The sequence below is a fragment of the Raineya sp. genome, from assembly GCF_053497555.1.
Map to the genome: position 1 here is coordinate 1 of NZ_JBRCWE010000023.1, position 57,671 is coordinate 57,671.

A 57,671-nucleotide genomic window follows, 5' to 3' on the forward strand; every position below is an offset into this window, starting at 1 on the left:
CTTTTCAAGGAGGGGAACAAGGGGTGGTTTAAGTTATTAAAAATAAAAACTTGATAATCAAATTTTTAATCTTGCAACTCACGTTTGTAGCGAAAAGCCACTGACAGGCTACTTTCGCGATGGCTGTTGCAATACTGACGAAACCGATGTAGGTTCGCATACGGTATGTGCGGTGGTTACCGAAGATTTTTTGATATTTTCATTAGAACAAGGCAACGACCTCATTACGCCTGCACCTTGGTATCAGTTTGAAGGATTGAAGCCGGGTGATAAATGGTGTCTGTGTGCTTCTCGTTGGCTGGAAGCCTATCGGGCAGGGAAAGCCCCACTGATAGATTTAGAGGCAACCAATGAAAAATGCCTTGAAATAATTCCAATGGATATACTTTTGCAGTTTGCGGTGAGAGAAAAGGCTTGAAGTCTTACTTTTTCAAGAGCCATTCTACTGCTTTCCATAAGCTTTCGGCACAAAAATTTACAGGTAAGGCACTTTGAGTGCCTATTTTTATGGTTTTTATGCCTAATTTCTGGGCAGGTATCATATCGCGGTCGCTATCGCCTATCATATAAGAGGCAGAAGGTTCTATGCTGTAGCGGGCTATGGCTCGTTCAAAGAGTAAGCTCTCGGGTTTTCGGCTCAAAGAATTTGTAAAATCGGGGTGATAAGGGGAATAATAAAGGTCATCTATTAAGTTTCCGCATTTTTCTTGCAAAAAATGGTGGCACTGCCAAACTTCTTGGGCGGTGTAAAGCCCTTTGGCTATTCCCCCCTGATTGGTAATAACAATCAGCAAAAAGCCCGCCTCTTTGAGTTTCCGTAATGCCTCGCAAACTTTGTACTCTAAAATGAAATCTTCAATCTTGTAGGTATATTCGCCACGCTCAACATTCAGAACCCCATCTCTATCCAAGAAAACGGCTTTTTTCATACTGCAATTCAAATCTGTCTTGCAAATTAGCAGAAAATTGAATTTTTTCTAAAAAATATTTGTTTTAGTTGTAAATCTAAAAAAAGTATTGCTATGGAATATCATATTCAAGTTGAAAATATCAAGTGCGGTGGCTGTATGAGTAGCATCAAAAAAGCTATTGCGGCTATTGCGGGTGTTGAAAAAGTTGAAGTTAGCAAAGAAACTGAAACCGTGAGTGTTTGGGGAGCAGAAAATTTGCAAACACAACTTGTAGAAAAACTCGCAGAACTTGGCTATCCCGAAAAAGGTAACAATAATCTCTGGCTCAAAGCCAAATCTTTTGTGAGTTGTGCAGTAGGCAGAATGAACAAAGAGGATTAGCATAAAGATAGCTTTTCTTATTTTTCAGACCTTGCAAGGCTAAACTTGTAAGGTTTTTATTTTTTTTTCGTGTATTTGGAAAAATACTTTATTTTTGCAAGCGTTAATTGCAATAGTTGTACTCAAATCTGAAAGAAATGCGTTTTATACCTTCTTTTTTCCGAAAAAAAGACCCTAATAAGCCCAAAAAGTCCAAACTTCGCGAATGGATAGACGCTATTGTTTTTGCTGTGGTAGTGGCTACATTTTTGCGTTGGTTGTTGCTTGAAGCTTATACCATTCCCACCCCTTCTATGGAAGGTTCGCTACTCACAGGCGATTTCCTTTTTGTAAGCAAACTGCACTATGGTGCCCGAACCCCTAAAACTCCTTTGCAAGTACCGCTTACGCATCAGAAAATATTTTTCACCAATATCCCCTCTTATCTGGACTGGATACAACTGCCCCAGTATCGTTTGCCTCATTTTTCAGAAGTAAAAAATGGAGATGTTGTGGTTTTCAACTATCCCGGTTTTGAGGAGAAACAGCCTCGCCACCCCGTAGATTTACGCACCAATTATATCAAGCGTTGCATTGCGATTGCAGGCGATACCATTGAAATTCGTAATGCTGATGTATATGTGAATGGCAAACCTTTCCCCAACCACGAAAAAACGCAGTTTTCGTATAGCATTGAGGTAAAAGACGAAATTCCACAAGAGGATTTAGAGGATTTGGGGCTTTTTGTAGGCGAAGAGGTAGAAAATCCTGATATTGAATACCTGCCTGCACAAAATCGCTATGTTGGTTTTTTGAGCGAAGAAACTGCCAGAGCAATCCAAAAATTTCCACAAGTGAAAAAAGTAGAAAAAATAGTTATGCCAGCAGGCAAAAAAGAAGAAGCAGGGCAGACCATTCTGAATGATAAAGGCAAAGGCGAAACTATTTTTGGGGAAAATGTATATCCTGTATTTCCGCATAGTGCCAAATTTAACTGGAACAGAGATAATTTCGGACCACTTTGGGTGCCTAAAAAAGGGGCAACTATTCCTATCAATGAAAATACCCTTGCTCTTTATGGCTTTACTATACAAGAATTTGAAGGCTATGACAAAGGGGAAATTGAAATCACCAACAACAACGAGCTACTGATTGATAAAAAGCCTGTCAAAACCTATACTTTCAAGCAGGATTATTACTTTATGATGGGCGACAATCGTCATAATTCTCTAGACTCGCGTTATTGGGGATTTGTTCCCGCTGACCATATCGTAGGGAAAGCCCTTTTTATATGGATGTCTTGGGAAAGCCGTGCCAAATGGTACAAGAAAATTCGTTGGGGAAGGCTTCTCAATGGTATTCGCTAAAATTTGGGTACTGACTTTATGCACCAAATTGTAAAGCCTTGAACTTTCATTCACCTTATCGTCTGATTGCCCAAAGAATAGCCAATCCTAAAACACAAAAAAGTGTAGGTTTGGGCTTTTCGGCACTTGTCAGTAAAATGGCAGTGGTGAGTGTAGCTATTACGATAGTGGTGATTTTGCTTTCTTTTGCGGTGTTATTAGGTTTCAAAAATGCTATCAAAAGCAAAATATTCAGCTTTACAGGGCATATACGTATCGTAAAAACCAGCAACAACCAGTCTTTGGAAGAGCCTGCCGTACCTATTCAGACAGATATTTATCAGCAAAGGAAAAAAATTCCTTTTATAGAACATTTGCAAGTATATGCCCAAAAACCGGGTGTGATAAAGGTGAAAGAAAATGTGCAAGGGGTTGTTTTGAAGGGGGTAGGTGAAGACTACCGAAAAGAAGATTTTACAGAAAACTTGCAAGAAGGGCGTTGGCTCAATTTCAAAAAAGATGCCGAAAGCAAAGAAACCCTGATTAGCCGAACCATTGCCCGAAAGCTCAATCTGAAATTGGGCGATTCGCTCATTGTAATTTTTGTACAAGAGCCACCTCGCTTCCGAAAACTTGCCGTAGTAGGGATTTACGAAACAGGTGTAGGAATTTTTGATGAAAAATTTTTGATAACAGACCTGAAAACCATTCAAAAAGTGAATAACTGGGGCGATAGCCTAGTGAGTGGTTATGAAATTTTCTTAAAGGATTTTGATAAACTCGTTGAAAACTCGCGAGAGCTGGAAAATCTATTACCATACGATTTAAGTCAGCAACCCGTTACTGCCAAGCATTTTGATACTTTTGAGTGGCTGGAACTTTTGGATAACAACGTTGTCATTATTTTGGTCATTATTTTGGCGGTTACAGCTTTCAATATCATATCGGTACTGCTGATAATGATGATGGAGCGAACCAATATGATAGGTATTTTGAAGGCTTTGGGAGCTGAAAACAAACAAATAGAGCGAATTTTTTTGCTACACGCTTGGCATATTGTAGCAAGAGGTTTTCTGTGGGGAAACCTTGTAGCATATTTGCTGTATTTGCTTGAATATTACGGAAAGTTTATTCCGCTAGATACGCAGAACTATTTGGTAAGTTACGTGCCTGTACAATGGGATTGGCTTACTTGGCTTTTGGCAAATGCAGGCACTTTTTTACTCATCAGCTTTGTGATGTGGCTTCCGATACGTTTTGTGGTGAAAATTCCGCCTGTAAAGGCTATTCGTTTTGTGTAGTATTCTTGGGGAGAGGAATAATACCTTCACCTTCTATTTTTTCTATCGCAAAACGTGCAAATAGCTCTTCGCTGTACCAACCGATTTTTTTAGTAAGTTGAATCACTTTTTTATGCTCGGGGCTTTTGTAGGCATAATGGTTCATTGCCTCCAAATTTTCCCAAATGCTAAAAGTAGCTTGCTGAATAAGCGGCAATTCGCCGATTCCTACCGAAAAAATAAGTCCTTGGCGGGCTTGTATATTTTTGCTTGCAGGGCGAACCATACGCCAAAAATGCCAAATTTTATTCCATTTGATAGTTGCTCTGGTAATAACGGCTATTTTTCCTTGATGATAGTGTTTTGCTTTTTGGGGTAAAAAGGGTTCTGTGCCGTCCCATTTGCCGTGGGCGTTAAGCGTTTCCAAAAACAAAGTTTGGTGCTTTTGAGCCTTTTCTTTGAACTTGAAAAAAATATCTGAAAGCTCAAAAAACTGCTCACAGGCTTCATTATTTTTCCATACGCATAGCAATCCGTACAAACTGAAATTCGGAAAGATGCTAAAACCACCTCTACCACCACTGCCAAGCATTTTTACAAAAGATAAATTTTTCATTTCTTGAAGGACTTTGGGTAGCCTTCCCATTTGCACAAATGCCCACCAAAGATTTTTTAAGCCCTTGTATTGAAAAAATGTAAGCGTAACGACTGGTTTATCCATAAGTTGAAAAAGATTTATGAATAAACTACCTTGCAAGGGCTTTTGTTAGGTGTTTTGCTTTCGCAGGTTGAAAAAAGTTGAAATATCAGGTATCAGAACTCCCTGAAAAAGGCAAGAATGTTATCTACTTCATAATCCCAATATTTGTAGTCGTGGGCGTATTGGGCAGGTAGGTTGAGTTTTACTTTAAGGGTAGGGTGGTTTTTGCGTAAAGCCTCATAAAAAACTTGTGTTTGCGTGTAAGGACAAACTTTATCTTGTTTGCCGTGCCCGAGATAGATAGGAGTTTTCCATTTCTGAATTTGAAAGACGATATTTTCTTCTTCTTTCCAGCGTTTGGGAAACTGCTGAAACGCCCCCATATATCCGATATGCACTCTATCTTGGGGAATTTTGCTTTGGTCGTAATCACCAGAAAGGGCGGCGGCGGCTGTAAAAAGTTCGGGTTTTTCCAAAGCTACAACGGCTACGCCTCGCCCCCCTGTGGAAAGCCCTACAATAAAGTTTTTCTGCGTGGGCAACAAGAGGCAGTATTTTTCTTGTAAAAACTGAAACACGCTATCAGTAAGCCAATGTTTTTGAGGTTCTTTTCGCCAGTCGCTACGTGTTTCGGGGTATAATTTGCTCATATAGTTGCTTTTACCCATTTCGGGCATAATGAGAATGTATCCTTCGGCAAGGGCTTTTTGGCAAAGCGAACTTTTTTTGCACCAATCATCTTTGGGAAAGGCAAAACCTTGCAAAATCAGCAGATTGCCCTTGATAGGTATTTTGGGGTTAGGTAAAGCTACATCTACGAGCCTACCTGCAATTTTGAGCGTTTGAAAGCTCTGCAAACTATCGCAAATAGGCTTATGCTTCTTGGTGGTGGTATCGTGATGAGAAGTTTTTACCTCATTGATTTGTACTTTTGGGGCATTTTGAGGCTTTTGGGTAGATTTTTCGCCACAAGCCCAAACAAGCAAAGAAAACCAAATCCATTTTTGCATAAAGTTCAAAAAGTTTCGTAATTATTTACGTTCAAAAAGTTTAAATGTTCAAGCGTTTGAGGTAAAAGTTTTACTCCGTCTAAATATCCTTTGTTCTAAATCCTGTTTCCTGCTTCTACTACTAATTACTCTTGGTTTATCTTTCAAAAGCTCCTATATCAGGCGGATTTTTACGAGTTTTGCCCAAAATATCAGTGGTTATAGAAGTAGCAATCCCTTTGCCTATGGCAGGCGAAGTAGAGGGCAAGCGGTAGTCAAATCGGCGAGGACTGCGAAAAAGCGAATCGGCAGGAACGTTGAGCAAATTATTATTTACATTGAGTACCTCTCGGAAGGTTTGTGTTCTAAAAATATTGTTGGCGGCAGAAAGATTGATATTTTCGCCTGCAAAAAGCACTTCATCTCGTAAATTGCCCCAAAAAATATTATTGAACAAACGGATTTGCATTTCACCTGCCCCTGTTTCATTGAAAAACAAACTCCCTGCTTCGTCTTGTCGGTTGAAGAAAAATTCATAGTTGGCAAGTGTACAATGCACCAATTCATATTCGCCACCGTTACTTGCCTGAAAAAGACGTAAAATCGCATTATTGAGCAAACAATTTCGCATAAAAATTTTAGAACTCACACCTGCCAAAGTTGCTTCCGAAGCACTTTGTAAAGTAGAGCCTTCCAAAAGTACCTCCGAGCTATCTACAAAAACGGCTACTCTTGTGTTGGTAATTTTTGCAAAACGAATTTGATTGTTGGTACTACTTTTTCGCAAACGCAAGCCCTGCCAAGCTCCTAAAAGATTTTCAAAGCCTGCTTCTTTGCGAAAATAACGAAAAACTACATTGCTATCTGCTGTGCCTTGTACCTTCAAAGTGCCTTTGATTTCTATTTTGGCATTATTGAAGGCATAAATTTTGGTAGCAGGTTGTATGGTAAGCGTGCAACCCAAAGGTACTTCTACGTTGCCTTTCAAAAGGTAGGGGCGTTGCTTTGTCCAAGTGGTATGGCAAGGCAAAGTGCCTGAAATTACATTTACATTTTCAGCCCAAGTGAGTAGTTTCACATTTTGGGTTTGATTGTTCAGCTCAAACATCAAAGAGTCGTAAGCCTGATAAATTTCGTCTTGGTTACGATTTTGTATGCGTGCAGAAACAATTACGAGCAGGCTATCTTTGCCCAAAATATTGATATTTTCAAAAATTTCGCTTTTCTGAGCATTTACGATAATTTCATAGTCGTCATTATTGCCTCCGCCTAAAAAAATTCTCTTGATTTGCACCGCTTGGGCATTAGGATTATAGACTTTGAGCCTTTTGCTTGCCACAGGCACACCTGCTACAATGGTATCAAAAACGATAGCATCGTCTGAAAATAACAAAGGTTGGGGACTATTGGTGAAAATTTCATTACGGGTTTTGCAAGCAAAAAAAAGGCTCAACACTAAGACAAAAAACAAGTATTTACCAACTGCATTTTGCTTTTTGCAAAAAAAAATTTCTATCATCTGAATTTCAAGTTAAGCCGTCATTTCAAGGGGTTCGGTGTTTTGAGGTGTTTTTGTTCGGGTTTTGAACTTACTAGTCAGAGCAATTATCAAGCCAAGAACAATAATGAGCGAACCTCCCCAAAGCAAATTGATTTGTGGCTGTTCAATAGCTTTCATAATGATATAGTCTTTTTCACCTACATCAGCCGAGAAAATCATTTCTCCTTTTTGGGTATCAATGTTTCGGAAGGTAATTCTGGCTCCAATTTCAGGCAGAATGTCCGCTACATTTGCCATTTGGCTTGTAGCCTGATTGACAACCAAAATAGGCTCAGCAGTGTGAATTTGCCCATTTTTACCCAAAATTTTAATAGTAGCTTTCACAGCAAGTTCATCTTGGGTGAGTTTTTGAGCGTCAATTTCACGGATTGGCTCAACATTTTCCAAAACAGCCACAAAATCGTTGAGCAGGAAAGTATCTTTGACACGCACTCGCATCTCTTCGGTTTCGGTGTACTCTCTGCCTTTACTGGGGTCGGGGTAAATGCTACTTACGTGTGTGTAGAGGTCTTTGGAAAGCATTTTGTAAATATCGGGCGAGGCTACCATTTCTCCTTGCCTGATGCCATTCATCTGCACTCTTGGAAAAAGATTGAACACTTGCCCACTTTCTTTGTGGCGATATTCTACTCGGTAATAGATATTTTCGGGGCGTGTGCGAATGGTATCTCCTTTTTTGAAATACAATTTTCCGTTGTAAAAAATATCTCTGACTACCACGAGTTTTTCGGGTTTATCTATCAAACTTCTCACGTATTTCTGATTGATATAGCCCGGATAATTTTCAGCCTCCACATACATTCCTTTGTAGGTAAGCTGATAGTTTCTCATTTCTGTTGGTTCTTCTAGCCAAAGTAAAACATTTTTCTTATTGAACTCTTCGGGGGCATCTTTACTAAATACTAAACCCGAATTGTTGTCGGAAATAATTTTAGAATAGCCCGCCGAGTACATTATGCCTAAAATCATTACAGCAAACCCGATATGAGCCACTGCCCCGCCTGAAAGTGAAGGTCTTTTACGAAAAACATCAAGCATCAGGATTGAATTGGCTATCATAGAAAACCAAGAAGCAAAAATGATAAGAAAACTCAGAGCGTATTTGATATAAACAATTCCTGCTTTTTTCCAATCTTGACTAAAATTTTGAAGTTCTTTTTGCCAAACTTCGTTGGGTTCTGAAAGCAAAATAAAAATAGCAGAAACTATCAGCGATAGCAGAAGTGGAAAAGACAAGGTTTGATAAAATTTTTTTTCTTTTGTGCCTCTACGCCACCAATAATATTGCCCCCAAGCAGAAGCAATAGTAATGATAAGAGCTAAAAAACCTTGTGAAATACCATACAAATCCATTGGATTGGTAGGCGGGGCTTGCCCCCAAACAGGACGAGAAGTAAAAAATATTACAATAAATGCCGCAAGGCTCAAAAGCATTGCACTCGTGAATGTCCAAAATTCGGGTGTGTAAGTGGTAATTTCTTTGGTATCAGCAGGTATTTTTTTCCAATTTTTTACCATTATCCAAGCAGGAAGCACCACAAAAACAGCCATCAGAAATATAAGTTGCCCACTTAAACCTAAATCGGTAAATGAATGTACAGAGGCATCGCCAAGCACCCCGCTACGTGTGAGAAAGGTAGAATAAAGCACTAAAAAGAAGGTTACGGCAAGCAGAATAATAGAACTTTTCAGCGAACTGCTACTATTTTTGGCAGTAAGCATTGTGTGTAGGGCGGCTACAAGCGTGAGCCAAGGTACATAAACAGCGTTTTCTACGGGGTCCCAGTTCCAATAACCACCAAAATTGAGTGTTTCATAAGCCCAATAAGCACCCATCATTATACCCAAACCTAAAATGGCAACGCTGATGAGCGTCCAAGGCAAAGCAGGTTTTATCCATTCTTTGAGTTGATTTCTTTGTAAACCCGCCAAAGCGAGGGCAAAAGGCACAAAAGTAATGGCAAAGCCTAAAAAAATAGTTGGTGGGTGAATGACCATCCAGTAATTTTGCAAAAGTGGCGAAAGTCCGCCGCCATCGGCAGGGATAAAATTTGGATTGTAGGTTTCGCGAAAAGCGGGATTATAGACAGGCAAATCCAAAACCTCGCGTGTGAGTACAAAAGGCGAACTACCTATTTTGAATGTATCGGCGAATACAACACCCAAAATCATTGAGGTCAGAAGCACTTGCAAAAGGCTGAATTGCCACATCACACTGCTTTCCCAAGATTTTAGTCGGGGAAGCAAGATGAAAGCAATGAGTACATTCCAGAAAATCCAAATCAGAAAGCTACCTTCTTGTCCTTCCCAGAAGCAGGCAATCATATATTGAACAGGCAAGCTATTGGAAGAGTGGTCGTAGGCATAGAAATATTCATACATCTGGTTATAGACTATCGCAAAGAGCGTAACGACTACTCCTGTAATCGCTATACTATGTACCCAAAAGGCTCTTCGGGCAAAAGTAGCCCAAGACTTTTGTTTGCTTTCATCATAATTTTTATTTTGAGCCAAAATATAGCCAATAGTTGCAAGAATAGCACTGGCAAAAGAGATTAGCACCAAAAGATGTCCAAGGTTACCAATCCATAAGTTAGGTTCTCGCATAAGATTTAATTTTGATTGCAATGTTAAAGTCTAACGAATAAACGATTTCTTGAAGGAATGAGTTTTTATTTTTTGAAAATTTATGAAATTTCATCAAAAAATGGAAATCTGCCTATAAGACCATTTTCTTTCGGCAGGTTCTTTGGATATAGCGAAAGAAAGCCCTATTTCGTGCAAGCCGCCTATGCCTTTCAGCGAAAGTGGCAAACCATAGGTGTAAGCAACTCTAAACCCTTCCATTTTGAAAGCTGTCTGAAAGTTGAGTGTAATATTTTGAGTTTGCAGAGGAATGTTTCTGCCCAAAACGCCTGCCTGAAAATGAGTTGTTTCAAAAAAAAGTCCCATATCAAGCAAATGTAAGCTATTTTGAAAATTGTAAAACATAGCAGGTGAAAGATGATAATTTTCGCTTTCGTTGAGAGGAATTTTAATACCTAAATGCCCCGAAATACGCAAAGGAACACGAAACTCGCTCCCTAAAAAGTCTCTTTGTGGCTGATTGAGATGAAAAACTGAAAAACCTATCCAAGCATAATCGTTGTAAGCAAGTATTCCTGTTGAAACATCAAGAAAGTCAATGCTTTGAGAAGGTAGCAGAGGTTCTTGGGTAGCATTCCCACTCACACCTGTTTGTGTGAGCTGGTCGCCGTAAATTAAATTAAAGGTGTTCAGATTTTTATTTCCATATCCCAAACTTAGTGCCATTCGGACTCGCCAATATTCTCCTGCGGGCAAAAGGTATGCGTAAGCAAGATTAGCTTGTAAATTTCTAAAATTTCCCCCCGAAGCAATACCAATGCGGTCAGTTTTGATAAAAACACCCAAAGCATTGCGTTCATCATCAAAACTATGGTCGTAGCCAATGAAATTAGTTACCAACCCGCCTGTAAGGCTCGGATAATGTACCGCATACAAAAAATCTGCCCTTCCCGAAACACTTGTGCCTGTAAAAGCAGGATTTACAAATAAACGTCCCGAGCCATACTGATTTGGAAAAATATCTTGCGAAAGGCTTTCCAAAGAAAAACAACAGCAGAGGAGTATAAAAAGCTTTTGGGCAAACAATCGCATTGGAAAGATGTTTGTTTAGCATACAACAAGGCAAAATTAGCAACAATTTTCAAACCAAAATTGGATTTTTTGGCTTTTTTATTTACCTTTTCGCATTGAGAGGTATCTAACGAAAAATGTTTAGGTTATAGTGTGGAAGCAGGAAACAGGATTTGGAAAATTAGATATTTTGATGGAGTTAAACTTTAACCTCAAACTCTTTAACTTTTGAACGTAAATAATTACAAAAAATCAAAGTTTGACTCTGATTGATGTATCGGAGACAGGAAACAGGAAATAAGATACAGGTTTTTGATTGCTGAATTTTTGCTCTTTTATAGTTACAAAAACTGATTTCTATGAAAAAACACATCACTTTTCTATTTTTATGGCTCTTTTTAGGCACTTTTGCCTTTGCACAATTGCGTTATACGCCCTCGCAAGTGGTTTTCAAAGTGAAAGAAGGCTTTTATCTTGAACCTGACTTTTTGCTTTCACTTTCGGTGCGTCCTGCGGAACGAGTTTTTCCTAATCACCAAGCTCCCAAGCAAGGTGAATTGGGGCGTTGCGGCTTGCCCAAAGTAGATTTGAGCCGAATTTATTATTTGTATCTGAAAAATGGCGTAAGCGTAGAAAATGCTTTACAAGTTTTACGCTCTCACAAAGCTGTGGAATATGCAGAACCCTTGCGTTTGGCAGAACCCTTACTTATCCCCAACGACCCTGGTGCTAATACTCCCAGCTCTGTGCCTGCTGACTTTCATCAATATTATTTGAATATTATCAAAGCCTATGATGCTTGGGATATTCAAACAGGAAATCCTGCATCTATTATTGGCGTAATTGATTGGGGGTTTCGTACCACCCACGAGGATTTGGTAGGCAACTTACACCCCGACTACATTGATTTGGGCAATAACGATTTTAACCTAAACCTGCCTCACCCTTTTAGCTATCACGGTGGGGCAGTGGCGGGTATTGCTTCGGCTACTCCGAACAACGGCGTAGGCGTTGCGGGTGTTGGCTACAATTGCCGCTATTTGCCTGTGAAGGCAGTAAATGATGCTCTTTCGGTGCTTCGTTTTGCGGAGTCGGTAGTGTATTTGGCAGATAGAAACGTGAAGGTTATCAATATGTCTTTTGGCTATCAGGGCGAACCTGATGAATTTTGGGAAGATATTGTGAATTATGCCGTTATCAACCAAGATGTAGCAATGGTTGCCGCCGCAGGCAATAATGGCGATACAGGACGCTTCTGGCCTGCCTCTTACAAAAATGTAGTATCAGTAACAGGCTCTACGGCAAATGATTTGCGTTGGGGAGGAAGTAACTATAATTACGAAGTAGATATTACTGCTCCAAGCGAATTTACACATACCACTTACTACAATTGCTGTGCATATAGCGGTATTTTCAACAACGATAACTCTTATATTCCTGCGGTGAGCTACAATATGAGTGGTACTTCCTTTGCCGCTCCACAAGTTGCCGCCGCTATTGCCTTGCTACGTACTCAATATCCGAGTTTAGATGCTATCCAAGCTATGGCAAGGGTAGTGGCTACTTCCGATAATATTGATGCTCTCAACCCTTCGGTAGCAGGACTTATCGGTAAAGGTCGCCTGAATATGCTCCGAGCCCTGAGTGAAACGAATGTGAAAGCTTTGCGTATAGAAAATTATGAATTTGTAAATAATGCTTTCCCTTTTGCAGGTAGTAATGCTCAATTAGTGGTAAATTTCAAAAATCTCCTTTCGCCTACTTCTAACTTGCAAGTGAATGTAGTTTCGCTTTCGCCACTTGTGAGTGTGAGCAGTAGCAGTTTCAGTTTGGGAGCAATGAATACAAGCGAAATTAAAAACAATCAATCCGTTCCATTTATTTTGCAAATTTCGCCTACTACTCCTTACAATACTGAAATAGTGTTACGTTTTGATTTTCAGGACGGAAGTTTTACTACTTACGAATATCTGAAAGTTATTATCAATCCTGATTATTTGCATTTAGATATCAATAAACTCACACTTCACGTGGGCAGAAGAGGTAAAATCGCTGAATATGTTTATCCCTACCGAAAAAGTGTAGGATATACCGCTTCGCAATACAATACCATTGCTACCGCAGGGGGCTTTATAGTGGCTACGCATATGGATAGCCTTGCCAATTCTATTCCTCAATATATTTCAGGAGACCCACTGATAACTGAATTTGATACCGCAGGAACTTTCAATCATACCAAAACCGCTAACTATCAAGAAATTGTTGCTAATTTCAAAGATGAAATCATTAGCCGTCCCAAATTGCTCATTCAGAAGAAAGCCTATGCTTACCAGAATGCTCCCAAAGATAAATTCATCATTGTAGAGTACGATATTACCAACGACTCTACCCGAACTATTCAGAACTTGTATGCAAGTGTTTTTACAGATTTTGATTTGCAAGAATATACCCGAAACCGAGCCGATTGGGACAATACTCGCAAAATGGGATATGTTTATCATTACCTTAATGGAATGTATGCGGGAATTAGATTGCTGACACAAGAAACACCCAATTATTATGCCTTCAACAATAATGGTAGTGGTGGCTCTATGAATTTGTATAATGGTTTTACAAAAACTGAAAAATTTACAGCTATTTCCAATGGACTTTTACGCACCCAAGCAGGTACAACAGGCGTGGGTACTGATGTTTCTATTGCCGTAGGCGGAACAATTACGAATTTAGCTCCCCAAGCTATGCGTAAGATTGCTTTTGCTTATGTAACAGGCGATAATTTGACAGAACTGCAAGCCAATGCAGACGAGGCTCTCAATACGTTTTTAGAGGTAAATACTACACCTTTGCCTGATATAGCAAGCAGTTTTATTGTTTGCAATGGCGATAACTTGCTACTTGCTCCTAATAACGGTACTACTTTTGATTTTTACGATAGTTTTCCGCTAACCACTCCTATTTATACAGGAGCGGCTTTGACTCTTACCAATATTACTTCCAATCGCACTATTTATATTGTAGGACGGGATAGATACTATCCAAGCCCTGTGAAAGTTGTTAATATTACAGTAGCTCCTGCTCATAATGCCGTGATTGTTGCTACTCCTTATGCGGGTACTACTTGGCTTTTTGAGGATTATAGTGGTAATGTGAGCAGTTCGGAATGGAATTTTGGCGATGGAAATACAGCCACAGGGAATCCCGTAGTGCATACTTACGCCCAAGAAGGGAGTTATCAGGTTGGGTTGAAAAGCACCAATTTACAGGGCTGTCAGGATACTACTGCCAAAGTTATCAGTGTTGTACTTGCTTTGGATAGTAGGGTAACTGATTGGCAGATTTATCCCAATCCCGCAAGAGAAGAGGTGTTTGTAAAAGGAGTAGATACCTATTCTTGGGAGTTGATGAATGCCTTTGGCAATATATTGCAAAAAGGCGAAAATCAGATTCGTATCCGCGAGGAAGTTGCAAATGGATTGTATTACTTGAAAATCAATTTGCCTCTTGGTACAAGTAAAGTATTTAAGTTGCGAATAGAAAGATGAGGCAAATAAAAATTCTGCAAAAAAAGAAATGCTTGATAAGCTAAATTATCAAGCATTTTTGTTGTTTTGTGGTGTGGGGCGGAATCGAACCGCCGACACAAGGATTTTCAGTCCTTTGCTCTACCAACTGAGCTACCGCACCAAACATTTCCTTTCAAAAAAGTGTTGCAAAATTAGAGCAAAAAACTATATTTGCAAAAAAAATCCTAAAATTTTTTTCTTAAAACTTGTAAAAATACTCATTATGAGCTACTTGTTGCAAATTCTTTTTGTTGCCTGCGTGGCTGTAGCGGGCTATTTTATATTTCAAAGAGCCAACCTTATCCGAAAAACTATCTTGCTTGGTAAAAGCACTAATCGTTCTGATAACCCTTCGCAACGTTGGAAAACAATGCTTCTCATAGCCTTTGGACAAGGTAAAATGTTCCAAAAACCGCTTGTAGGGCTAATGCACTTTATTATTTATGTAGGTTTCGTTATTATCAATCTTGAACTACTTGAAATTATTTTAGATGGAATACTTGGAACGCACCGACTTTTTGCCCCCATTATTGGCAAAGAATTGTACGCTCTGCTTATCAATAGCTTTGAGTTTTTGGCAGTAGGCGTAATTGTAGTGTGTGTAGCATTTTTGGCTCGCCGTAATGTTTTGAAAATCAAACGCTTTTGGCAAAGAGAAATGACCAAGTGGCCTCGTACAGATGCCAATCTTATTCTGACCTTTGAAATTATCTTGATGTTGCTCTTTCTGACTATGAATGCTACGGATAGCGTTCTGCAAAACAAAGGTGCCGAGCATTACGAAAAAGTAGGTAGCTTCGCATTTAGTCAGTATCTTATGCCCCTTTTTGAAAATATGAATCTAAGTTCGCTCATTGTTCTTGAACGCACCGCTTGGTGGCTTCATATTCTTGGCATTTTAGGATTTGCTTTGTATGTAACGTATTCCAAGCATTTGCATATTCTTTTGGCTTTTCCTAACACCTATTTTTCAAACCTCAACCCCAAAGGTAAAATAGAAAATATGCCTGCCATTACCAATGAAGTAAAAATCGCTTTGGGGCTTATCAATCAGAATGATGTACCCGCTACGCAAATTGCACGCTTTGGAGCAAAAGATGTCAATGACCTAACTTGGAAACAACTACTTGATGCCTATTCGTGTACCGAGTGTGGGCGTTGTACTTCGCAATGCCCTGCCAATCAGACGGGGAAATTGCTTTCGCCACGTAAAATTATGATGGACACCCGCGACCGCTTGGAGGAAATTGGCAAAAGTTTGGCAAAAGGCAAAACCATTGAAGAGGCTCTTAATGACGGCAAATCGCTTTACGGCGACTACATCACCAAAGAAGAAATTATGGCTTGCAATACTTGTAATGCCTGTGTAGAAGCTTGCCCTGTTAATATAGACCCGCTTTCCATTATTGTAGATATTCGCCGTTTTATCACAATGGAAGAAGCCTCAACACCTGCTTCTTGGAATGCAATGTTTGCCAATTTGGAAAACAATATGGCTCCTTGGAAATTTTCCCCTGCTGATAGGTTTGAATGGGCAAATAAGGTGAATGTATAAAAAAACAAGTTGAGAGGTTTCGGATAAATCTCTCACTTTTTAACTTTTATGTTGGAATATCAAAAGCAATTTTTATGCTACCCTTGCAAGAAATACGAGAGTATCTGGCTACTCAGCCTGTTTTGAGGGCTTGGCTATTTGGTTCTTACTCCGATAAAACAGCAAATTCAAATAGTGATGTAGATATTCTTGTAGAATTAGACCATAGCGAGCCAATTGGCTTAAAATTTGTAAGTATGTGGCTCAAACTTAAAGAAATTACACAAAAAGAAGTTGATTTGCTATCGCTACAAGGTCTTTCTCCTAAACTTCGTCCTTATATTGAAAAGCAAAAAGTTTTAATCTATGAAAGAAAGTAGTTTAGGAGATAAAGTAAGGATAGAACACATTTTACAGGCTATTTCTGAAATAAAAAACTATGTTAGGGGAATTGATTTTGAAGAATTTAGTATTAATTCTATGATATTGAACGCTTGTTTGCGTCAGTTGGAAGTAGTCGGTGAAGCCTCAAATAGAATAACCAAAGAATTGCGTGATAAATACAATCATATAGCTTGGAGAGAAATTATTGCTTTGAGAAATATTATTGCTCATCAGTATTTCAGCATTGAAAAAGAAACCATTTGGGAAATTATTCAATTTGATTTACCAAAATTTGAAAGAGATATACAAGAAATTTTGAGCGAACTTCAATCAGAGTAAAAACTTTTATGAAACTTATATCCTTTGTTTTGCTTGCTTTTTTGTTTTTTGCTTGTGGGAAATCGTCCCAAGAACTTACCCAAGAGGCACGTCTCCTTTTGCAAAAACAAAAATACGAAGAAGCCATTTTATTGCTAAATAAAGCTATTGATAAAAATGCCAAAAATGCGGAAGCCTTCAATGCTCGGGGAGTAGCTCTTTTTGAACTTGGTAAATATAATGATGCTCGTTTAGATTATGAACAGGCTATTCGTTTGGATAGCTCTAACTACAAGCCTTATTACAATCTTGCCGAATTATACAGGGTGCAAAAAAAGTTCACAGAGGCATTACAGCATTATCATAAAGCCATTCAGAGAAATGTCGAAGTGGCAGATTTGTACTTAAATAGAGGAGTTTCGTACTATAACCTGCAAGATACTGCCCAAGCCCTCGCTGATTTTCGTAAGGCGGTTGGTCTGCAAAAAGATAACAAACTGGCTTGGTTCAACTTGGGTAATCTCTTATTTTTCTCTCAAAACCCCGAACATATTCAAGAAGCCGCCCTCTGCTTTGAAACCGCTATCAATTTGGATACTACCTTTCAAAAGGCTTATGTGAATTTGGCTCAAAGCTATTTGCGTCTGAACCAAAAAGAAAAGGCTTGCCAAAAACTTCAAAAAGCCAAAGCAATGAATAATGCCGAAGCTATTCAGTTGTATCAAATTTTTTGTACCCAACCCTAAACAATTGGCTTCAATTTTCATTCTTTTTGTTAGAATTTGCTAATTTTGCAAACAATTTGCTTACCAAGATGAAAAATATTCGTAATTTCTGTATTATTGCTCATATTGACCACGGCAAAAGTACCCTTGCCGATAGACTGCTGGAATGGACAGGCACCATAGATAAACGCCAAATGCAAGACCAAGTGCTTGATGATATGGATTTGGAGCGGGAAAGGGGGATTACTATCAAAAGCCACGCAATTCAGATGAAATATGCCTATGAAGGTGAAACTTACACGCTCAACCTTATAGATACGCCCGGACACGTGGATTTTTCTTATGAAGTTTCGCGTTCTATTGCCGCTTGCGAAGGGGCTTTGCTTGTAGTGGATGCCTCGCAAGGGGTAGAGGCTCAAACAATTTCTAACTTGTATCTTGCCATTGGTAATGATTTGACTATCATTCCCGTATTGAATAAAATTGATTTGCCCGGAGCGATGCCCGAAGAAGTTTCCGACCAAATTATAGAATTGATTGGCTGTAAGCGTGAGGACATTATTAGGGCTTCTGCCAAAGAAGGTATTGGTATTGATGAAATTTTGAAAGCCGTTGTTACACGCGTTCCGCCCCCACAAGGCGACCCCAATGGAAAACTGCAAGCTCTTATTTTTGACTCAGTTTTTAATTCTTTTCGTGGTATAGAGGTTATTTTCCGTGTAAAAAATGGCACTATTCGCAAAGGCGATAAAGTAAAATTTGTTGCCACAGGCAAAGAATATATTGCTGATGAAGTGGGGGTTTTGAAACTGCAAAAAGAGCCTCGTGAGCAAGTAGAATGTGGTGATGTAGGTTATCTGATTTCAGGCATTAAGCAGGCTCGTGAGGTAAAAGTAGGGGATACCATTACACACGTTCAGAACCCTGCGGAGGCTATCAAAGGCTTTGAAGATGTAAAGCCAATGGTTTTTGCAGGTATCTATCCTGTGGAAACTTCTGAGTTTGAAGATTTACGCGAGGCAATGGAAAAATTGCAACTCAATGATGCTTCGTTGGTGTGGGAGCCTGAAACCTCTGCGGCTTTGGGTTTTGGTTTTCGTTGTGGCTTTTTGGGAATGTTGCATTTAGAAATTGTGCAAGAACGCTTGGAGCGTGAGTTTGATATGACGGTTATCACAACCGTGCCTTCGGTGCAATTCAAGGTTTATACCAATAAAGGTGAAGAAAAACTCATTCAAGCCCCTTCCGATATGCCTGACCCTGTGCATATTGATTACATTGAGGAGCCTTTTGTAAAAGTGCAAATTATTACAAAAGCCGAGTATGTGGGTCCTATCATTACGCTTTGTATGGAAAAGCGTGGTGTAATCAAAAATCAGGTGTATCTGACTACCGATAGGGTAGAGCTTTCTTTTGAAATGCCTCTTGCCGAAATTGTATTTGATTTCTTTGATAAGCTCAAAACAATTTCCAGAGGGTATGCTTCTTTGGATTATGAACTGGCGGGCTGGCGTGAATCGGATATGGTGAAATTGGATATTATGCTCAATGGTGATACCGTTGATGCCCTTTCGGCGATTGTGCATCGCAAAAAAGCCTATGAGTGGGGCAAACGTTTGTGTGAAAAACTGAAAGACCTGCTTCCTCGCCAACAATTTGAAATAGCTATTCAAGCCGCTATTGGGCAAAAAGTGATAGCTCGTGAAACCGTGAAAGCTCTTCGTAAAAATGTACTTGCCAAGTGTTATGGTGGCGATATTACTCGCAAACGCAAACTTTTGGAAAAACAAAAGAAAGGGAAAAAACGTATGCGTCAGATTGGTACCGTAGAAGTTCCCCAAGAAGCCTTTATGGCAGTGTTGAAATTGGAGTAATCTATTTGTACCTCTATGCAAACCTTTTACGAGGCTCACGAGTTTCCTGTATTACCTTTTGCCATAGTGAGTAGTGGCACTTTTGATGGCGTACATTTGGGGCATCAAAGTATTTTGCAAAAAGTAGTAGAAACGGCTCGCTTGCATAATGGGCAAAGCGTTGTGGTTACTTTTTTCCCACACCCAAGAATGTTTTTTGGGCAAGAAGTAAAATTGCTCAATACGCTTCAAGAGCGAATTGAACTTATCGCCCAGACAGGTATTGATTATCTGCTGGTACTGAAATTTGATGAAAAATTGGCAAATCTTTCTGCCGAAGAGTTCGTTGAAAAAATTTATATCCAAACTACACAGGCTCAAAAACTTATTCTCGGCTACGACCACCACTTTGGCAAAGACCGCAAAGGCAACATAGATTTTCTCAAAGCCAATGCAGAACGTTATCCCTTTGATTTGCTGGAAATTGAAGCTAAACTCATTGATGAAATCACTATCAGCTCTACTAAAATCCGAAAGGCTCTTTGCAGTAAAGATATTAGCACAGCTACCAAATACTTGGGCAGGTACTATACGCTTTCGGGAAAGGTAATAGAAGGCGATAAAATCGGTAGAACCATAGGCTATCCTACGGCAAATATACAAGTATCTGAAAATTACAAACTTATACCTGCAGAAGGCATTTATGCCGTTTGGGTAGAAATAGATAGCCAACGTTATGGTGGTATGCTTTATATTGGCAAGCGTCCTGCCATTCAGAAAGCCCCTGAATTACGTATAGAAGTGAATATTTTTGACTTCAACGAGGATATTTATGGCAAAAATATTACTTTGGAATTTGTTGATTTTCTGCGAGAAGATAAGCATTTTGAAAGTTTAGAGGCTTTGCAAGCACAACTTGCACAAGATAAGTTAGCGGCTCTCGTGGCTTTGCAAAACAAAGCCTTATAGTCGTATTCCTACTACAAGTACATCATCGGTTTGGGAAAAATTACCTTTCCACTCTCTAAATTTTTTGAGTAATTCTTTTTTCTGTTCCTGTAACGGAAGTTCTGCCACTAGCATAAAGGTTTCTTTGAGATTTTTGTTCATAAACTTTTTGGGCTTTTCTGCATTGCCTCCAAATTGGTCTTGAAAGCCATCGGTACAAAGATATAAAGTGGTCTTTTGGGGTAATGAGGTTTCGTATTGGGTAAAATGTTTGCTTTCCTGAAAAATATTAAAGCCCAAAGAAAACATACCCGCAGGAATAACTTGCAGGCTACCATTCTGACAGATATAGAGGGGGTTTTTTGCTCCTGAAAATTGTAAAACTTGCTTTTCGGTATCTATACAAATGAGTGAAATATCCATTCCATCGCTTTGGGGGATATTTCCTTTTTCTTTGCCCGATTTATTGAGAAACCGAATAATAAATTTATCCAATTCGTTGAGAATTTGAGCAGGCTCAAAGATTTTTCTTTCCATAACAATCTGATTGAGAGCAGAAATCCCCAAGAAGGTCATCATAGAGCCGGGAACGCCGTGCCCTGTACAATCTGCTACGGCTATCCATTTATATTGCTGGTATTGGGCAGTCCATAGAAAATCTCCTGAAATAATATCACGAGGCAAGTTGATAACAAAACATTCACTTACAAGCTCTGCAAGGTCTTTTTCTTCAGAAATTACAGCATTTTGTAATCTTTCGGCATACAAAATACTATCGCGAATGTGTGCATAGGCTTGCGAAAGTTCTAAATTTTGCAATTTCATTTGCTCATTGTATTCTCTGAGTGTTTCGGCTTGTGCCAAAATCTCTTCTCTTTGCAGGCTTACTTCCTGATTTACTTCTTGCAAAAGTCTGTAAGCTATAATTTTTTTCCTGTGGGCATAAAACAAAGCCAAAAGAAGGGCAGAAAAAAGCACAATAAGCACAATAGAGCTAATAGAAATAATGACTTGCAGATGCAATCTTTGTTTGTCTCTTTCGTTCTGGATACGCAATTTTTCATTTTCTGCGGCTTTCAGTTTTTCTGATTCTTTAAGAAGCAAATTTTCTTTTTTGGTAAAATTTTGCAGTTCTGTGAGGCGTTTATTTTCTAATACCTTCATTTCCTGCTCTTGACGAAGCAATTCATTTTCCATAGCTTTTCTTTCACTTTCAGCACGCAGAAGGCGGTTTTCTGTCTGCTGTACGGTCTGCGTTTGCCTGAGCAGGCGATTTTCATTTTCCTTACGCTCCGACTCGTAAAGTGTTTGGTAGCGTGCTATCTGCTCCGATTTTTCTTTTTTATAGACTTCGGCTTCCAATTTGGCAACCTTGCGAGCATTGAAAAAAGCACTTTCATAGTTTTTTTGAGCCGAATCTAATTTGACCAATGCTTCGTAAGCCTCTATTTCGTTGAGTTTAAACTCAAATTTTTGGGCAATCCCTAACCCTTCCTGAATATGTTTGCGGGCATTTTCGTAATCTCCAAGACCTATTTGTGTGAATCCTATGGCTAAATTGTACTGGCTTATATCTGCGTTTCTTTTCTGTTCTTTTGCCATTTCCAAGGCTTTTTCATACAAATTCAGGGCGTCTGTAAAATTCTTTTTAGCATAATAAATATTAGCGATATTGAAAAGAGAACTTCTGATATTAGGGCTACTAATTTTTTCTCGGATTGCCAAAGATTTTTGAAAATATTGCAGAGCATCGTCATATTTGTTTTGGTCGTAAAGTACAACACCGATATTGTTGTAAATATTGGCGATAGCGTTGGGCTTACCTCCATTTTTCTCTAATATTTCCAGAGCTTTCTGATAGTATTCAATGGCTTTGTTACCTTCTTTGAGTTGTTCGTAAATAATGCCAATATCGTTGTAGGTATTAGAAAGCCCTAATAGGTTATTGATTTCCTCTTTGATTTTGGCGGCTTGAAACAAATATTGCAAGGCTTCATCAAATCGCCCAAGATAATCACACATTATGCCAGCCATATTGAGCGAAATGGCTTGAGCTTTTTTATTACCTGTTTTGGCATATAAAATCGCAGATTGGTTGTAAAACTCTAAGGCTTTTGCATATTTGCCTTGCGATTCTTGGCTAAGGGCTAAAAGCTCAAAACTACGGGCTTCGCCAGACAAAAACTTAATTTTACGAGCCAAATCAAGACTTTTCTGAAAATAAAAAGTGGCAGAGTCGCTTAGTTTCTTTTCGTCAAGGTAAATTTCACCGATATTATGATATACTTTCACTAAGTTGCTATCGGGGCGTATCTGAGCGGTTTTTTGTATAAGCAAGGCAATATCATTCTGGGCTACAAGCAGATAAGCATTTTTCAAAAATAATATCAGAAGCCAATAACGCATTTGGATAAAGTCTGGAATTTTGAATGATACGCAATGAGTTTGAACTTTTACACTAAAAAACAGAATTTTGCTGTAAATATTTAACTACCCCTGATACCCCTGCAATCTTGCTATAAATTTAGAAAGTTTTTGCCAATAAAAAAATCCCCCGAAAGGGGGATACTGAAAAAATGTAATTGTTTAGCTTTAATTTGTAATAAGGAAGCAGGAAGGTTTCAGACTCTTGAACTCCCTATCCTGAAATTTCTAAAAATAGCCGCTAAAAAAGGGTAGTACTTTTACTTGGCTTACGTTGCCTGAAATGTTATTGAAATTAGTAGAGAAATTGTAGCTTTCACCTATGGCAAGCGACTTTACAAAATTATATCTGTCGTTACCTACGGTGAAATTATATTTATCTACTTGTACTACTTTTCCTGCTTTATCGTATCCTACAATTATGACTGCGGGGTTTTTACAGGCTTCTTTTCCTGTGGCTTTGTAAGTACCTTTGATAGCAAAGTTTTTGCCTTGTGGGCTGATGCTTAGATTAGAAAGTGTTGCGGCAAAAGGTACGTTTTCTTTGAAAAGCAAACCAGAGGCTTTAATTTTACAAGAGCCAAATTGTCCTTTGATTTTACTTACATCTCTGATTCTTTGGAAAGGTGAAGTTTCGCCGGGCAAAATAACTTCAAGCTCGGCAGAAGTTTCATCTTTTGCCATAGTACCCGCATCGCGAGCCGTGAATCTATCTACACCAAGAGGTTTGCCTGCTTTGTCGTAATACTCAATTTCAATTTTGACAAAGCCCAAGGCGTTGGAATAAGTATTTTTGACCTCGCCAAATACCTTTACATAGCCATCTTCCTCTTTGGCAGACCATTGTGTAATGCTAACTTCTCGCTCTGTTTGAGCAAAGGCACAGATTGTTGCAAACAAGAAAAAAGCAACGGAAAAGATTGTTTTTTGCATATTTTTTAAGGTTTGGTTCTATTTATACTACGTAAAACTTTTGCAAAAGTTTCATAAAAGCGTGTTAAATTTTGTTTAATTTTTCAATCATCTTGCCGAATGTGTTTTACTAGTAAATTTTTCTATCTTTGCTCAAAAAGCCTACAATGTTTGAAAGCACACCCGCCGAAAGAATCACACTTTTTGCAGATGTCATTCTGCCTTTGCCTATACCCAAACTTTTTACCTATCGTATCCCTCTTGAACTCAACGAAATCGTACAGGTAGGGGCGAGAGTAATTGTTCAGTTTGGGAATAAAAAAGTGCTGACAGCCGTTATTGCCAAATTGCACCAAACGCCGCCCCAGCACTATCAAGCCAAATATATTCTGGAATTGTTGGATACCGAGCCTATCGTTACGTTCAAACAAATAGAGCTTTTTCAGTGGTTGGCAGACTACTACCTTTGCAGTATTGGCGAGGTACTAAATGTTGCTTTGCCTTCGGGAATGAAAATCACGAGCCAATCAATGATTGAGCTTAACCCTAATACTACTTGGGAAAATTTAGAACTTTCTGAAAAAGAAGAAAAATTACTCCAATTGCTTAAAGAAAAGAAAACACTTTCTTACAACGAAGCCGCTGTATTTTTAGAACTCAAAAATATTTATCATATCATCAAATCGCTTTCGCAGAAGGAACTCATCATTGTATACGAGGAAGTAAAAGAACGCTACCAACCTAAAAAGGTGAAAAAAGTACGTCTTACGAGAGATTATTTAGATAAAGCTGACCTTGAAAAACTTTTCAAACATTTGGAGCAAAAAGAAAGTAAGCAGTTAGATGTTTTACTTCTGTACTTGCGAAATGTGCCTGTGTTCAGAGATTGGACACTCAACGAAAATGGCTTGGAAAAGTCTATTTTTCGCTCTAATCCTCATATTTCCAATTCCTCTTTGGAAACACTCATCAAAAATGGAGTATTTGAAGAATTTGAAGTAATTGTTTCCCGATTTGCCGATATTCAGCCTGCCGATAGCTATGAGCTAAAACTCACCGCCGAGCAAAGTGAGGTTGTAGATAAAATTATGGACTTATTTGCCGAAAAAGATACTGTACTATTGCACGGCATTACAGGTAGCGGAAAAACAGAAATATACATTGATTTAATTCAAAAGGTGTTGGAGTCAGGCTCGCAGGTCTTGTACCTTCTGCCTGAAATAGCTCTTACTACCCAAATTGTAGCCCGTTTGCGAAAAATTTTTGGTGATAAAATGGGGGTATATCATTCCAAATTTTCCGATAACGAAAGGGTAGAAGTTTGGAAAGGAGTAGTTCAGCAGAAGTTTTCTTTTGTGGTAGGGGTGAGGTCTGCGGTGTTTTTGCCTTTTGATAATTTGGGCTTAATTATTGTTGATGAAGAACACGAACCTTCGTACAAACAGCAAGAACCCGCACCTCGCTATCACGCCCGCGATGTAGCGGTAATGATTGCCCATCTGCAACACGCCAAAGTGCTTTTGGGTTCGGCTACTCCTGCTATTGAAACCTATTACAACGCTCAAATAGGTAAATATGGCTTTGTTGCTTTACGCAAACGCTTTGGCAATGCTCAAATGCCCGAAATTGAGCTTGTGGATATGAAAGAGCAACGTAAGCAAAAAAAAATCAGACAAAACTACTCCGAGCCACTTCTGCAACATATCCAAGAAACTATTCAAAAACAAGAGCAAGTCATTTTGTTCCAAAATCGTAGGGGATATTCACCTTATCTGAATTGTATAGATTGCGGCTGGATACCCAAATGCTCCAACTGTAATGTAAGTTTGGTGTATCATCAGCACGCAGGCGAATTGCGTTGCCATTACTGCGGCTTCAAGATGGCTACTCCGCAAACTTGTTTTGCTTGTGGCTCTACCAAAGTAAAAAGTGTGGGCTATGGTACTGAAAAATTAGAAGATGATTTGAAGTTACTTTTGCCCCAAATACGTGTGCGTAGAATGGATTTGGACACTACTCGCCAAAAAAATGCTTATCAGAACCTTATACAAGAGTTTGAAGCAGGACAAATTGATGTGCTTGTAGGTACGCAAATGGTAAGCAAAGGATTAGACTTTGATAAGGTCAGCCTTGTGGGCATTTTTGATACCGATAGGCTTTTGTATTTTGCAGATTTCCGCTCCCAAGAGCGTGCTTTTCAGTTGCTTACACAGGTGAGCGGTAGGGCAGGAAGAAGAGAAACACAGGGCAAAGTAATTGTGCAAACCAACAACCCCGAAAACCCGACTTTGCAAAAAATAAAAATCAACGACTACGAAAAGTTTTATGAGGAAGAAATTTTAGAGCGGGAAAAATACCATTATCCGCCTTTTTCAAGGCTTATTCGGATTGCAGTAAAACATAGAGAAAAAGATTTTGCCCGAGATGCCGCCCTATATCTTGCCGAGCTATTGCGTGAGCAACTTGGCAAACCTCGTGTCTTAGGACCCGAAGCCCCGCTGATTGATAGGGTTCGCAATCAGTATATCAAGCACATTCTTATCAAATTGGAACGTGAGAAAATCAATTTGAAGGCTGTCAAGAGTTTTATCGCCCAACAATGCCAAAAAGTAATGCTGGATAAGCGTTTCAAAAGCGTACAAGTGGTAATAGATGTGGATCCTATTTGATTAGGTCTTTTCTATTTGCTCACTTTTTGTATGTTTGTTTCACCATTGGCAAGTATCACTTTTACAACATAAATGCCTTTGGGCAAATCACCAACCCAAATGCTATTGGTTTGGGTAGCTTCCAAAATTGCTTGCCCTAATTGGTTGTAAAGTAAAATCTTCTCAACAGGGACACCTGAACGCACATTGAGCGTATTTTCAACAGGGTTGGGGTATAACAAAAACTCCTGGTTGGGTTGTAAATGGTTTATGGGGTCAAAGGTGGTGAATTTCCAAGTATTTTGTCCCGAAAAACCTGTAAAAAAGTTCATCATTCTATCTCGGATAGCTCCATTTTCCATTTCTACAAAATAACTTTGAGCAGGTTCAAAGTTTTGAGGTGTTTTGAAACGCAGTTTCCTACCGCTAATATTTACTCCTGCACCGCCCATTTCAAATTCGTGAAAAATGGCGTTGTTTTCGGCATTTTTTATCCAAATTTTTCCCGAACCTGCAAAAATATTCTCATCAAATGTTATTTCCAGTGGGCTATCCACAGCTACCTGATTGGCTAAATGAGCAGGGCGAAGCTCTATAATTTGGGGGGGAGTATCTTCAACAATCAGGGTGTTGTCGTAGGAAAGGGTGCTTTTAGCAACTAAAAATATGCGAGGGTCAAAACTGATGCTTGCAACTTGCGTAGCAAAAGGAATTTTATGTTTCTGAAAATTCGCATTTTGGGCAAATCGCACAATAGTAGTATTGCCATTGATGTCGGTGATAGCAAGTTCAAAAGGCATCTTGAAAAAAGGTGTAACCGAAGGTTTGGAAGTGCTTTGCTCCGAAATGAGATGAAAGTAGCCATCTTTCCAGTTCCAAGTAATTTTGTAAGTAGGATACCCTTCGCCTCTGAACCATTGAGGTAGAAAATCTTGTGTGAGATTTACTCCTGTTACGCTTTGCACTACTCCTGCAAAAAGATTGTAATTGACGTTTTGATGTTTGTAGGTATTGGTAAAAGTAGATACTGCTTGCCAAAAGAGAGCGTCATTATTTACGAGATAGCGAATCATATGTATCAGACAAGCTCCTTTTTGGTAGATAAGTCGGCTATCAAACATTGCCGTAGTATTGAGCGAATCGGTCAGATACACACTGCCTCCGGGTTGGCTCATTACGTTGTTTCGCCAATTGTTGTAGGTATTCTGAGCAGAAGAAAGACTTACAAAATGCTCACGATACAAATATTCGGAATAAGTAGCAAAACCTTCGGTAAGTCCTATTTCACTGAAAGAAAACAGCGTGAGGGCATCTCCAAACCACTGGTGAGCAAGTTCGTGGGCGATAACAGTATTCGGAAAGCCCATCATAGAAGACATTGTTTGGTTTTCCAGATAGAAATTGTGTGGAACTTGGCAATGTCCATATTTTTCATCGGCAAAAGGGTATTCGCCAAATAGTTCGGAAAACTTTTCAAGGGTAGCTTTCGTTTGGTTCAAGTTGGTTTGGTTAGCGGTGATAGAGGCACTATCGTAAAGATAATTGATAATAGGAATGGTTTTGGCGTTAAAATTTGCATTTACAACGTAATCGGCATATTCGCCCACAGCAAAAGAAATTAGGTAGTAGGCAATAGGATATTTGCTTTCCCACTCATAACGCAATTTTCCACCGCCTACATTTACCACTTGTTTGAGTAGCCCTTGTGAGCCTACTCGGTTGGTGGCAGAGGTGGTAATATAAACTTTTACGGAATCGGCTTTATCGGCAAGAATTTGCTTGACGGGCATCCAGTCGGCAGTGCCATAGGGTTGGCTCATTGTGTAAGTATATTTTTTGCCATTAGAGGCGGTTCTTTGGCAAAAACCTGCATCAGGGTTGCTATTATCTACGGGACCATTGCCGCTGTAATAGATGATTGCCTCAAAAAACTCCCCTTCATTGATGGCACTTATCAAATTTACTCGTATTTCGTTATTGGTACGTGAAATAGCGGTACCTGTATGCGTAATATTTTTGACAACTACCGAGCTAATCGTATAGTTGGGGTGCAACTCAAAGGCAAAAGTAGTAATATCGGCATTGGCTTGTGCAAAAAAACGTACATTGCCCGAAATAAAAGTAGTATTGGTTTCTACGTTGAGGTTTAAGTGGTATTGCTTCACATCGTAAAGCAACATTTTGTTGTAGAGGTCTTGCGAAAAGTTTAGCCTTTCATTTTGCAAGCGAGCTAAATGATTATGCTTCAAGCAAGGTTCTTCCAGATTTTGGGCTTGGGCAGTGAAAATGAAAACAAGTCCAAAAAGAAAAGTAAAAAGTTGTTTCATAAGCGTTTTACAAAGATTTTTGCCCAAGTTACAAAATTTTTTTTACTTTTTATGTAACCTTTTGAAAATTCTTGCGTAATACAAATAGAAGGGTATCCTTTCTGTTGCGAAATGTAGCGTTTCAGTAGAGCTTTATGGGAAAGAAACTTTATTTCCACTTTCCCCTATAAAAAAACGAAAAGCCCGCAAGAAACTTCCGGGCATTTCAGTAGAGCTTAAATCTCAAACTTTATTTCCGTTACAAAGTTAGGTAAATTTTACGTATTTGCAAAAAAATCTTTTCTTTTTTTTCAGTTTATCAGTCCAAAAATTGTATTTTTTGGCTTGAAAATGAACTTTATTTCGTGAAAAATTATTTTCAAGCATTAAAATTATGCAATTTTTGGGCTATTCTTTTTTGTAAAATGCTCATTTTTTAGAACTTAAAAAAAATAGCGATTTTATTCAAAATTGCAAAAAACACGTGTAACTTTTATTGTTTTTTTTCTTGAAAATGTTGCCAGCCTTGTGCTTGTATTTTTACCAAACTTCCAGAACGCAAAACTAACTGAACGTCTTTTTCGGGTTCGGTAAAATAGCCAATAGTGCTAATTTCGGGGTGTAGTTTGATTTTCTCATAATCTTCTTGCCTGATGCTGAAAAGCAATTCGTAATCTTCTCCGCCATTCAGGGCGGCAGTAATGGGCGAAATATTAAAATCGTTGATGGCTGTATCGTAGGTTTCTTGGGCAATGGGCAGTTTGTCTTCGTAAATCATAGCTCCCAACCCCGATTGCTTGCACAGATGTAGCACCTCCGAAGCTAAACCATCAGAAATATCAATCATTGCCGTAGGTACTAAACCTAAATCGGTAAATTCATATACAATATCGGTACGAGCTTCGGGGCGAAGTTGCCTGCGTACTACATAATCTCTGCCTTCTAATTGGGGTTGCATCTCGGGATTGGCTAAAAATACCTGCTTTTCACGCTCCAAAACCTGCAAACCCATATAGGCTCCTCCCAAATCGCCTGTAACGCAAATAATATCGCCTTTGCGAGCTGTATTGCGATAAGTGATTTTTTCTTTTTCTACCTCTCCCAAAGCCACTACTGAAATGAAAAGTCCGCTTCGTGAGGCAGTGGTATCGCCCCCCACCAAATCTACTTTGTAGTTTTGGCAAGCAGTATGTATGCCCTCGTAAATTTCTTGCAGAGCCTCTACCGAAAAACGATTGCTCACTGCCAAAGAAACCAGCACTTGGGTAGGGCGGGCGTTCATAGCGGCAATATCTGAAATATTAACAGCTATGGCTTTGTAGCCCAAATGCTTCAGCGGCATATAGGTCAAATCAAAGTGTATGCCTTCTACGAGCAAATCGGTAGAGCAAACTAAATATTTTTCTCCTATATCCCATACAGAGGCGTCATCACCTATGCCTCTGATAGTTTGTGGGTGGAAGTGTTTTGTTTTTTCGGTAAGAACTTTTATCAAACCAAATTCTCCAAGCGTGCTGATTTCAGTGCGTTTCATTAGGAAAAAAGATGTAAGTTTTTCAAAAAGAGGACTTCGCCGAAAAGCGAAGCCCCCATATTTTCGCAAGCAAAATTAGTAGAAAAAATGAAAATTTTATCTTACTGCTTCTACTTCTGTTTCTTCTTTGTGCAAAGAGCCATTGCTTGCAAGAGAGGTTTCTATTTCTTTTTTGCCGAAAAGTTTTTGCAAACGCATTTTCCAATTTTGGGCAATCCAGTACATCAGCGGAACAAGCACCAAAGTAAGAATGGTGGCAAAAGTTAGTCCGTAAATCATTGTCCAAGCAAGCGGACCCCAAAAGGCTACGCTATCGCCTCCTAAATAAATATTCGGATTGCCTTCGGCAAAAAGCGTAGCAAAGTCAATATTAAAGCCAATGGCAAGTGGAATAAGTCCTAAAATGGTAGAAGCGGCGGTCATTAGTACGGGGGTCATACGTTCTTTACCTGCTTCAATGATAGCCTCTCGGAGCGAGTAACCCCTTTTGCGAAGCAAATCGGTAAATTCAATCAGCAAGATACCATTTTTTACAGCTATACCTGCCAAGGAAACAATGCCCACGCCAGTCATTACAATAGAAACTTTCATTCCTGTAATGGCAATGCCCAAAAATACGCCTATAATGCTAAACATTATTTGAGCCAAGATGATTAGCACTCGTGAAGAGGAGTTGAATTGCAAAAGCAGAATGGTAACAATAATTGCCACTGAAATCACGAGAGCCAGTCCAAGGAAGCCTTGTGTTTCTTTCTGTTGCTCTTGCTCCCCACCCATACGGATACTAATGCTTTCAGGTAAGTTGTATTTATCTTTGAAAACAGCAATTTGCTTTTCTACTTCCTGCACTACTGCGGCGGGATTGTAACCTGCCAAAATATTGGAAGAGAGTGTGATGATTTTTTTATTGTTTTTACGCTTGATACCTCCAAAAGTGTTGTCGTATTTCAAATCGGCAACTGCTGAAATAGGAACTTGCCTCAAAACGCCACCTTTTGCCATATCTCGGAAAGTAACTTTATGATTGATAAGGGCGGCGAGGTTATCGCGTTGTTCTTTGTTGTAGCGAAGCATAATCGGGTATTCGTCTTCGCCTTCTTTGAACTTGGATACTTCTTTTCCTAAAATAGCGGTGCTAATTTCGCTACCAATTTGTCCTGTATAAATGCCCTCACGCAAGGCTCTTTCTCTATCAATGACTACACGTAATTGGGGCTTATTTTTTTGAATATCGGATTGCAGTTTTTCAACGCCTGCAATTTGCTGATTTTCCAAAAAATTCTGCAAAGAATCGCCAACCATAATGAGTTCGTCTAAATCTTCGCCTGTAATTTCTACGGCTATGGGCTTTCCTGTAGGCGGTCCGTTGCGTTCTTTTTCTACGGCAATCTTAACGGTATGGGGCAGTTCTATGCTTTCTATTTCTTTGCGAATTTTATCCATATACTCCCAAGTAGATTGCCCATTGCGTTTCGCAAATTCTACAAAAGCAATTTGTATTTTTCCTTTGTGAGGTTGTGGGCTACGGTCGTTTTGGTCTTCGCTTGCCCCAATGGTAACATTCGTAATTACAGAAGTTACCATTGGGTTAGGTTGGTTGTTGGGGAAGAGTACCTTATTTACTCGCTTTTCCAAAACTTTCATTACCGAATCGGTGTAGGTTTGGTCTGTACCAATAGGAAGCGTAGTATAAACATAAATAAAATTCGGTTCGGCTTGTGGGAAAAACTCTACTGCTGGCTTACGCAAACCTACAGCAATGAAACTGAAAATAAACAAGAAAACAGCTCCTACCATAATCCAAGCAGGACGCTTGCCTTGCAATGTCCAAGATACCAGATTTTTGTAAGCATTCTGGACTTTGGGCCAAAGTTTGTTTTGGAAAGCAAAAATAATTTTACTCAACACATATTTACTCAAAAGAAACAAGACAAACATTGTGAAAGTAAAGTTGCCCAAGCCCTTTGAGCCTGCAAGGTGGAAAATAGTTCCCAAAAGCAAGAAAATCACTCCTACCCAAATAGTACCTTTGTTACGCTCATAGAAAGTTCCTTTTTTGCCTTCGGAATGATGATGATGTGGCTTCATAAAATCCACTGCAAATACAGGGTTAATAATGTATGCCACAATCAGCGAAGCTACGAGTGTAACAATGAGAGTTACAGGCAAAAAGTACATAAATTTACCTACAATGCCAGGCCAGAAAGCAAGCGGTACAAAAGGGGCTAAGGTAGTGGCTGTTCCTGCGAGTACGGGTACAAATACTTCGCCTGCGGCGGCTTTGGCGGCGGTTTTGATAGGCACTTTGCCGTTATCAAAAATGCGGTGAGTGTTTTCTATCACTACGATAGCGTCATCAACTACCACTCCCAAAGCCAATAGAAAGGCGAAAAGTACAATAAAGTTCAATGTAAAGCCAATGGTAGGGAAAATGAGAAATGCCAAAGCTACGGAAAGCGGTACAGAAAGAGCCACAAAAATAGCATTGGTTACCCCCATAAAAAACATCAAAATCACGGTAACCAAAATAAATCCAATGATAATGGTATTGATGAGGTCGTGCAATGTAACGCGTGTATTTTTAGATTGGTCGCCTGTGAAATCTACTGCCAAAGCGGCAGGCAATTTGTTTTCAGATTGCATTTGAGCCACTAGTTCTTTGATTTTATCTGCGGCAGAAATCAGGTTTTCGCCTCCTTTCTTAATTACGCTTAATGTTACCACAGGCTTGCCATTCATTCGGGCAAAACTTTCTTGCTCCTTGAAGCCATCTTTTACTTCGGCAATATCTTTGAGATAAATGTTTCCGCCCAAGCCGCTTCCTACAACTAAATTTTTGATAGTTTCTACGTCTTTGAACTCCCCTGAAATATTTACCGAACGCCTTACGCCGTCAATTTGGATAGTACCTCCGGGAATGGTAACATTTTCAGAACTTAAAGCCCGCTCAATATCGCCAAAAGAAATGGTTGCCGCTTCCATTTTATACTTATCCACATTGATTTGGATTTCTCTATCCAATGCACCAATAATATCCACACGGCGAATTTCGGGGAAACCTTCAATTTTTTCCTCCAAAACTTCTGCATATTTTTTGAGCCTATCCAAGCCAAAATCTCCTGAAATATTCACATACATTATCGGAAACTCCGAGAAATCAATTTCTTGAATAACAGGCTCTTTGCGAAGCGAGCTATTAGGCAGTTTGGGTTTTGCCTTATCTACGGCGTCTTTTACACGTTGTTTGGCTTCTGCTACGCTTACATTGGTGCCAAACTCAACGATAATAGACGAGAAACTTTCTACGGAATTGGAAGTTACTTTTTTGATGTCTTTGACAGACTTCAGCTCATCTTCAATAGGTTTGGTAACCAAGTTTTCCATATCTTTGGGCGAAGCACCTATGTACGTATTCTGTACGTAAATCGTAGGCACAACAATATCGGGAAATTGCTCTTTGGGAATTTTCTCGTAAGAGTACAAACCTGCAATTACCAAAAAAATGGTAATGGCATAAATGACGGTTTTGTTATCTATCGCCCAACTGGAAGCAAAAAATTCTTTGATTTTGTGGTTCATATTTGAAAAACTTTTCAAAAATCCTGAAAACTTCAATTACATTTTATAGCTGATTAAATCGCCGTCGTTCAAATCCTGATAGCCTGTGGTAATGATTTTATCACCTGCCTGCAAGCCGCTTAAAATTTCCGCAGAGCGATTGTAGATTTGTCCTACTTCTACTTTGCGTCTGCGGGCTATTTTTTGTCCGTTTTCTTCAACGGCTACCATAATATACGAGCCTTCCAAAGCATTCTGCACTACATTGATAGGCACTACAATCGCCGAGTTTTTAGCATAATTTTCTACTTTCAAAGTGGCAATCATATTGGGTTTGAAATCTTTATCGAAAGGAATGGCAACCTCCACACGAAAACTGCGAGAAATGTTGTTAATAGTTTGGGCAATGAAAACTACTCTACCTTTTACATTTTTTTTCAAATCGGGGATATGTACTTCTACCTCTGCTCCTTGCCTGATTTGCCCGCTGTACGCTTCGGGTACTTCGGCAACGGCTCGCAATTCGGCAGAATTAACGATTTTGATGCCCGGCATCCCCGGACTTGCCATTTCACCTACTTTCATCATCACATCTTCTACTACTCCTGCCATTGAAGCCACTACACGTGTTTTGCTGTATTGCTCTTGCAGAGTGGCAAGTTGTTGCTCTAAACTTTCCAAGTTGGTTTTTGCTTGTAGATAAGCTACTTCTGTACCTACTTTTTGTTCCCAAAGAGCTTTTTGTTTTTCATATACGGTACGTGCAAGCTCAATTTGGGCTTTGAGGGGTTGCATATTTTTGAGTATCAGACTGCCATCAATATCCGCTACCACTTGCCCTGCCGCAACAAAATCGCCTCTGCGTACATATACACCTTTTACAACGCCGGGCGTTTGGGCACTCACATTTACAATTCTATCCGTTTCCAGACGTCCCTGAATTTCAATGTAGTTGGCAAAATTAGAAGTTTGCAGTGCTGTTACTACTACATTCTTGGCTTTCATTATTTTGGTATTTGTGCCAAGCTCTTTTTCTAATTGAGCAATTTTTGCCTCAATTTCTTGTTTTTGCGTTTTCAAAGCCTCTAATTCAGCTTTTTTATCTCTTTTGCCTGTATTGCAAGCTACCAGCAGAGTAGCGATTACAAAGTATTGAGCGATTTTCATATTTTTATGGTTTTGGCTAAATTTCAAAATTTTTATTGTGTAATGGTTGAAGTTTGAACGCTTGAACCCTGAAACTCTCAAATTCTTTGAGCCTCTTGGGCAAACTTATTTTCCAAGTTTGCCAATAGCCTTATCCAAATCTACTTTTGCGATAAGGGCATCGTACAAAGCGGCGAAATAGTTGGTTTCAGCTTCTTTGTAAGCAGTTTCGGCATTGATAATTTCCACACTGCTTCCCACTCCTTGCTTGTATTTGATTTGCGAAACTCTCAAAACTTCTTTGGCAAGTTCCATATTGCGTTTTTGGGCTTCCAAAGTAGTGAGGGCATTTTTGAGGGTAATTTGAGCCTGTCGGGTTTGGAAATCAATGGCTTTTTGAAGGTTTTGCTTGTCTTGCTCCAATTTCAAGATTTCAAGACGAGCCTGCTGAACTTGGTACTTGCGTTGCATACCATTGAAAAGCGGCACACTCAACTGCAAGCCCACGGTGCCATAGCCAAGCCAACGATTGGAAAAATCGCCGATATTGGAAAAATACCTTGCTCCTGTGGCATAGCCCATTTGTCCGATAGCCACCAGACTCGGATACGCTCCGATTTGTTTGTTTTTGAGATTGAGTTTGTTCAAAGTTATAGCGGTTTCAAGGATTTGATATTCGGCTCTGTTCTGATATTCAGCTTTTACCTCGCTATCAGGGATTTGCTCCAACTGATAGTCGCGTATAGAGCCAGCTACTTCAAGTTCCTCTTGTACAGGCATACCCATCTGCAATTTGAGCAGTTCTTTGCTCAATTCAATGAGGCGTTCAACTTTCATTTTTTCGGCTTTTAGGTTGTTGGCAGTAACTTCCAAGCGAGTAACTTCAATGTTTTCGGCAAACCCTTGCTTATTGAGAGCCTTGACATCTTTAATGAGGCTATCCATACGGGCAATGTTGGCATCAATGAGCCTGGCACGCTCTTTGGCGACAAGCAGAGAATAATAGGCTTTGCTAACGTTTTCGGCAGTGGTAACTTTATTGGCTTTTGAGGTTTGTTTGCTGAGTTCTTTGTTCTTTTTAGCCGCCTGCAAGCCTACAAAATACGAGCCATTGAAAATGAGTTGGCTGATAGTAATACCCGCATCACCTTGATAGCGAGGGGCAAAAATACCTCTGACGGCTACAAACTCTGCATCGGGGTCGGGGGGCGAGCCGCTTCCTTGTGCCAGAAAGAAAGCGGGCAAGAAAGCAGGTCTTAGTTCAAAGTTGTAGAGAAGCTGAGCCGAGCCATTGATTTGGGGCAAACCTATGCCCAAATATTCTTGATTTTGAGCTTGTGCAATTTGCTCATCAAGCACCGATTTTTGCATTAGGGCAGTATTTTGGTAGGCATATTCTATGCACTGCTCCAAAGTCATTGTTCTTTTTTCTTGGGCAAAAGCACTTTGCCACCAGAGTAATCCTAAAAATCCAAAAGGCAAAAATAATCTTTTCATAAGCGTTTATTTTGGTATCGTATAGGTTTGTAAGTGTTTAGAATAATAGCTAAACAATCAATCCGTCTTTCAATTCAATAATTCTATCAGAGTTGCGGGCAAATTCGTCATCGTGGGTTACGGCAATAATGGTTTGATGAAATTGCGAAGTTAGTTCTCTGAAAATATCAAAGACAATTTGCGTATTTTTGGAGTCTAAGTTGCCCGTAGGCTCATCACCCATAATGACAGCAGGGTCGTTGATAAGAGCCCGAGCAATAGCGACACGTTGCTGCTGCCCTCCTGAAAGTCGTGAGGCTTTTTTAGAGGCTTGCTCGGCAATGCCCAAGAGTTTGAGCTTTTCGTAGGCTCTATCTTCAATTTCGCTTCGCTGATAACGCCCCAATTTGAGTGCAGGAAGCATTACATTATGCAAAACGCTAAACTCGGGCAGTAAATAATGAAACTGAAACACAAAACCAATATGTTCGTTACGAAAACGAGCTAGTTCGTTTGAGTTTTTACCTGTCAAAGGTTCACCATTGATTTCCAAATTGCCTTCATAGTCGGTATCCATTGTGGAAAGTACATACAAAAGGGTAGATTTACCACTTCCCGATTTACCTATTAAAGACACAAATTCGCCTTTTTTTACTTCAACACTCAAACCTTTGAGAGCCTGAAACTCTACGGGTTCGTAGAAATATTTGATGATATTTTCGGCTTTTAGAGCAAGTTCCATAAGTGTAGTATTTTTTAACCTCTCAAAATCTCAACGGGGTCTATTTTTCCTGCTTTGCGGGCAGGGAAATAACCTGCAAAAGTTGTAGTAAGCACACCGAACACAATGCCTATGGCATAATGAAAGGCTTTGAAATTGACAGGGAAAGTATCTGTTGCCAGAAATCCGCCGCTATCAAAAGGAATGGTAGAAACCCACCAAGAAAGCAAAAACCCAATCAGTAAGCCCGATAAAGCCCCCAAAACGCCTATCGTAAGAGCCTGTATCATAAAAATTCCTAAAACATCTTTTTCGGCAAAGCCTTGTGCCTTCAAAATGGCTATATCACGCATTTTTTCGTAAATGGTCATATTCAAGATGTTGTAAATGCCAAAGCCAGCCACTACAAGCAGTGTAATAGAAGTTACATAGGTGATGATATTGCGAAGTGTGAAACTGACTAAAATGGTAGCATTGGCTGTTTCCCAGTCTTCAATTTTGTAGTTATAGCGTTTTTGATATTCTTGGGCAATTTTTTTGGCTTGGTAATAATCTTTTAGCTTCAAATTGATGTCGGTAATGTAGCGAGTATCTTCTTTGAGCATTTTCTGTACGGTAGAAATATTGGCATAGCTTCTGGTGTCGTCTATCGCCCCGATACCATATTTGAAAATGCCCCTTACTTGCAATACTTTGAGTGTGCCGTCTGGGGTGGAAACGGTAACTTTATCGCCAACGTGCATATTGAGTTTGCGAGCCAAACCCACACCCATCAGAATTCCGTCATTAGAGGTAAGTAAATCTTCTATTCGTCCTGCTTGCATTTTGTTTACAAGGTCAAAGAGCTTATTTTCCTCAAAAATATTAACCCCTACCACACTTCCGCCTATCTGTATAGCCCCGTAATTGTAAAATACCTGTGTACTCACTTGTGGCGATACGCCCAAGACCTGTTCATCTTTTCTGATGTCCTCAACTATCGTAAAGCCATTTTTGAGGTTTTTCTTCTCTTGTTTGGGCTTGATATGATGCACTACATTCACAAATTGTTTGCCTTGCTTCCACTCGTGTAGTACGGAGGTTTTTTGCACGCCAATATCGTTGTAGATACGTATATGAGGCGTAGCCGAAAGCATCGTTTCTTCCAAAAGCGTATTTACGCCTGTCATAAAGCTAATCATCAGGATAAACATACCAATCCCGAAAGTAACGCCCAAAGTAGCAATAATGCTCTGTTTGAGGCGAGAAAGCATTTGCGTTTTGGCTATTTCAAAAAGTAGTAGCATTGTTTTAGGGCTTTAAGACTTTCGTATTATTTTCCAAACCTTGGGTAATTTCTACCCATTCAAAATTTTCTATGCCTTTTTTTATGGCGATTTTTTTCTTTTCGCCGTCCTTTTCAACCCAAAGGCTATCTTTTTCAAGCAAATAGGCTTTCGGAATAACCAAAGCCTTTGCTTTGTTTTGGATAATGATATTGGCTTCTGCCGTAAGCCCTGAAAATCCTTCCAAAACTTGTTCTTTATCCAATTCGGCATCTACTCTGAAAGACTGATTTTGTCTGTTGAGGCGAGGGTAAATTTTACTTACTTTCGCCTTAAATATTTTGTCTTTGTGCATATCTACTTTTACAAGCACTTCTTGCCCAATTTTGATTTTATCAATATCGGTTTCGTCTATGCTCATTTGCAAATAAAACTGCTGATGTGAGCCTAAAAGAGCAATTATTTCCCCTTTACGGACTGCTTCGCCTTCTTCTTTGTAAATTTCATACACTTTGCCTGCAAAAAGGCTTTTGGCTACATAATCGCGATTGATTTCGGCATTGAGCTGTACTTGGCTTTGGGTATTTTGCAAATTGAGCAACAAATCGTTCTTGGCTTTTTCGTAACGAGCCTTTTGCAGGAGAAAATTATTTTTTGAATTTTCGTAAATGAGCGTGTATTTGTCGTATTCTACTTTGGAGGTAGCATTTTCTTGCCAGAGGTTTTTGAAACGAACATAATTCACCGAATCGTTTTGCATTTGCGTTTGAGCGACCCGAATAGCTGTTTCCAACTCTTTGAGTACAGGCGAGTGGGTGTAGTCATAATTTTTTTGAGCAATTTGGTAGGCTTCTTGGGCATTATTGAGCCTGATTTGCTGTTGCTGGTTGTTGATATGAAACAAAACTTGCCCACTTTGTACGCTATCGCCTTCGCTTACCATTATTTTGCTCAAAGTTCCGTCAGCCATTGCAAAAACTCTGTATTCTTCTTTGGGTAGAATAATCCCAGAGGCATACACTGCTTCGGTCATTTCTTTGTGTTCGGCAATAAAAAAGTCTTCTTTTTTATTTTTCGTTTTGAGCGAAACCACTATCACCAAACCTACGGGTAATAGTAGCCAAAGCCATTTCCAGTGATTTTTTTTCTGCTTTTTCATATTTTTCTGCATTTAAGTTTGAATGAAATTGGTTTTCAAAAATTTTTCTTTCTAATTATCTTTGATTTTTTGCATCAACTAAGGTTTTTCCTTTGATTATTTCAATTTCAGCTTTCATTTTTTCCATTTCAGTAAGTTTTGCTTCTAAACCCTCATATTTAGCTTTAAGCATAGTTATTTCTTGCTTTTGGTTTTCAATGAGTTTTTGTTGTTCTTGGATAGCTTTAATGATTGGCATCATAAAATCTACATAACGTAGGCTATACACTTCTTTTTCATTTTTGGGAATATCTATACCTGTAAAATGGGTGTATCCACTGGCTTTCATTGCTTCCTCTACTTCTTGGGCAAGCAGACCAACGAAGCGAGTATTTTGGATTTGCTTATGGTCTATGTTTTTTAGAAGGCTATCAGGCGTGCCCCAGATTTGGTGTAAAACTTCGGGGTTTTCGTTGTAGCTCACGGGGCGAAGTTTCAAAATGAAGTCCAAACCTTTTACATCATCAGCAATGTTAGTTTTGAAACGCTGGTCGGAGTATGCCGTAATGCCTGTTACTTGTGCTCGGATTTGTGTAATAGCCGTATTGCCTAATAATATTTGATTGTTTGCTGTATTTTGAGCATTGGCAATACCATAGCCAAGCATTGAAACGTTGGTACGATTTACGGTAGGATAAGAATTACCTCCAACAAAAGTACATTGATTAAAATCTACGTTAGCAGCTCCATATCCTGCCAAGTATCCGATAGATACGTTACTTGAACCCGTTATATTGAAAAAAAGGGCTTGATAACCACTAGCAGTATTGTAATTACCCGTCGTATTATAATAAATAGCTCCCCTCCCACTGGCGATATTTCGAACACCCGTTGTGTTGGAGTAAAGGGCACTAACGCCATTGGCGATATTGCTAGAACCCGTTGTGTTGAAAAAAAGGGCATTAACGCCATTAGCGGTATTATTATTACCCGTTGTGTTGGAATAAAGGGCATTAACGCCATTAGCGATATTGAAATCACCTGTTGTGTTGGAATAAAGAGCTTGAACGCCATTAGCGGTATTACTATTACCTGTTGTGTTGGAATAAAGAGCTTGAACACCATTAGCGGTATTCTGATAACCCGTTGTGTTGGAATAAAGGGCAGCATAGCCATTGGCGGTGTTTTCAGAGCCCGTCGTGTTGGTCTCAAGGGTAGAACGACCAATAGCGACATTCCTTTGACCTGTTGTGTTTTCATAAAGAGCAGCATAGCCATTAGCGGTATTGTCAGACCCCGTCGTGTTGGTCTCAAGGGCAGAACGACCAATAGCGACATTCCTTTGACCCGTTGTGTTAGAATAAAGGGCATTTGTTCCATTAGCAGTATTGTCAGACCCCGTCGTATTAGAGTAAAGGGCTTGAATGCCATTAGCGGTATTCTGATTACCTGTTGTGTTGGAAAAAAGGGCATTAACTCCGTAAGCGGTATTGTTATTCCCCGTTGTATTGGAATAAAGGGCTTGAACGCCAACGGCGACATTCCTTTGACCCGTTGTATTGGAAAAAAGGGCATTAACGCCATTAGCGGTATTATAATTCCCTGTTGTATTAGAAAAAAGGGCATTAACGCCATTAGCGGTATTCTGCTCACCCGTTGTGTTGGAATACAGAGTTTGAAAGCCATTGGCAGAATTGAAAATACCCGTTATGTTAGAGCGTAATGCAAAATTTCCTATGGCGGTGTTTTGAATACCATTGGTCGTTGCAGTAGGTTGGTTACTATAAAGTGCTTCATAGCCTACAGCAACATTGTTGCTATTCCATGCTGTGCCACCATTGTTGAAAGATTGTGTGAATAAAGCGTTTCTTCCGATGGCTATATTTCGACTTGCAGTAGTATTGGAATAAAGGTTACCATAGCCAATAGCGGTATTGTTATTCCCCGTTGTGTTGGAGTACAGGGCTTGAAAACCTATCCCCGTGTTATTTGTGGCTATATTTAAATTTCCTGCCTGATAGCCCAAGAAGGTGGGTCCGTTATTATCTATACGCCCCGCTTTTTGGTTATTAACCTGAAAATTCAAGGGTACATTATCCGTAGTACCCAAAAAATGAGTGCCATCAATTGTACCTGCGTTACCAGTAAGTAACCAACCTTCGTTGCCATTTGTCAATTTTCTCCAAGTAGTGTTTGGTAAATCATAATACCAGAAACCGGTGCTGCCATCAGTTTGGTAGATGAGTAAGCCATTGGCGGGGGCAGCAATGGCTCCTCGCTGGGCGAGCGTCATTCGGGGTATCAGCAATCCTTTTTCAGTAGATTTTACATCAAGCATTGCCGAGTTATCGGGTGCAGAGGCATCATTATTGATACCTACTCCCTGAGCTAAGGTTTGTTTCCAACAACAAACCAAGACGATGGACAAATAAAGTGTTCTCATAAGAGAAGATTTTAGTGTAAAAACTTGATGTAAAGAAAAAGGAAATCAGTAGCAGGAACAAAAATAGATGAGCGAAAGCCCAAAAAAAGAAGTTGAAGTGTAGAATAATGCCAATAAAATGTGTGTGGCTATAATGAAATTTAGGGAAGTTAGTAGAGAGTGATACTCATTTCAAAAAATTACAAAACCTTAGTAAATATCAGAGAAAGGCTGAAAAGAGTATTGTATAGTGATAAAAACTTACACTTTTTTATCGGAGGTATATTTGGGATTTCTATGCTATAAAACAAAAAATATACAGAAGGCAGGAAAAATGCAAGGTGGTGATTTTTAGCAATGTATTCCCAAGCTATCTATCAGAGCTTTACGCTCTGATAGAGGTTTATTTTTTTGGTTAATTTTACTGCTTCACTATTTTCACAAACTCTACGGCTCTTGCTTGCGAAATTTTTAGAATATACGCCCCTGCCGCAAGTGGCTTAATATGCTCCGATAAATTCCATTCTATACGCTCCCCTTCCAAAGTTTTCAATACCAGCGTTCTACCCAAATTATCCAATAACTCTATCTGAACACTTTTTTCACTCGGATTGTATAACTTCACCCACAACTCCTCCCGAAATGGATTCGGATAAACGCCCACATAAAACGCCTTATCAAACTGCACCGATTGGGCGGGGGTGGCTCGCCTTACTCCACCTGCCTCTACTCCTACCAAACGATAATATAAAATATTTCTGCCCAAACCTTTTGCATTCATATCGCTGTACTGATACACATTGTTGGCAAGGTTTTTCGCCTTTTCGGTATGGATTGTTTCAAAATTTTGATTATCAAAACTTCGCTGCAACTCATAATAAACCAAATTTTGCTCATTTTGGCTTCGCCAAGTAGCTTCTACATCTTTACCTTCTCTTAATTTCACCTCAAAGCTAAGTAAGCTCACCGGCAATGGATTCGCTAAATCCGATACCGTAAAAGCATTCCGTAGGGTAGATAGTGTTAGATTACTCTCGGTATGGCTCCGTGCAGATAAATCCAATAAACCTCCATTTACCAAAATCCAAGGATTGGCGATTGTAAAGGGACTTTCCGTCCGCCAGAACTGCATCTGCATCAGATTTTTCCCATTGTCCCAATCCGAGAGCCACGAAATGCTGATGTCCCTACTACCTGCTCCTGTGTTGCTGATATCTACTTGCCAATGGGCATCGATACTTTCCGATGTCCCAATATTCACAAAACCTTGTGAAGGCACAAAGCCTCTACTACTGGCTGAGCCATCGCCCGAACGACGAGTAAGTTCCAATGTCCCTACATCGCCCCCAGATGCCATCGTAAAATGAAGAAATGTAGCAAAGGCGGTCGCATTCACCGCTCGCCCTTCCATAATCGCTGTCCCTCTGATATGATTGGCATTCGTTTCCGTAGGATTGAGTGCCGTTGTCGCAAAACGTATCGGACTTGCTTCGGCGGTGAATAGACGACCATTCGTGAGTAATAATTCACTATGAATACGCAATGAACCCGTATTCAAGACACTCACACCGTTGCCTGCTCCATTATTCACCTCAAAAGTGCCCACATTCACCACTTGGATACCCTGTATTTGTTGCTCTGTGCTTCCAATCATTCGCAGCGTACCCGAATTGCCATTAAAAACGCCATTATTTACTAAATCCCTACCCACTGCATTGCCTACCAAATTTATCGTTCCATTGTGGTTAAGCGTACTACCTGCATTATTTTGAAGATGCAAGCCATTTACTATCAAATTTGTACCTGTACTTATTTGCGTAGTTGTACCAGAAGTGAAAACCACTTGGGCAAATAACATTTGACACAAAAACAGAGAAAAAAGTAGAAAAAATGAAAATTTCATATCTGAAATATTTTGAGTGACGAAGAGATTGTCTGAAATTTGCTAAAATCTATAAAAATGTGTTCGCTTCGGCTCCGCTCGGCTACCTCAACTAAAAAAAAGGTTCATTTAGGCTTCTGGTTGGTGAGCGGAGCCGAACCACGCTCAATGAACCTCCTTATCCATTCTTATCTTTTCGCTCTTGCTTCTTGGGGTTTATCCAATAGTAGTTGTGCCTTGATAGCTTCTATTTCTGCCTTCATCTTTTCTATTTCTGCTTTTTGCGTTTTTAAAGAGTTATTTTCCGCTTCTAAGGCTTCTATTCTTTGTTTTTGGTTTTCGATGAGTTTTTGTTGTTCTTGGATAGCTTTTATCATGGGCATCATAAAATCTACATACCGCAGGCTATACACTTCTTTTTCGTTTTTGGGAATATCTATACCTGTAAAATGGGTGTAGCCACTGGCTTTCATAGCTTCTTCTACTTCTTGGGCAAGCAGACCTACAAAGCGAGTATGTTGGATTTGCTTATGGTCAATTTTTTTCAAAAGACTATCAGGCGTGCCCCAGATTTGGTGCAAAACTTCGGGGTTTTCGCTGTAGCTTACGGGGCGAAGTTTCAAAATAAAATCTAAGCCCTTTACATCATCAGTAATGTTGGTTTTGAAACGTTGGTCGGAGTATGCCGTAATGCCTGTTACTTGGGCTCGGATTTGTGTAATAGCTGTATTGCCTAATAATACCTGATTATCGCCTGTATTTTGAGCATTGGCAATACCATAGCCAAGCATTGAAACATTGGTACGATTTACGGTAGGATAAGAATTACCTCCAACAAAAGTACATTGGTTAAAATCTACATTAGTAGCTCCATATCCTGCATAGTAACCGAGGGCTACATTATTTGTTCCCCCTTGATTAAAAAAAAGAGCATTAACGCCACTAGCAGTATTTTGGTTACCAGTTGTGTTGGAGTTCAGGGCAGAACGCCCAATGGCAGTATTCTGATTCCCCGTTGTATTAGAAAAAAGGGTATTAACGCCACTAGCGGTATTCTGAGTGCCTGTTGTGTTGGAATGAAGAGCTTGAAAACCATTGGCGGAATTTTGATTCCCTGTTGTATTGAAATAAAGAGCATTAACACCACTAGCGGTATTCTGAGTGCCTGTTGTGTTGGTAAAAAGGGCTGCACGACCATTAGCCGTATTATCAGAACCCGTCGTATTGGAATTAAGAGCAGAGCGACCATTGGCGGTATTATTATTACCCGTTGTATTGGAATAAAGGGCATTAACGCCACTAGCGGTATTCTGAGTGCCTGTTGTGTTGGAATACAAGGCTTGATAACCACTGGCAGTATTATTATTCCCCGTGGTGTTGGAAAAAAGAGCATCACGACCGGTGGCGGTATTAACAGAACCAGTTGTATTATAGTAAAGAGCATTTACTCCATTTGCGGTGTTATCAAAACCTGTTGTGTTGGAATAAAGGGCTTGAAAACCATTGGCTGTATTATTATACCCTGTGGTGTTAGCATAAAGAGCCTGCAAACCAGTAGCGGTGTTATAATTCCCCGTAGTATTAAAACGAAGTGCAAAATTTCCTATTGCTGTATTAGCAATACCATTGTTCGTAGCTGTTGGTTGATTCGAATACAAGGCTTCAAAACCTATGGCTACATTATCACTAGTCCAAGCTACGCCACCATTATTAAAAGATTGACTAAACAAAGCATTATTACCTATTGCAACATTTCTTGAAGCCGTAGTGTTATACAAAAGAGCATTTGTACCATTAGCGGTGTTATTACTCCCCGTTGTGTTGGAATAAAGAGCCTGCAAACCATTAGCGGTGTTATAGCTCCCTGTTGTGTTAGAAAAAAGTGCCTGAAATCCACTAGTGGTGTTAAAATCTCCAGTAGTGTTAGAATAAAGAGCATTCCTACCATTAGCAGTGTTATAGCTTCCTGTTGTGTTGGAAAAAAGTGCAAAATTCCCTATCGCTGTATTGTTAATGCCATTGGTTGTAGCTGTTGGCTGATTGAAATACAAGGCTTGATAACCAATGGCTACGTTATGAGAGTTCCAAGCTGTACCACCATTGTTAAAAGACTGGGTAAACAAAGCATTATATCCAATTGCTATATTTCTTGAAGCAGTAGTGTTAGAATAAAGAGCATTAACTCCATTAGCGGTGTTGCTACTACCCGTTGTGTTAGAATAAAGAGTCTGCAAACCATTAGCGGTGTTGTTACTACCCGTTGTGTTAGAATAAAGAGCATTTACACCAGTTGCGGTGTTATAATTTCCCGTAGTGTTAAAACGAAGTGTAAAATTCCCTATTGCTGTATTAGCAATACCATTGGTTGTAACTGTTGGTTGATTCGAATACAACGCTTCAAAACCTATTGCAACATTATCACTGTTCCAAGCTGTACCACCATTGTTGTAAGATTGTGAGAATAAAGCGTTTCTTCCGATGGCTATATTTCGACTTGCAGTAGTATTTAAGTAAAGGCTACCAGAGCCAATGGCGGTATTATAGTTACCTGTTGTGTTGGAATAAAGAGTATGGAATCCATTGGTGGTATTTTCAATGCCTGTTGTATTGGAATAAAGAGACCTGTGTCCATTGGCGGTATTCCAATTACCTGTTGTGTTGGAATAAAGGGCTTCAAAGCCTATCCCCGTGTTATTTGTGGCTGTATTTGAATTTCCTGCCTGATACCCCAAGAAGGTGGGTCCGTTACTATCTATACGCCCTGCTTTTTGGTTATTAACCTGAAAATTCAAGGGTACATTATCCGTAGTACCCAAAAAATGTGTGCCATCGATTGTACCTGCATTGCCTGTAAGTAACCAGCCTTCGTTGCCATTTGTCAATTTTCTCCAAGTGCTACTTGGCAAATCATAATACCAAAAACCGGTGCTACCATCAATTTGGTAAATGAGCAATCCATTGGCGGGGGTAGCAATGGCTCCTCGCTGGGCGAGTGTCATTCGGGGTATCAGCAATCCTTTTTCAGTAGATTTTACATCAAGCATTGCCGAATTGTCGGGGGCAGAGGCATCATTATTGATACCTACTCCTTGAGCCAATGTTTGTTTCCAACAACAAACCAAGACGATGGATAAATAAAGTGTTCTCATAAGAGAAGATTTTAGTGTAAAAACTTGATGTAAAGAAAAAGGAAATCAGTAGCAGGGGCAAAAATAGATGAGCGAAAGCCCCAAAAAAGGAGTTGAAATGTAGAATAATGCCAATAAAATGTGTGTGGCTATAATGAAATGTAGAGAGAGAAATTCATTTCAAGAGATTACAAAACCTTAGCCAATATCAGCGAAAGGGTGAAAAGGTTTTTTTATAGTGAATAAAACTTACACTTTCTTAAAAAAATCTTTCCCAAACCCCCATAAGAACCATTTTTTAGAGGGGACATCAGTTTCTTCGTTGGGCGGCTCGGAGGCATATTTGGTGGCTTCTACGCTGTAAAAGGCTTTGGGGTGATAGCTACGAACAATTTCTACAAGTTCTTTAAGGTCTTTGCGTTCAATTACTGAAAAAATGAGATTTACATTGCCTTTATGTCCTTCGGCTTGCAGGCTCGTAAAGCCAAAACGAGTGCCTCGTAAATGATTGAGCAGGGCAGTGGCATCTTGGCGGGTAATAAAACGAACAATTACCTTTCCTACTGCCAAACGATTTTCCAATGTCATTCCGATAAAAGTGCCTGTCGCATAGCCGCCTGCATAGGCAATGTAAGCAAAAGGTGTTTTTACATATTTGAAAATGCTTGCTATCACCGTAAGCCAAATCAGCGACTCGCAAAAGCCTAAAAAGGTAGCAAGATACTTTCTGCCATTCATCATCAGCAGTATCCGAATGGTACCAATAGAAACATCAGTGATGCGAGCCAAAAAGACAATCAGCGGTAAAATAAGCCATTGAAAAAGGCTTTCCGAAACGCCAAGATTCTCAAAAAACGCTTGCATAGTAGGTATAAATTTCAAAACATTAAAGGCTTGCGTTTGAGTTTTTAGGCTTGGAGAGTGTATTTCTAACGACCTTTGTTTTTATCCAATTCTCCAAAAACTCTCTGCAAAAGGGCAGTAGTGCGAGCAATAGGATTTTGGCGAATTTTGCTCTCTTCTTGGGCAATACGCCAAAAGAGTCCGTCAAGAGCTTTTTGGGTGGTGTAAGCCCCCAAATCGGCGTTGATAGGCTCACGAACTCCCAAAAGGGCACCTGCATTGCTATTGGCGAGCTTGTTGTACGGATTGACAAGTGCCGCCCAAGCCTGCGTAGCACCTACTTTGCTCAAAGCATTGTTGATTTTAGGGCTATATGCTTGCACAAGTTTTTGAAAAGTTTTTTCACGCAAATAGTTGGTTGCGGCGGTTTCATTGCCAAAAAGTATATTTTTGGCATCTATGATAGTCATAGACGTAATGGCATCTACAAAAATAGGTTTGGCTTCGTTAGCGGCGTCTTCGGCGGCACGATTCATTTTCAAGACGGCTTCATCTATGAGTTTTTGCCCTTGTGGAATATGTTTAACGATTAAATCTTGCACTTTTTGGGCTTCGGGGGGCAAAAGTATCTTAATGGCTTGATTGCCAAAATAGCCGTCAGTTTTGATTAGCTCATTTACACCATTGCTGATGCCTTGCGTAAGGGCTTCTTTCAAGCCATTAGCTATTTCTCCCTCTGTAAGTGGCTGATTAGTAGGCAAGTTGCTCACTACACCTTGCAAAGTGCTACAAGCATTTAGGATAAGACTTGCCACAAAAATAAACAAGAACTTTTTCATTTGTGCAAAATTTAAGGTTTTCAAAACAATTACTCAGTTTCTAATATTTCTAAAACTTCTGCCAAGTGGTCAAAATCTTTGAGTCCGGGGGCTATTTCTGCTGAACCTTTGAGCGAAAAGCCTTTGAAAGAAGTTTCTGATAAAATTTTTTCTACTTCAACAGCGGAAAAATCACCTTCCAATAAAATAGGATATTTTTCTGCAAATTCTTGGCAAAAATTTATATCTGTTTTTGAAAAAACAAAATAATGTATCCATTTACGCCACAATTCTGCATTTTGGCTGAAAAGTTCTTTGTTTTTTACTTTCCAAAGCAGTTTTACAGGTAAATTTTCGCTGAATTCTGCGTTCTCAATAAGCATAGCGAGTAAGTGTTCGTCTTCAATTTCAAGGGCATTGCAAGGATATTTTTCTAAAATACTTTGTAGCTCTTGTAAGGAGCATTGGGCTATTTCCAAAACAAAGTCCGCACCTGAAATCCAAGAAGTAATTTCCTGATAAGTTTCGGCAGAAATGTAACTCTCTTGATGCTCTTGTACGCTGAAACCTAACATTTCTACGCCCATTCCTGCCGCATAACGAGCATCAGAAAGGTTGGTAATGCTACTTACTTTGATAGTACAACGCAAAGCCATTTTCTTGTTTTCTTGCAAATTTAGCCAAAACTTCAAAAGAAATAGCTTTTTTGAAGGTTTTTTTACAAATTTGCGTTTCAAAAAATTTTAAGCCTTGATAGCTCAATTTTTACAACTCATTCGTAAGGAATTTCTTTTAGAGTGGCGACAGAAATATGCTCTCAATAGCTTGCTTTTATACGTGAGCAGTGCTATTCTGATAGTGTATTTGAGTTTTAACTTGGAAACGCAAAAAGTAGAGCCAATTACTTGGAACACACTTTTCTGGCTTATTCTGCTTTTTTCCTCTTTCAATGCAATAGCCAAAGGTTTTATGCAAGAAAAGGCAGGTAGGCTCTTCTATTATTATATGACACTCAACCCTTACTTGCTGATTTTGGCAAAAATTACCTACAATGCACTTTTGATGCTTCTGATAAGTTTGGTGGGTTTGGGTGGTTACATTTTGTTTATGGGCAATCCTGTCCAAGATTTTCCCTTTTTCTTGTTGAACCTTATCTTGGGGGCTTTGGGTTTTGCTTCTACACTGACAATGATTTCTGCTATAGCGTCCAAAGCTAATAATAACGCTGTACTTATGGCAATTTTGGGCTTTCCCGTGATTTTGCCAATGTTGCTTTTGCTTATCAAAGTATCCAAGAACGCAATGGACGGACTTGCCCGAAGCAGTAGTACCGAAGAAATTTTTGTGCTTCTGTGTATCAATGTGATTGTGGTAAGCGTTTCTTATTTGCTTTTTGGTTTTTTGTGGAGGAGTTAGAATTTTGTATTTTTGTTAAAATTTGGGAAAAATGGAAAGAGTTGGAACTTTTCAAATAAATTCTATTGTGCAGGGCGATTGTGTGGAATTGCTGAAAAAATTGCCTGATAACTCAGTGGATTTAATATTTGCCGACCCTCCCTATAATTTGCAACTGAATGGAGAACTTTTTCGCCCTAATCAGACCAAAGTAGATGCGGTAAATGATGAATGGGATAAATTTGATTCTTTTCAGAGTTATGATGAATTTTGTCTGCAATGGCTTTCTGAATGTAGAAGGGTGCTGAAAAATACAGGAAGTATTTGGGTAATAGGAACTTATCATAATATTTTCAGAATAGGTGCTATTATGCAAAATCTTGGATTTTGGCTTTTGAATGATATTGTTTGGATAAAAAGCAATCCAATGCCCAATTTCAAAGGCACACGTTTCAATAATGCTCACGAAACACTTATTTGGGCAACTAAATCAGAAAACTCAAATTATACATTCCACTATCATTCTATGAAAGTTTTGAACGATGATTTGCAAATGCGTAGTGATTGGCATATTCCGATTTGTCAAGGAGAGGAAAGAATAAAGGTGAATGGCAAAAAAGCCCATTCTACGCAAAAGCCAGAGGAATTGCTTTATCGGGTAATTATATCTACTTCTAATGTTAATGATATAGTTTTAGACCCTTTTTCGGGTAGTGGTACTACAGCGGCGGTTGCCAAACGTTTAGGTAGAAAATTTTTAGGTTTTGAAAGAGAAGAGTTTTACATACAAGTGGCTAATGAACGATTGCATAAAATTGTTCCTTTGGAAAACCCGCTTTTGGAATATAAAATAGAAAAACGTAAGCCGAAAGTTCCTTTTGGGAATTTAATTGAAAAAGGCTTAGTAAAAATAGGTGAAACTTTGTATTCTAAAAATCAGGTCTACCAAGCTACGGTGCTTGCTGATGGCTCTTTGGAGCATCAGGGCTTAGTAGGTTCTATTCATAAAATTAGTGCGACAATTTTAGGTAAAGAAAGCAATAATGGTTGGGCGTTTTGGTATGTCAAACGGAATAACACCCTTGTAAGCATAGATGATTTTAGGTATTTGTACGAAAAAAAATACTATAATACAGATTTACATCAGCCCACCCTTTTTCAAACACAAGATTTATTTGATTATGAAGCTAATGGATTATAGTAAATTTCAACAAATATTGAACGAAAATATTTTTGAGAGGTCAAAAGTAGTTTTACTTGAAAAAGTAGCTCAATATCCTCATAGATATGTTGGCTTGTTTCGCCCTACCAAACCCAAAGCTAAAATAATGCAAAACCTTTTACAATCTCACGAAATACGTTTTGGTGATGCACTGGAAAAGATTGTAGAAGAGTATTTGTTAATTTTGGGGTGTGAAATTTTACCCAAACACTTTCAAATGAACAATGGAGAAGATTTAAAGATAGACCTGTGTTTCAGGTATAGAGACAAAATTTATTTTATTGAGCAAAAGGTTAGAGATGACCACGACTCCACTAAAAAAAGAGGACAAATAGAAAATTTTGAAAAAAAGTTAAATGCTATGCTCAAAATGTATAGTGAACAAAATTTAATCGGTATTTTTTATTTCGTGGATTTTGCTTTAACTAAAAATCACAATTATTATCAGGAGCAGTTGAAAAAAATGCAGAATGACTACAAAGTAGAACTTCAAATACTTTATGGAAAAGAATTGTTTGAATACTTGCAAGTTCCATACGTTTGGATGGAGATTGTCAATTATTTGGAGATATGGCGAAAGAATATTCCTGAAATTCCAGAAATTAACTTTGATTTAGAGGCGGAGCAAACTTTTGAGGAAATTAAAAATATGGAACCAGGTGTATTTAGAAAACTTTTCTCTAATAAACAGGTTTTTGAGGAGATTTTACTAACGCTATTTCCCGAAAAAAGAACTTTAAGATTGTTGCTACAGCATTTCCAAAAAGAAGAAAAGCATATTTATCAAACTTTGGCAGAAATGCTAATGCTCAAAATTGGCTAATTGTACCCTTCTTCATACCCGCAAAATAATAATTTTATGAAACTAGCTATTGTAGGTGCTACGGGCTTGGTCGGTAGCGAAATTTTGAAAGTTTTATCGGAACGGCGTTTTCCGTTTAGTGAGTTGTACTTGGTGGCTTCGGAGAAATCCGTAGGTAAGGAAATTGAATTTGAGGGCAGAAAATATGCTGTAATGAGTATTGAAGAGGCTATCAGCCGAAAACCAAATTTGGCTATTTTTTCGGCAGGTGGTTCTACTTCTTTGCAATATGCCCCTAAATTTGCTGAGGTAGGTACTACCGTGATAGATAACTCTTCGGCTTGGCGAATGGATAAAGATAAAAAGCTGATTGTCCCCGAAGTGAATGCCCATTTGCTTAGCAAAGAAGATAAAATTATTGCCAATCCTAATTGCTCTACTATCCAGATGGTAGTGGCTTTGTTTCCTTTGCATTTGCAGTACGAAATAAAGCGTATTGTAGTTGCTACGTACCAGTCGGTTACAGGAACAGGGAAGGCGGCAGTTGACCAACTTTTTGGCGAAAGAGCAGGTATTGAAACTAAAAAAGTATATCCGCACCCCATAGACCTCAATGTACTGCCTCATATTGATGTGTTTTTGGAAAATGGTTATACCAAAGAGGAAATGAAAATGGTCAATGAAACTAAGAAAATTTTAGGTACAGACAAAATTGGCGTAACAGCGACCACGGTGCGTGTGCCTGTAATAGGCGGACACTCGGAGGCGGTAAATGTGAGTTTTCATAAAGATTTTACCCTTGACGAGGTGCGAGAAATTTTGAGTAAAGCTCCTGGTGTGGTGGTAGTAGATGATGTAAAAAATAATCGTTATCCTATGCCTATGCTTACCAAAGGCAGAGATGAAGTCTTTGTAGGTAGAATTCGCCGAGATGAATCGCAAGAAAATACGCTTAATTTGTGGATTGTGGCAGATAATTTACGAAAAGGTGCCGCAACTAATGCCGTACAAATCGCCGAATATTTATTGGAAAAAGCACTGCTTTGAAAAATATTTTTGTAAAAATTCTTTTTTTTGCCAAAAAATTCGTAATATAGTGCCTTGAAACTCTTATTATGGTACAACCTTAACCCCATAGATTATGAAGAAAATATTTTTACTCTTTACTTTGGTGCTTTTTTTGGGTGTAGCTAATGCTCAATCGCAAGCAAATGCGGAGCAACGTGCTACTGCTATCACAGAGCGTATGCACAAGTACGCTAATTTTAGCCCTGAACAAAAAAGCCAAGTGTATGCAATCAATTTAGATGTAGCTCAAAGAATGATACAAGTGCAAAACCAAGTACAATCTGGTGCTATTACAAAAGAGCAAGCCCGTGAGCAAAGAAAAAATCTTAACCAAGAGCGTGAAACTCGTATCGTAGCTATTCTTACACCTCAGCAAAGAGCTATGTACGAAAGAAAAAAACAAAGACGCGGTCGTGGTGGAGATGATTTTGAAGCAACTGCTCCTCGTATGATTAGAGGCAGATAAAAAAGACTGTTTTTCATAAATACTAATTGTTTTTTGAAACCTTTGCCGCTTTTTAAGTGGCAAAGGTTTATTTTCTTGCCAAAACTTTGTAATTATTTATGTTCAGAAAGTTTAAATGTTTAAGCGTTTGAATTAAAATTTTTATTCCGTCTCAATATCCATTATTCCAAATCCTTTTTCCTGCTTCTTGTTTTGTTTCCTGTTTCCATACTACAAATTAGACCTAAACAATTACAAAACTTTTTTGTAGCTTTGCCGAAAACATTTATTGTATGAAATTTGCTACCAAAGCCATTCACGCAGGCGTTGAGCCCGAACCACATACAGGAGCTGTAATGACGCCCATTTTTCAGACTTCTACCTATGCCCAAGAAGCACCGGGTAAGCATAAAGGTTATGAATATTCTCGTACACACAACCCTACGCGTACTGCCTTGCAAAACAATCTTGCCGCCCTTGAAAATGGCAAATTTGCTTTTGTATTTGGAAGTGGGCTTGCCGCTACCGATACGCTGCTGCGTACCTTTCGCCCCGGCGACGAAGTGCTTGTAACAGATGACCTCTATGGTGGTACTTATAGACTTTTCGTGAGAGTAATTCAGCATTTTGGCTTGAAATTCAAGTTTATACCAATGCAAGATGCTCAAAGCATTGAAAGCCATATCACCCCTCAAACCAAACTCATCTGGATTGAAACGCCTACCAATCCTTTGATGAATATTATTGATATTGAAGCTATTGCAAAAATTTCTAAAAAGCATAACATTACGCTTGCCGTAGATAATACTTTTGCTTCACCTTATTTGCAAAATCCTTTGGATTTGGGTGCAGATGTGGTGATGCACTCGGCTACCAAATATTTAGGCGGACACTCAGACGTGGTAATGGGGGTACTCATCACCAATCGAGAGGATTTAGCTCAGGAATTTGGATTTTTGCAGAATGCCGTAGGAGCTGTACCTGCACCTATGGATTGTTTCTTGATGCTTCGTGGCATAAAAACCTTACACTTGCGTATGCAACGCCATTGTGAAAATGGTGCAAAAATTGCTCATTGGCTTCGTTCTCACCCCAAAGTGGAAAAAGTTTTTTGGTGTGGCTTTCCTGACCACCCCAATCACGAAGTAGCCAAACGCCAAATGCGTGATTTTGGAGGCATGGTGTCTTTTATCTTGAAAGGAGATGATTTGGAAGAGGCAAAACGTGTAATGAGCAGTTTCAAGGTTTTCACATTAGCCGAGTCGCTGGGTGGAGTGGAGTCGCTTTGCACACACCCTGCCACAATGACTCACGCAAGTATTCCCAAAGAACAACGCGAAAAAGCAGGGCTCAAAGACACGCTTATTCGTTTGAGTGTGGGTGTAGAAGATGTAGAAGACTTGATAGACGATTTGAAACAAGCGATTGGATAAGAAAACAACTGCCCAAAATCTTTGGGCAGTTAGTTTTTTTCTTTTAGCGTATCATTAAAATTTCACGATACTTGGCAAGAGGCCACATTTCATCGCTTATGGTAAGTTCTAATTTATCTACGGCGTAGCGAATAGGCTCAAAAAATCCCTTTACCTCTTTGCTATAAATTTCAGCACGCTTGCGAGTATCAGCGGAGTTATTGGCTACTTTGCGGGTATCAATCATAGCCTTGACATTTTTTTGCAAATCATTTACGTAGCCTGCAATTTTTTTAATCACAACCATTGTGTTTTCTACCAAGGCATCTTCAATTCCCAAAGCTTTTAAGCTACGTACATATTCTACGAGTTTGTTTTGGTACGAAATAGCCGTAGGAATAATATGATTGATAACCAGTTCGCCCATCATACGCGACTCTATCTGAATTTTTTTGATGTAATTTTCTAATAAAATTTCATAGCGAGCCTCTAATTCTCGGTGTGAAAGCACCTGATGTTTTTCAAAAATTTCAATAGTTTTCTTACTTACAAAAGCCTCTAATGCCTCAACACAAGAAGTAATATTCGTAAGACCACGTTTTTTGGCTTCTTTTTTCCACTCTTCCGAATAGCCATCACCTTCAAAAATCACTTTTTTGCTTTCTTTGATGTAGTTTTTGAGTACATTGATGATAGCGGCTTCTTTCTTTTCGCCTTTGGCGATACGTTTATCTACTTCTTCTTTGAAAATTTGTAACTGATGAGCCACAATGGTATTGAGTACAATCATATTAGAGGCACAATTAGCCGAAGCTCCTACGGCTCTGAATTCAAATTTATTGCCCGTGAAAGCAAAAGGCGAAGTACGATTGCGGTCGGTATTATCCAAAAGTACAGGAGGAATTTTGTTGATACCTGTTTTCATATAGATATTTTCTCCTTTGCTCACTTTGATAGTAGCTTTTTTCTCCAATTCCTCTAAAATTTCGTTCATCTGCTTGCCAATAAATACAGAAATAATGGCAGGAGGAGCCTCGTTAGCACCCAAGCGGTGTTCGTTTCCTGCCGACATAATGCTGGCTCGCAACAAATCGGCATTGTCGTGTACAGCTTTTATGACATTGACAAAAAAAGTGAGAAAACGCAAATTCTCTTTGGCTTTGGTGCTGGGAGCGAGCAAATTGATACCTGTATTGGTTTGCAAAGACCAGTTGTTGTGTTTTCCACTGCCATTGATACCTGCAAATGGTTTTTCGTGAAATAGTACCTTCAAGTCGTGGCGGTCGGCGACTTTTTCCATTACGTCCATCAGCAGAAGGTTATGGTCAATGGCTAAATTGGCTTCCTCAAAAGTGCAAGCACACTCAAATTGGGCAGGAGCTACTTCGTTGTGCCGAGTGCGAATAGGAATACCCAATTTCAAACATTCAATCTCAAAATCAACCATAAAGGCACGTACTCGTGAAGGAATAGAGCCAAAATAATGGTCTTCCAGTTGTTGTCCTTTGGCGGGAGTATGTCCGAAAAGCGTTCTACCTGTCGAAACCAAATCGGGACGGGTATAATACATTGCCTTATCTACCAAAAAATACTCTTGTTCGGGTCCGAGAGTAGCAATAACACTGCTCACATCACTTTCAAAATATTGAGCTACGGCGGTAGCGGCTTTGTCTATGGCGTGCAAGGCTTTGAGCAAAGGCATTTTGTAGTCCAATGCCTCACCTGTGTAAGAAACAAATACCGTAGGAATACAGAGGGTTTTCGTGCCGTTATCTTCCATAATAAAGGCGGGTGAGGTAGCGTCCCAAGCTGTATAGCCGCGAGCTTCAAAGGTAGAACGAATACCACCACTTGGAAAAGAGGAAGCATCGGGTTCTTGTTGGGCAAGTGCCGAACCTTTGAACTTTTCAATGGCTTTTCCCTCTTTCTCTAAATCAAAAAAAGCATCGTGTTTTTCGGCAGTGCTACCTGTAAGCGGCTGAAACCAGTGGGTATAATGGGTAACTCCTTTACTCACAGCCCAGTTTTTCATACCCGTTGCTACATCATCGGCGAGTTCCAAACTGATAGGTTCACCTTTGGCAATCGCAGATTTGAGTTTTTTATAGGTATCGGCACTCAAATACTGCTTCATAGCCTCGTCGTTGAATACATTACAACCAAAATACTCTGAAATTTTTTCAGAGGGTGGTGTAACTTTCACAAATGGACGGTCTTGGGCTTGTTTTATAGCCTCAAATCTTAAAATTGACATATTATTTTTGAATTTAAGGTTTAATTTTGAGGCAAAAATCAGAAAAAAATATATTTTTTACAAAAATAAGGCTATTTTTTTTACCTAAATTTTTCAAAATTTACTTTTTGGAAATTGAAAAATGCTTGTTAATTTTGAAAAATGAAAAAGAAAAAATATGCGTATAGATATTATCAGTGTAGTTCCTTCGCTTTTAGAAAGTCCTTTTTCTCATAGCATACTTAAAAGGGCAATTGAAAAGGGTTTGGTGGAAATTGTTGTGCATAATTTGCACGATTATGGATTTGGAGGCTATAAGCAAGTAGATGATTATCCTTTTGGTGGAGGTGCGGGAATGGTGATGATGATAGAGCCTATTGATAAATGTATTTCTTTGCTAAAATCCCAAAGAAGCTATGATGAAGTTATTTATCTGACACCAGACGGAGAGCGTTTTACTCAAAAAACTGCCAATGAACTTTCTTTGAAAAACAATTTGATTTTGCTCTGCGGTCATTACAAGGGGGTTGATGAGCGTGTGCGAGAGCATTTTATTACACGTGAGATTAGTATTGGTGATTATGTGCTTTCAGGAGGGGAACTGGCGGCGGCAGTAGTAGCTGATGCTGTTATTCGTCTTATTCCAGGGGTACTTTCCGATGAAACTTCTGCTCTTACCGATTCTTTTCAGGATAATTTGCTCGCTCCGCCTGTTTATACACGCCCCGAAGAATATAAGGGATG

The 57,671-nt window shown here is 39.3% G+C and carries 42 protein-coding genes and 1 tRNA gene (1 of these 43 running past the window's edge); 19 read left to right on the forward strand and 24 right to left on the reverse strand.

All coding sequences use genetic code 11. The annotated features are described in order from the left end of the window. Positions 1 to 61 precede the first annotated feature (61 nt). Positions 62 to 418: a DUF2237 family protein gene (locus ACWITO_RS02605; RefSeq protein ID WP_448528513.1), complete on the forward strand. Its 357-nt coding sequence runs from the start codon at positions 62 to 64 to the stop codon at positions 416 to 418. Positions 419 to 422: 4 nt separating this feature from the next. Here the strand turns inward: ACWITO_RS02605 and ACWITO_RS02610 are convergent, their stop codons facing one another. Further along, positions 423 to 929, reverse strand: coding sequence for a D-glycero-alpha-D-manno-heptose-1,7-bisphosphate 7-phosphatase (locus tag ACWITO_RS02610; protein WP_448528452.1), 507 nt, complete (start codon positions 927 to 929; stop codon positions 423 to 425). A 93-nt stretch (positions 930 to 1,022) separates the two neighbouring features. On the opposite strand from ACWITO_RS02610, the gene ACWITO_RS02615 reads away from it, so the two are divergent. The 3 genes from ACWITO_RS02615 to ACWITO_RS02625 all read left to right on the forward strand — a co-directional run bounded on the left by ACWITO_RS02615 (position 1,023) and on the right by ACWITO_RS02625 (position 3,918). Then, positions 1,023 to 1,292, forward strand: coding sequence for a heavy-metal-associated domain-containing protein (locus tag ACWITO_RS02615; protein ID WP_448528453.1), 270 nt, complete (start codon positions 1,023 to 1,025; stop codon positions 1,290 to 1,292). A 137-nt stretch (positions 1,293 to 1,429) separates the two neighbouring features. Further along, complete coding sequence (lepB, locus tag ACWITO_RS02620) at positions 1,430 to 2,638, forward strand: signal peptidase I (protein ID WP_448528454.1); 1,209 nt, start codon at positions 1,430 to 1,432, stop codon at positions 2,636 to 2,638. Between the two features lie 38 nt (positions 2,639 to 2,676). After that, positions 2,677 to 3,918 (forward strand): ABC transporter permease, encoded by a 1,242-nt coding sequence (locus tag ACWITO_RS02625; protein WP_448528455.1) that lies wholly within the window; start codon positions 2,677 to 2,679, stop codon positions 3,916 to 3,918. On the opposite strand, the gene ACWITO_RS02630 is transcribed toward ACWITO_RS02625, so the two are convergent. The 5 genes from ACWITO_RS02630 to ACWITO_RS02650 all read right to left on the reverse strand — a co-directional run bounded on the left by ACWITO_RS02630 (position 3,902) and on the right by ACWITO_RS02650 (position 10,825). Beyond that, a complete protein-coding gene (locus ACWITO_RS02630; RefSeq protein ID WP_448528456.1) occupies positions 3,902 to 4,618 on the reverse strand; it encodes a spheroidene monooxygenase in 717 nt (238 codons plus the stop codon). The two genes, ACWITO_RS02625 and ACWITO_RS02630, sit on opposite strands and share 17 nt — an antisense overlap. Before the next feature lie 92 nt (positions 4,619 to 4,710). Beyond that, entirely contained in the window at positions 4,711 to 5,607 is an 897-nt protein-coding gene (locus ACWITO_RS02635; protein WP_448528457.1) for a prolyl oligopeptidase family serine peptidase, read from the reverse strand. Between the two features lie 136 nt (positions 5,608 to 5,743). Next, positions 5,744 to 6,979 carry a choice-of-anchor Q domain-containing protein gene (locus ACWITO_RS02640; RefSeq protein ID WP_448528458.1) on the reverse strand — a complete coding sequence of 412 codons (1,236 nt, stop codon included), beginning with the start codon at positions 6,977 to 6,979 and terminating at the stop codon, positions 5,744 to 5,746. A 138-nt stretch (positions 6,980 to 7,117) separates the two neighbouring features. Further along, positions 7,118 to 9,754, reverse strand: coding sequence for a cytochrome c biogenesis protein CcsA (ccsA, locus tag ACWITO_RS02645; protein WP_448528459.1), 2,637 nt, complete (start codon positions 9,752 to 9,754; stop codon positions 7,118 to 7,120). Between the two features lie 93 nt (positions 9,755 to 9,847). Then, complete coding sequence (locus ACWITO_RS02650) at positions 9,848 to 10,825, reverse strand: PorP/SprF family type IX secretion system membrane protein (protein ID WP_448528460.1); 978 nt, start codon at positions 10,823 to 10,825, stop codon at positions 9,848 to 9,850. A 338-nt stretch (positions 10,826 to 11,163) separates the two neighbouring features. Between ACWITO_RS02650 and ACWITO_RS02655 the strand changes: the two genes are divergently transcribed. Beyond that, positions 11,164 to 14,346 (forward strand): S8 family serine peptidase, encoded by a 3,183-nt coding sequence (locus ACWITO_RS02655; protein WP_448528461.1) that lies wholly within the window; start codon positions 11,164 to 11,166, stop codon positions 14,344 to 14,346. Between the two features lie 69 nt (positions 14,347 to 14,415). Here the strand turns inward: ACWITO_RS02655 and ACWITO_RS02660 are convergent. Continuing rightward, positions 14,416 to 14,488 (reverse strand) — tRNA-Phe (locus tag ACWITO_RS02660). A 102-nt stretch (positions 14,489 to 14,590) separates the two neighbouring features. Between ACWITO_RS02660 and ACWITO_RS02665 the strand changes: the two genes are divergently transcribed. The 6 genes from ACWITO_RS02665 (at position 14,591) to ACWITO_RS02690 (ending at position 20,150) form a co-directional block, all read left to right on the forward strand. Beyond that, positions 14,591 to 15,922, forward strand: a complete 1,332-nt coding sequence (locus ACWITO_RS02665) for a 4Fe-4S dicluster domain-containing protein (protein ID WP_448528462.1) — start codon at positions 14,591 to 14,593, stop codon at positions 15,920 to 15,922. Between the two features lie 74 nt (positions 15,923 to 15,996). After that, on the forward strand, positions 15,997 to 16,281 hold the full coding sequence (locus ACWITO_RS02670; RefSeq protein ID WP_448528463.1) for a nucleotidyltransferase family protein: 285 nt from the start codon (positions 15,997 to 15,999) through the stop codon (positions 16,279 to 16,281). Beyond that, positions 16,268 to 16,624 carry a HepT-like ribonuclease domain-containing protein gene (locus ACWITO_RS02675; RefSeq protein ID WP_448528464.1) on the forward strand — a complete coding sequence of 119 codons (357 nt, stop codon included), beginning with the start codon at positions 16,268 to 16,270 and terminating at the stop codon, positions 16,622 to 16,624. Before ACWITO_RS02670 ends, ACWITO_RS02675 begins: the two co-directional genes overlap by 14 nt. Before the next feature lie 8 nt (positions 16,625 to 16,632). Further along, a complete protein-coding gene (locus ACWITO_RS02680) occupies positions 16,633 to 17,349 on the forward strand; it encodes a tetratricopeptide repeat protein (protein WP_448528465.1) in 717 nt (238 codons plus the stop codon). Between the two features lie 68 nt (positions 17,350 to 17,417). Next, positions 17,418 to 19,202 carry a translation elongation factor 4 gene (lepA, locus tag ACWITO_RS02685; protein ID WP_448528466.1) on the forward strand — a complete coding sequence of 595 codons (1,785 nt, stop codon included), beginning with the start codon at positions 17,418 to 17,420 and terminating at the stop codon, positions 19,200 to 19,202. A 15-nt stretch (positions 19,203 to 19,217) separates the two neighbouring features. Beyond that, complete coding sequence (locus ACWITO_RS02690; RefSeq protein WP_448528467.1) at positions 19,218 to 20,150, forward strand: bifunctional riboflavin kinase/FAD synthetase; 933 nt, start codon at positions 19,218 to 19,220, stop codon at positions 20,148 to 20,150. On the opposite strand, the gene ACWITO_RS02695 is transcribed toward ACWITO_RS02690, so the two are convergent. Both ACWITO_RS02695 and ACWITO_RS02700 read right to left on the reverse strand, forming a co-directional pair. Then, entirely contained in the window at positions 20,145 to 22,535 is a 2,391-nt protein-coding gene (locus ACWITO_RS02695; protein WP_448528468.1) for a tetratricopeptide repeat protein, read from the reverse strand. The genes ACWITO_RS02690 and ACWITO_RS02695 overlap by 6 nt on opposite strands. A gap of 246 nt (positions 22,536 to 22,781) precedes the next feature. Next, complete coding sequence (locus ACWITO_RS02700; RefSeq protein WP_448528469.1) at positions 22,782 to 23,486, reverse strand: hypothetical protein; 705 nt, start codon at positions 23,484 to 23,486, stop codon at positions 22,782 to 22,784. Positions 23,487 to 23,632: 146 nt separating this feature from the next. On the opposite strand from ACWITO_RS02700, the gene priA reads away from it, so the two are divergent. Further along, a complete protein-coding gene (gene priA, locus ACWITO_RS02705; protein ID WP_448528470.1) occupies positions 23,633 to 26,134 on the forward strand; it encodes a replication restart helicase PriA in 2,502 nt (833 codons plus the stop codon). Positions 26,135 to 26,145: 11 nt separating this feature from the next. On the opposite strand, the gene ACWITO_RS02710 is transcribed toward priA, so the two are convergent. The 14 genes from ACWITO_RS02710 to ACWITO_RS02775 all read right to left on the reverse strand — a co-directional run bounded on the left by ACWITO_RS02710 (position 26,146) and on the right by ACWITO_RS02775 (position 49,042). Next, the gene (locus ACWITO_RS02710) at positions 26,146 to 28,440 is read right to left on the reverse strand and encodes a M1 family aminopeptidase (RefSeq protein WP_448528471.1); all 2,295 of its coding nucleotides are present in this window, start codon (positions 28,438 to 28,440) and stop codon (positions 26,146 to 26,148) included. A 472-nt stretch (positions 28,441 to 28,912) separates the two neighbouring features. Then, complete coding sequence (gene thiL, locus ACWITO_RS02715; RefSeq protein WP_448528472.1) at positions 28,913 to 29,953, reverse strand: thiamine-phosphate kinase; 1,041 nt, start codon at positions 29,951 to 29,953, stop codon at positions 28,913 to 28,915. A 96-nt stretch (positions 29,954 to 30,049) separates the two neighbouring features. Continuing rightward, entirely contained in the window at positions 30,050 to 33,532 is a 3,483-nt protein-coding gene (locus ACWITO_RS02720) for an efflux RND transporter permease subunit (protein WP_448528473.1), read from the reverse strand. A 36-nt stretch (positions 33,533 to 33,568) separates the two neighbouring features. After that, positions 33,569 to 34,678 (reverse strand): efflux RND transporter periplasmic adaptor subunit, encoded by a 1,110-nt coding sequence (locus ACWITO_RS02725; RefSeq protein WP_448528474.1) that lies wholly within the window; start codon positions 34,676 to 34,678, stop codon positions 33,569 to 33,571. 105 nt (positions 34,679 to 34,783) lie between these two features. Beyond that, on the reverse strand, positions 34,784 to 36,154 hold the full coding sequence (locus ACWITO_RS02730) for a TolC family protein (protein WP_448528475.1): 1,371 nt from the start codon (positions 36,152 to 36,154) through the stop codon (positions 34,784 to 34,786). A 49-nt stretch (positions 36,155 to 36,203) separates the two neighbouring features. Continuing rightward, positions 36,204 to 36,875 (reverse strand): ABC transporter ATP-binding protein, encoded by a 672-nt coding sequence (locus tag ACWITO_RS02735; protein ID WP_448528476.1) that lies wholly within the window; start codon positions 36,873 to 36,875, stop codon positions 36,204 to 36,206. A gap of 14 nt (positions 36,876 to 36,889) precedes the next feature. Continuing rightward, positions 36,890 to 38,140: an ABC transporter permease gene (locus ACWITO_RS02740; RefSeq protein ID WP_448528477.1), complete on the reverse strand. Its 1,251-nt coding sequence runs from the start codon at positions 38,138 to 38,140 to the stop codon at positions 36,890 to 36,892. Between the two features lie 4 nt (positions 38,141 to 38,144). Further along, positions 38,145 to 39,278, reverse strand: coding sequence for an efflux RND transporter periplasmic adaptor subunit (locus tag ACWITO_RS02745; protein WP_448528478.1), 1,134 nt, complete (start codon positions 39,276 to 39,278; stop codon positions 38,145 to 38,147). 55 nt (positions 39,279 to 39,333) lie between these two features. Next, positions 39,334 to 41,700 (reverse strand): tail fiber domain-containing protein, encoded by a 2,367-nt coding sequence (locus ACWITO_RS02750; RefSeq protein ID WP_448528479.1) that lies wholly within the window; start codon positions 41,698 to 41,700, stop codon positions 39,334 to 39,336. Positions 41,701 to 42,100: 400 nt separating this feature from the next. Then, positions 42,101 to 43,582, reverse strand: a complete 1,482-nt coding sequence (locus ACWITO_RS02755; RefSeq protein ID WP_448528480.1) for a T9SS type A sorting domain-containing protein — start codon at positions 43,580 to 43,582, stop codon at positions 42,101 to 42,103. Between the two features lie 167 nt (positions 43,583 to 43,749). Next, positions 43,750 to 46,710, reverse strand: a complete 2,961-nt coding sequence (locus tag ACWITO_RS02760; protein ID WP_448528481.1) for a tail fiber domain-containing protein — start codon at positions 46,708 to 46,710, stop codon at positions 43,750 to 43,752. Positions 46,711 to 46,938: 228 nt separating this feature from the next. Next, positions 46,939 to 47,553: a DUF2179 domain-containing protein gene (locus ACWITO_RS02765; protein WP_448528482.1), complete on the reverse strand. Its 615-nt coding sequence runs from the start codon at positions 47,551 to 47,553 to the stop codon at positions 46,939 to 46,941. A gap of 65 nt (positions 47,554 to 47,618) precedes the next feature. Further along, positions 47,619 to 48,371, reverse strand: coding sequence for a DUF4197 domain-containing protein (locus ACWITO_RS02770; protein ID WP_448528483.1), 753 nt, complete (start codon positions 48,369 to 48,371; stop codon positions 47,619 to 47,621). Between the two features lie 29 nt (positions 48,372 to 48,400). Continuing rightward, a complete protein-coding gene (locus tag ACWITO_RS02775) occupies positions 48,401 to 49,042 on the reverse strand; it encodes a hypothetical protein (protein WP_448528484.1) in 642 nt (213 codons plus the stop codon). 61 nt (positions 49,043 to 49,103) lie between these two features. Here ACWITO_RS02775 and ACWITO_RS02780 point away from each other — a divergent pair, with 61 nt between their 5' ends. The 6 genes from ACWITO_RS02780 to ACWITO_RS02805 all read left to right on the forward strand — a co-directional run bounded on the left by ACWITO_RS02780 (position 49,104) and on the right by ACWITO_RS02805 (position 54,715). Then, positions 49,104 to 49,766 (forward strand): heme exporter protein CcmB, encoded by a 663-nt coding sequence (locus tag ACWITO_RS02780; RefSeq protein WP_448528514.1) that lies wholly within the window; start codon positions 49,104 to 49,106, stop codon positions 49,764 to 49,766. 31 nt (positions 49,767 to 49,797) lie between these two features. Continuing rightward, complete coding sequence (locus ACWITO_RS02785) at positions 49,798 to 50,946, forward strand: DNA methyltransferase (protein WP_448528485.1); 1,149 nt, start codon at positions 49,798 to 49,800, stop codon at positions 50,944 to 50,946. Positions 50,947 to 50,962: 16 nt separating this feature from the next. Then, positions 50,963 to 51,790, forward strand: coding sequence for an HpyAIV family type II restriction enzyme (locus ACWITO_RS02790; protein ID WP_448528486.1), 828 nt, complete (start codon positions 50,963 to 50,965; stop codon positions 51,788 to 51,790). 36 nt (positions 51,791 to 51,826) lie between these two features. Further along, entirely contained in the window at positions 51,827 to 52,816 is a 990-nt protein-coding gene (locus ACWITO_RS02795) for an aspartate-semialdehyde dehydrogenase (RefSeq protein ID WP_448528487.1), read from the forward strand. 94 nt (positions 52,817 to 52,910) lie between these two features. Further along, the gene (locus ACWITO_RS02800) at positions 52,911 to 53,303 is read left to right on the forward strand and encodes a hypothetical protein (protein ID WP_448528488.1); all 393 of its coding nucleotides are present in this window, start codon (positions 52,911 to 52,913) and stop codon (positions 53,301 to 53,303) included. A gap of 272 nt (positions 53,304 to 53,575) precedes the next feature. Beyond that, a complete protein-coding gene (locus ACWITO_RS02805; protein WP_448528489.1) occupies positions 53,576 to 54,715 on the forward strand; it encodes a cystathionine gamma-synthase in 1,140 nt (379 codons plus the stop codon). 43 nt (positions 54,716 to 54,758) lie between these two features. Here the strand turns inward: ACWITO_RS02805 and ACWITO_RS02810 are convergent, their stop codons facing one another. Beyond that, positions 54,759 to 56,948 (reverse strand): glutamine synthetase III family protein, encoded by a 2,190-nt coding sequence (locus ACWITO_RS02810; protein WP_448528490.1) that lies wholly within the window; start codon positions 56,946 to 56,948, stop codon positions 54,759 to 54,761. Between the two features lie 157 nt (positions 56,949 to 57,105). On the opposite strand from ACWITO_RS02810, the gene trmD reads away from it, so the two are divergent. Then, positions 57,106 to 57,671, forward strand: partial view of a tRNA (guanosine(37)-N1)-methyltransferase TrmD gene (trmD, locus tag ACWITO_RS02815; RefSeq protein WP_448528491.1) — the 5' portion only. The gene runs 124 nt beyond the window's last position; the window shows 566 of its 690 coding nt (coding positions 1–566); it begins with the start codon at positions 57,106 to 57,108; the stop codon falls past the right edge of the window.

What these genes read in the sequence shown, in the direction of transcription:
- ACWITO_RS02665 (WP_448528462.1), top strand. Translation starts at nt 14,591, where the DNA reads ATGAGCTACTTGTTGCAAATTCTTTTTGTTGCCTGCGTGGCTGTAGCG.
- ACWITO_RS02730 (WP_448528475.1), bottom strand. Translation starts at nt 36,154, where the DNA reads ATGAAAAGATTATTTTTGCCTTTTGGATTTTTAGGATTACTCTGGTGG.
- ACWITO_RS02635 (WP_448528457.1), bottom strand. Translation starts at nt 5,607, where the DNA reads ATGCAAAAATGGATTTGGTTTTCTTTGCTTGTTTGGGCTTGTGGCGAA.
- ccsA (WP_448528459.1), bottom strand. Translation starts at nt 9,754, where the DNA reads ATGCGAGAACCTAACTTATGGATTGGTAACCTTGGACATCTTTTGGTG.
- thiL (WP_448528472.1), bottom strand. Translation starts at nt 29,953, where the DNA reads ATGAAACGCACTGAAATCAGCACGCTTGGAGAATTTGGTTTGATAAAA.
- ACWITO_RS02765 (WP_448528482.1), bottom strand. Translation starts at nt 47,553, where the DNA reads ATGCAAGCGTTTTTTGAGAATCTTGGCGTTTCGGAAAGCCTTTTTCAA.
- ACWITO_RS02745 (WP_448528478.1), bottom strand. Translation starts at nt 39,278, where the DNA reads ATGAAAAAGCAGAAAAAAAATCACTGGAAATGGCTTTGGCTACTATTA.
- ACWITO_RS02755 (WP_448528480.1), bottom strand. Translation starts at nt 43,582, where the DNA reads ATGAAATTTTCATTTTTTCTACTTTTTTCTCTGTTTTTGTGTCAAATG.
- ACWITO_RS02735 (WP_448528476.1), bottom strand. Translation starts at nt 36,875, where the DNA reads ATGGAACTTGCTCTAAAAGCCGAAAATATCATCAAATATTTCTACGAA.
- ACWITO_RS02655 (WP_448528461.1), top strand. Translation starts at nt 11,164, where the DNA reads ATGAAAAAACACATCACTTTTCTATTTTTATGGCTCTTTTTAGGCACT.
- priA (WP_448528470.1), top strand. Translation starts at nt 23,633, where the DNA reads ATGTTTGAAAGCACACCCGCCGAAAGAATCACACTTTTTGCAGATGTC.
- ACWITO_RS02610 (WP_448528452.1), bottom strand. Translation starts at nt 929, where the DNA reads ATGAAAAAAGCCGTTTTCTTGGATAGAGATGGGGTTCTGAATGTTGAG.
- ACWITO_RS02615 (WP_448528453.1), top strand. Translation starts at nt 1,023, where the DNA reads ATGGAATATCATATTCAAGTTGAAAATATCAAGTGCGGTGGCTGTATG.
- ACWITO_RS02810 (WP_448528490.1), bottom strand. Translation starts at nt 56,948, where the DNA reads ATGTCAATTTTAAGATTTGAGGCTATAAAACAAGCCCAAGACCGTCCA.
- ACWITO_RS02795 (WP_448528487.1), top strand. Translation starts at nt 51,827, where the DNA reads ATGAAACTAGCTATTGTAGGTGCTACGGGCTTGGTCGGTAGCGAAATT.
- ACWITO_RS02760 (WP_448528481.1), bottom strand. Translation starts at nt 46,710, where the DNA reads ATGAGAACACTTTATTTATCCATCGTCTTGGTTTGTTGTTGGAAACAA.
- ACWITO_RS02750 (WP_448528479.1), bottom strand. Translation starts at nt 41,700, where the DNA reads ATGAGAACACTTTATTTGTCCATCGTCTTGGTTTGTTGTTGGAAACAA.
- ACWITO_RS02675 (WP_448528464.1), top strand. Translation starts at nt 16,268, where the DNA reads ATGAAAGAAAGTAGTTTAGGAGATAAAGTAAGGATAGAACACATTTTA.
- ACWITO_RS02700 (WP_448528469.1), bottom strand. Translation starts at nt 23,486, where the DNA reads ATGCAAAAAACAATCTTTTCCGTTGCTTTTTTCTTGTTTGCAACAATC.
- ACWITO_RS02725 (WP_448528474.1), bottom strand. Translation starts at nt 34,678, where the DNA reads ATGAAAATCGCTCAATACTTTGTAATCGCTACTCTGCTGGTAGCTTGC.
- lepB (WP_448528454.1), top strand. Translation starts at nt 1,430, where the DNA reads ATGCGTTTTATACCTTCTTTTTTCCGAAAAAAAGACCCTAATAAGCCC.
- ACWITO_RS02805 (WP_448528489.1), top strand. Translation starts at nt 53,576, where the DNA reads ATGAAATTTGCTACCAAAGCCATTCACGCAGGCGTTGAGCCCGAACCA.
- ACWITO_RS02785 (WP_448528485.1), top strand. Translation starts at nt 49,798, where the DNA reads ATGGAAAGAGTTGGAACTTTTCAAATAAATTCTATTGTGCAGGGCGAT.
- ACWITO_RS02720 (WP_448528473.1), bottom strand. Translation starts at nt 33,532, where the DNA reads ATGAACCACAAAATCAAAGAATTTTTTGCTTCCAGTTGGGCGATAGAT.
- ACWITO_RS02740 (WP_448528477.1), bottom strand. Translation starts at nt 38,140, where the DNA reads ATGCTACTACTTTTTGAAATAGCCAAAACGCAAATGCTTTCTCGCCTC.
- ACWITO_RS02800 (WP_448528488.1), top strand. Translation starts at nt 52,911, where the DNA reads ATGAAGAAAATATTTTTACTCTTTACTTTGGTGCTTTTTTTGGGTGTA.
- ACWITO_RS02710 (WP_448528471.1), bottom strand. Translation starts at nt 28,440, where the DNA reads ATGAAACAACTTTTTACTTTTCTTTTTGGACTTGTTTTCATTTTCACT.
- ACWITO_RS02680 (WP_448528465.1), top strand. Translation starts at nt 16,633, where the DNA reads ATGAAACTTATATCCTTTGTTTTGCTTGCTTTTTTGTTTTTTGCTTGT.
- ACWITO_RS02690 (WP_448528467.1), top strand. Translation starts at nt 19,218, where the DNA reads ATGCAAACCTTTTACGAGGCTCACGAGTTTCCTGTATTACCTTTTGCC.
- ACWITO_RS02695 (WP_448528468.1), bottom strand. Translation starts at nt 22,535, where the DNA reads ATGCGTTATTGGCTTCTGATATTATTTTTGAAAAATGCTTATCTGCTT.
- lepA (WP_448528466.1), top strand. Translation starts at nt 17,418, where the DNA reads ATGAAAAATATTCGTAATTTCTGTATTATTGCTCATATTGACCACGGC.
- ACWITO_RS02770 (WP_448528483.1), bottom strand. Translation starts at nt 48,371, where the DNA reads ATGAAAAAGTTCTTGTTTATTTTTGTGGCAAGTCTTATCCTAAATGCT.
- ACWITO_RS02630 (WP_448528456.1), bottom strand. Translation starts at nt 4,618, where the DNA reads ATGGATAAACCAGTCGTTACGCTTACATTTTTTCAATACAAGGGCTTA.
- ACWITO_RS02650 (WP_448528460.1), bottom strand. Translation starts at nt 10,825, where the DNA reads ATGCGATTGTTTGCCCAAAAGCTTTTTATACTCCTCTGCTGTTGTTTT.
- ACWITO_RS02670 (WP_448528463.1), top strand. Translation starts at nt 15,997, where the DNA reads ATGCTACCCTTGCAAGAAATACGAGAGTATCTGGCTACTCAGCCTGTT.